Annotated in this window: 54 protein-coding genes, 1 tRNA gene and 1 pseudogene (2 of these 56 only partly in view); 36 read left to right on the top strand and 20 right to left on the bottom strand. The window is 68.3% G+C overall.

Annotation, left to right across the window (positions count from 1 at the left end; translation table 11 throughout):
• The 4 genes from H074_RS33110 to H074_RS33100 form a co-directional block, all read left to right on the top strand.
• Positions 1 to 1,534: the 3' portion of an FAD-binding and (Fe-S)-binding domain-containing protein gene (locus H074_RS33110; RefSeq protein ID WP_051072056.1), read on the top strand. 1,511 nt of this gene lie to the left of the window's left edge; only the last 1,534 of its 3,045 coding nucleotides appear in the window; its start codon lies off the left edge, out of view; the stop codon is at positions 1,532 to 1,534.
• A gap of 418 nt (positions 1,535 to 1,952) precedes the next feature.
• Positions 1,953 to 2,174, top strand: coding sequence for a hypothetical protein (locus H074_RS40445; protein ID WP_152521533.1), 222 nt, complete (start codon positions 1,953 to 1,955; stop codon positions 2,172 to 2,174).
• A 47-nt stretch (positions 2,175 to 2,221) separates the two neighbouring features.
• The gene (locus H074_RS33105) at positions 2,222 to 2,953 is read left to right on the top strand and encodes a GAF and ANTAR domain-containing protein (RefSeq protein ID WP_007034453.1); all 732 of its coding nucleotides are present in this window, start codon (positions 2,222 to 2,224) and stop codon (positions 2,951 to 2,953) included.
• Between the two features lie 365 nt (positions 2,954 to 3,318).
• On the top strand, positions 3,319 to 4,308 hold the full coding sequence (locus H074_RS33100; RefSeq protein ID WP_007034452.1) for a YihY/virulence factor BrkB family protein: 990 nt from the start codon (positions 3,319 to 3,321) through the stop codon (positions 4,306 to 4,308).
• 198 nt (positions 4,309 to 4,506) lie between these two features.
• On the opposite strand, the gene H074_RS33095 is transcribed toward H074_RS33100, so the two are convergent.
• A complete protein-coding gene (locus H074_RS33095) occupies positions 4,507 to 4,959 on the bottom strand; it encodes a DUF2243 domain-containing protein (protein ID WP_039923920.1) in 453 nt (150 codons plus the stop codon).
• A 498-nt stretch (positions 4,960 to 5,457) separates the two neighbouring features.
• Here H074_RS33095 and H074_RS33090 point away from each other — a divergent pair, with 498 nt between their 5' ends.
• The 11 genes from H074_RS33090 to H074_RS33040 all read left to right on the top strand — a co-directional run bounded on the left by H074_RS33090 (position 5,458) and on the right by H074_RS33040 (position 22,601).
• A complete protein-coding gene (locus H074_RS33090) occupies positions 5,458 to 7,980 on the top strand; it encodes a Pls/PosA family non-ribosomal peptide synthetase (protein WP_083920534.1) in 2,523 nt (840 codons plus the stop codon).
• Positions 7,981 to 8,015: 35 nt separating this feature from the next.
• Complete coding sequence (locus H074_RS33085) at positions 8,016 to 10,550, top strand: non-ribosomal peptide synthetase (protein WP_051072055.1); 2,535 nt, start codon at positions 8,016 to 8,018, stop codon at positions 10,548 to 10,550.
• Positions 10,551 to 10,562: 12 nt separating this feature from the next.
• On the top strand, positions 10,563 to 11,570 hold the full coding sequence (locus H074_RS33080; protein ID WP_007034448.1) for a TauD/TfdA family dioxygenase: 1,008 nt from the start codon (positions 10,563 to 10,565) through the stop codon (positions 11,568 to 11,570).
• Between the two features lie 32 nt (positions 11,571 to 11,602).
• Complete coding sequence (sbnB, locus tag H074_RS33075) at positions 11,603 to 12,652, top strand: 2,3-diaminopropionate biosynthesis protein SbnB (protein WP_235096938.1); 1,050 nt, start codon at positions 11,603 to 11,605, stop codon at positions 12,650 to 12,652.
• A gap of 39 nt (positions 12,653 to 12,691) precedes the next feature.
• Positions 12,692 to 13,678 carry a 2,3-diaminopropionate biosynthesis protein SbnA gene (gene sbnA, locus H074_RS33070; protein ID WP_007034446.1) on the top strand — a complete coding sequence of 329 codons (987 nt, stop codon included), beginning with the start codon at positions 12,692 to 12,694 and terminating at the stop codon, positions 13,676 to 13,678.
• 22 nt (positions 13,679 to 13,700) lie between these two features.
• Positions 13,701 to 14,873 carry a threonine synthase gene (locus H074_RS33065; protein ID WP_152521532.1) on the top strand — a complete coding sequence of 391 codons (1,173 nt, stop codon included), beginning with the start codon at positions 13,701 to 13,703 and terminating at the stop codon, positions 14,871 to 14,873.
• 310 nt (positions 14,874 to 15,183) lie between these two features.
• Positions 15,184 to 18,093 carry an AfsR/SARP family transcriptional regulator gene (locus H074_RS33060; protein WP_235096936.1) on the top strand — a complete coding sequence of 970 codons (2,910 nt, stop codon included), beginning with the start codon at positions 15,184 to 15,186 and terminating at the stop codon, positions 18,091 to 18,093.
• Positions 18,094 to 18,250: 157 nt separating this feature from the next.
• Entirely contained in the window at positions 18,251 to 19,075 is an 825-nt protein-coding gene (locus H074_RS33055; protein WP_007034443.1) for an SAM-dependent methyltransferase, read from the top strand.
• Positions 19,076 to 19,418: 343 nt separating this feature from the next.
• Entirely contained in the window at positions 19,419 to 20,897 is a 1,479-nt protein-coding gene (locus tag H074_RS33050) for an FAD-dependent oxidoreductase (RefSeq protein WP_007034442.1), read from the top strand.
• Positions 20,894 to 21,967, top strand: a complete 1,074-nt coding sequence (locus tag H074_RS33045; protein ID WP_007034441.1) for a hypothetical protein — start codon at positions 20,894 to 20,896, stop codon at positions 21,965 to 21,967. The genes H074_RS33050 and H074_RS33045 overlap by 4 nt, the downstream gene beginning before the upstream one ends.
• 28 nt (positions 21,968 to 21,995) lie before the next feature.
• Entirely contained in the window at positions 21,996 to 22,601 is a 606-nt protein-coding gene (locus H074_RS33040; RefSeq protein WP_007034440.1) for a TetR/AcrR family transcriptional regulator, read from the top strand.
• 209 nt (positions 22,602 to 22,810) lie between these two features.
• Here the strand turns inward: H074_RS33040 and H074_RS33035 are convergent, their stop codons facing one another.
• A complete protein-coding gene (locus H074_RS33035) occupies positions 22,811 to 23,278 on the bottom strand; it encodes a hypothetical protein (RefSeq protein ID WP_007034439.1) in 468 nt (155 codons plus the stop codon).
• Positions 23,279 to 23,381: 103 nt separating this feature from the next.
• Here H074_RS33035 and H074_RS33030 point away from each other — a divergent pair, with 103 nt between their 5' ends.
• Entirely contained in the window at positions 23,382 to 24,107 is a 726-nt protein-coding gene (locus H074_RS33030; RefSeq protein ID WP_007034438.1) for a TetR family transcriptional regulator, read from the top strand.
• Between the two features lie 89 nt (positions 24,108 to 24,196).
• On the opposite strand, the gene H074_RS33025 is transcribed toward H074_RS33030, so the two are convergent.
• Positions 24,197 to 25,285 carry an epoxide hydrolase family protein gene (locus H074_RS33025; protein WP_007034437.1) on the bottom strand — a complete coding sequence of 363 codons (1,089 nt, stop codon included), beginning with the start codon at positions 25,283 to 25,285 and terminating at the stop codon, positions 24,197 to 24,199.
• A gap of 96 nt (positions 25,286 to 25,381) precedes the next feature.
• On the opposite strand from H074_RS33025, the gene H074_RS33020 reads away from it, so the two are divergent.
• Positions 25,382 to 25,855: a MarR family winged helix-turn-helix transcriptional regulator gene (locus H074_RS33020; protein ID WP_007034436.1), complete on the top strand. Its 474-nt coding sequence runs from the start codon at positions 25,382 to 25,384 to the stop codon at positions 25,853 to 25,855.
• Here H074_RS33020 and H074_RS33015 read toward each other — a convergent pair.
• Entirely contained in the window at positions 25,852 to 26,727 is an 876-nt protein-coding gene (locus tag H074_RS33015) for a LysR family transcriptional regulator (protein ID WP_007034435.1), read from the bottom strand. The genes H074_RS33020 and H074_RS33015 overlap by 4 nt on opposite strands.
• Before the next feature lie 51 nt (positions 26,728 to 26,778).
• Positions 26,779 to 27,534 carry an SDR family oxidoreductase gene (locus H074_RS33010; RefSeq protein WP_007034434.1) on the bottom strand — a complete coding sequence of 252 codons (756 nt, stop codon included), beginning with the start codon at positions 27,532 to 27,534 and terminating at the stop codon, positions 26,779 to 26,781.
• Between the two features lie 151 nt (positions 27,535 to 27,685).
• Between H074_RS33010 and H074_RS33005 the strand changes: the two genes are divergently transcribed.
• Positions 27,686 to 28,906: a hypothetical protein gene (locus tag H074_RS33005; RefSeq protein WP_235096935.1), complete on the top strand. Its 1,221-nt coding sequence runs from the start codon at positions 27,686 to 27,688 to the stop codon at positions 28,904 to 28,906.
• On the opposite strand, the gene H074_RS33000 is transcribed toward H074_RS33005, so the two are convergent.
• Positions 28,903 to 29,415 carry a CGNR zinc finger domain-containing protein gene (locus H074_RS33000; protein ID WP_007034432.1) on the bottom strand — a complete coding sequence of 171 codons (513 nt, stop codon included), beginning with the start codon at positions 29,413 to 29,415 and terminating at the stop codon, positions 28,903 to 28,905. The two genes, H074_RS33005 and H074_RS33000, sit on opposite strands and share 4 nt — an antisense overlap.
• Positions 29,416 to 29,440: 25 nt before the next feature.
• Here H074_RS33000 and H074_RS32995 point away from each other — a divergent pair, with 25 nt between their 5' ends.
• Positions 29,441 to 29,629 carry a hypothetical protein gene (locus H074_RS32995; protein ID WP_039923916.1) on the top strand — a complete coding sequence of 63 codons (189 nt, stop codon included), beginning with the start codon at positions 29,441 to 29,443 and terminating at the stop codon, positions 29,627 to 29,629.
• Here H074_RS32995 and H074_RS32990 read toward each other — a convergent pair.
• The 3 genes from H074_RS32990 to H074_RS32980 form a co-directional block, all read right to left on the bottom strand.
• Positions 29,620 to 30,747, bottom strand: a complete 1,128-nt coding sequence (locus H074_RS32990; RefSeq protein ID WP_161630714.1) for a tyrosine-type recombinase/integrase — start codon at positions 30,745 to 30,747, stop codon at positions 29,620 to 29,622. The genes H074_RS32995 and H074_RS32990 overlap by 10 nt on opposite strands.
• Before the next feature lie 69 nt (positions 30,748 to 30,816).
• Positions 30,817 to 31,245, bottom strand: coding sequence for a nucleoside deaminase (locus H074_RS32985; RefSeq protein ID WP_007034429.1), 429 nt, complete (start codon positions 31,243 to 31,245; stop codon positions 30,817 to 30,819).
• Positions 31,242 to 32,111, bottom strand: a complete 870-nt coding sequence (locus tag H074_RS32980) for an LLM class flavin-dependent oxidoreductase (RefSeq protein ID WP_007034428.1) — start codon at positions 32,109 to 32,111, stop codon at positions 31,242 to 31,244. The genes H074_RS32985 and H074_RS32980 overlap by 4 nt, the downstream gene beginning before the upstream one ends.
• 92 nt (positions 32,112 to 32,203) lie before the next feature.
• On the opposite strand from H074_RS32980, the gene H074_RS32975 reads away from it, so the two are divergent.
• Positions 32,204 to 32,650: an Lrp/AsnC family transcriptional regulator gene (locus H074_RS32975; RefSeq protein WP_007034427.1), complete on the top strand. Its 447-nt coding sequence runs from the start codon at positions 32,204 to 32,206 to the stop codon at positions 32,648 to 32,650.
• Between the two features lie 26 nt (positions 32,651 to 32,676).
• Here H074_RS32975 and H074_RS42135 read toward each other — a convergent pair whose 3' ends face one another.
• Entirely contained in the window at positions 32,677 to 32,811 is a 135-nt protein-coding gene (locus tag H074_RS42135) for a VOC family protein (RefSeq protein WP_007034426.1), read from the bottom strand.
• Between the two features lie 98 nt (positions 32,812 to 32,909).
• Positions 32,910 to 34,337 carry a rifampin monooxygenase gene (gene rox / locus H074_RS32965; RefSeq protein ID WP_007034425.1) on the bottom strand — a complete coding sequence of 476 codons (1,428 nt, stop codon included), beginning with the start codon at positions 34,335 to 34,337 and terminating at the stop codon, positions 32,910 to 32,912.
• Positions 34,338 to 34,588: 251 nt separating this feature from the next.
• Here rox and H074_RS32960 point away from each other — a divergent pair, with 251 nt between their 5' ends.
• Complete coding sequence (locus tag H074_RS32960; RefSeq protein ID WP_007034424.1) at positions 34,589 to 35,263, top strand: TetR/AcrR family transcriptional regulator; 675 nt, start codon at positions 34,589 to 34,591, stop codon at positions 35,261 to 35,263.
• A complete protein-coding gene (locus tag H074_RS32955) occupies positions 35,260 to 36,393 on the top strand; it encodes an FAD-dependent oxidoreductase (RefSeq protein ID WP_007034423.1) in 1,134 nt (377 codons plus the stop codon). The genes H074_RS32960 and H074_RS32955 overlap by 4 nt, the downstream gene beginning before the upstream one ends.
• Here H074_RS32955 and H074_RS32950 read toward each other — a convergent pair.
• Positions 36,384 to 37,010, bottom strand: coding sequence for a CGNR zinc finger domain-containing protein (locus H074_RS32950; protein ID WP_007034422.1), 627 nt, complete (start codon positions 37,008 to 37,010; stop codon positions 36,384 to 36,386). The genes H074_RS32955 and H074_RS32950 overlap by 10 nt on opposite strands.
• Before the next feature lie 90 nt (positions 37,011 to 37,100).
• Between H074_RS32950 and H074_RS32945 the strand changes: the two genes are divergently transcribed.
• The 5 genes from H074_RS32945 to H074_RS40815 all read left to right on the top strand — a co-directional run bounded on the left by H074_RS32945 (position 37,101) and on the right by H074_RS40815 (position 40,537).
• Positions 37,101 to 37,868 (top strand): MBL fold metallo-hydrolase, encoded by a 768-nt coding sequence (locus tag H074_RS32945; protein ID WP_007034421.1) that lies wholly within the window; start codon positions 37,101 to 37,103, stop codon positions 37,866 to 37,868.
• 415 nt (positions 37,869 to 38,283) lie between these two features.
• Positions 38,284 to 38,358 (top strand) — tRNA-Leu (locus H074_RS32940).
• A 25-nt stretch (positions 38,359 to 38,383) separates the two neighbouring features.
• Positions 38,384 to 39,109: a class I SAM-dependent methyltransferase gene (locus H074_RS32935; RefSeq protein WP_007034420.1), complete on the top strand. Its 726-nt coding sequence runs from the start codon at positions 38,384 to 38,386 to the stop codon at positions 39,107 to 39,109.
• 664 nt (positions 39,110 to 39,773) lie between these two features.
• Entirely contained in the window at positions 39,774 to 40,151 is a 378-nt protein-coding gene (locus H074_RS40820) for a hypothetical protein (protein WP_161630713.1), read from the top strand.
• Positions 40,130 to 40,537, top strand: a complete 408-nt coding sequence (locus tag H074_RS40815; protein WP_161630712.1) for a glycoside hydrolase family 6 protein — start codon at positions 40,130 to 40,132, stop codon at positions 40,535 to 40,537. Before H074_RS40820 ends, H074_RS40815 begins: the two co-directional genes overlap by 22 nt.
• Positions 40,538 to 40,548: 11 nt before the next feature.
• On the opposite strand, the gene H074_RS32915 is transcribed toward H074_RS40815, so the two are convergent.
• Positions 40,549 to 42,192 (bottom strand): WXG100 family type VII secretion target, encoded by a 1,644-nt coding sequence (locus H074_RS32915; RefSeq protein ID WP_007034416.1) that lies wholly within the window; start codon positions 42,190 to 42,192, stop codon positions 40,549 to 40,551.
• 225 nt (positions 42,193 to 42,417) lie between these two features.
• Between H074_RS32915 and H074_RS40030 the strand changes: the two genes are divergently transcribed.
• A complete protein-coding gene (locus H074_RS40030) occupies positions 42,418 to 42,888 on the top strand; it encodes a hypothetical protein (RefSeq protein ID WP_235096934.1) in 471 nt (156 codons plus the stop codon).
• On the opposite strand, the gene H074_RS41775 is transcribed toward H074_RS40030, so the two are convergent.
• Positions 42,801 to 43,046, bottom strand: a complete 246-nt coding sequence (locus tag H074_RS41775) for a helix-turn-helix domain-containing protein (protein WP_235096941.1) — start codon at positions 43,044 to 43,046, stop codon at positions 42,801 to 42,803. The genes H074_RS40030 and H074_RS41775 overlap by 88 nt on opposite strands.
• 484 nt (positions 43,047 to 43,530) lie before the next feature.
• Positions 43,531 to 44,025 (bottom strand): annotated as a pseudogene (locus H074_RS42495) (PucR-like N-terminal domain-containing protein); the annotation flags it as partial.
• Positions 44,026 to 44,177: 152 nt separating this feature from the next.
• Between H074_RS42495 and H074_RS32895 the strand changes: the two are divergent.
• Positions 44,178 to 45,008: an SGNH/GDSL hydrolase family protein gene (locus H074_RS32895; protein ID WP_039923912.1), complete on the top strand. Its 831-nt coding sequence runs from the start codon at positions 44,178 to 44,180 to the stop codon at positions 45,006 to 45,008.
• Between the two features lie 58 nt (positions 45,009 to 45,066).
• Here the strand turns inward: H074_RS32895 and H074_RS32890 are convergent, their stop codons facing one another.
• A complete protein-coding gene (locus H074_RS32890; RefSeq protein WP_338022566.1) occupies positions 45,067 to 46,248 on the bottom strand; it encodes a S8 family peptidase in 1,182 nt (393 codons plus the stop codon).
• Between the two features lie 268 nt (positions 46,249 to 46,516).
• Here H074_RS32890 and H074_RS32885 point away from each other — a divergent pair, with 268 nt between their 5' ends.
• Together H074_RS32885 and H074_RS32880 are read left to right on the top strand one after the other, a co-directional pair.
• Entirely contained in the window at positions 46,517 to 47,320 is an 804-nt protein-coding gene (locus H074_RS32885) for a pentapeptide repeat-containing protein (protein WP_007034410.1), read from the top strand.
• An 80-nt stretch (positions 47,321 to 47,400) separates the two neighbouring features.
• Positions 47,401 to 48,354, top strand: a complete 954-nt coding sequence (locus H074_RS32880; protein ID WP_007034409.1) for a helix-turn-helix transcriptional regulator — start codon at positions 47,401 to 47,403, stop codon at positions 48,352 to 48,354.
• On the opposite strand, the gene H074_RS32875 is transcribed toward H074_RS32880, so the two are convergent.
• Positions 48,333 to 49,271, bottom strand: a complete 939-nt coding sequence (locus H074_RS32875; RefSeq protein ID WP_007034408.1) for an AraC family transcriptional regulator — start codon at positions 49,269 to 49,271, stop codon at positions 48,333 to 48,335. The genes H074_RS32880 and H074_RS32875 overlap by 22 nt on opposite strands.
• Before the next feature lie 81 nt (positions 49,272 to 49,352).
• Here H074_RS32875 and H074_RS32870 point away from each other — a divergent pair, with 81 nt between their 5' ends.
• Positions 49,353 to 50,180 carry a Rossmann-fold NAD(P)-binding domain-containing protein gene (locus tag H074_RS32870; RefSeq protein WP_007034407.1) on the top strand — a complete coding sequence of 276 codons (828 nt, stop codon included), beginning with the start codon at positions 49,353 to 49,355 and terminating at the stop codon, positions 50,178 to 50,180.
• 32 nt (positions 50,181 to 50,212) lie between these two features.
• The gene (locus H074_RS32865; RefSeq protein WP_007034406.1) at positions 50,213 to 50,704 is read left to right on the top strand and encodes an anthrone oxygenase family protein; all 492 of its coding nucleotides are present in this window, start codon (positions 50,213 to 50,215) and stop codon (positions 50,702 to 50,704) included.
• 80 nt (positions 50,705 to 50,784) lie between these two features.
• Here the strand turns inward: H074_RS32865 and H074_RS32860 are convergent, their stop codons facing one another.
• The 3 genes from H074_RS32860 to H074_RS32850 form a co-directional block, all read right to left on the bottom strand.
• Positions 50,785 to 51,333 carry a C40 family peptidase gene (locus H074_RS32860; protein ID WP_007034405.1) on the bottom strand — a complete coding sequence of 183 codons (549 nt, stop codon included), beginning with the start codon at positions 51,331 to 51,333 and terminating at the stop codon, positions 50,785 to 50,787.
• Between the two features lie 355 nt (positions 51,334 to 51,688).
• Positions 51,689 to 52,921: an RNA polymerase sigma factor gene (locus H074_RS32855; RefSeq protein ID WP_007034404.1), complete on the bottom strand. Its 1,233-nt coding sequence runs from the start codon at positions 52,919 to 52,921 to the stop codon at positions 51,689 to 51,691.
• A complete protein-coding gene (locus H074_RS32850; RefSeq protein WP_007034403.1) occupies positions 52,918 to 54,051 on the bottom strand; it encodes a glycosyltransferase in 1,134 nt (377 codons plus the stop codon). Before H074_RS32850 ends, H074_RS32855 begins: the two co-directional genes overlap by 4 nt.
• An 83-nt stretch (positions 54,052 to 54,134) precedes the next feature.
• On the opposite strand from H074_RS32850, the gene H074_RS32845 reads away from it, so the two are divergent.
• The 3 genes in view from H074_RS32845 to H074_RS32835 are tightly spaced (at most 36 nt apart) and all read left to right on the top strand, a layout consistent with a single transcriptional unit that may run on beyond the window.
• The gene (locus H074_RS32845) at positions 54,135 to 55,172 is read left to right on the top strand and encodes a hypothetical protein (protein ID WP_007034402.1); all 1,038 of its coding nucleotides are present in this window, start codon (positions 54,135 to 54,137) and stop codon (positions 55,170 to 55,172) included.
• A gap of 36 nt (positions 55,173 to 55,208) precedes the next feature.
• Entirely contained in the window at positions 55,209 to 55,496 is a 288-nt protein-coding gene (locus H074_RS32840; protein ID WP_007034401.1) for a hypothetical protein, read from the top strand.
• Positions 55,493 to 56,001 carry the 5' end (the start) of a WXG100 family type VII secretion target gene (locus H074_RS32835; protein ID WP_007034400.1) on the top strand. It continues 892 nt past the right edge of the window, so only the first 509 of its 1,401 coding nucleotides appear in the window; its start codon is at positions 55,493 to 55,495; the stop codon falls past the right edge of the window. The genes H074_RS32840 and H074_RS32835 overlap by 4 nt, the downstream gene beginning before the upstream one ends.

Below are 56,001 nucleotides of genomic sequence, written 5' to 3'. Positions count from 1 at the left end.
GATCGTGCAGGCGTTCGGTGAGGTGAAGGCCGCCTTCGACCCGGACAACCGGATGAACCCGGGGAAGGTGGTCGCCCCCTTCGCGCTGGACGGCGATCTGCGGCTCGGCGCGGACTGGCGGCCGGGGAGCCACCGGACCCAGTTCGGCTTCCCGGAGGACGACCACAGCTTCTCCCGGGCCGCTTTGCGCTGTGTCGGGGTCGGCCAATGTCGCCGTCCCGATCCGCGGGGAGGCGTGATGTGCCCGTCCTACCAGGTCACTCGCGAGGAAGAACACTCCACGCGGGGCCGGGCCAGGCTGCTGTTCGAGATGTTGGAGGGACACGAGGACTCCCCGGTGCGAGACGGCTGGCGCTCCACGGAGGTGCGCGACGCGCTGGATCTCTGTCTGGCGTGCAAAGGGTGCAAGAGCGATTGTCCCGTCGGGGTGGACATGGCCACTTACAAGGCCGAGTTCCTCTATCAGCACTATCGGGGCCGGGTACGGCCGATGGCGCACTACGCGCTCGGGTGGCTGCCCGCGCTGGCCAAGGCCGCGAAAGTGGCTCCTGGCATGGTGAACGCCCTCCTGAACGCTCCCGGCATCGCCGCACTGGGCAAGCGGCTGGCCGGGGTGGCCCCGCAACGGGACGCTCCCGCCTTCGCCGGCGAAACGTTCCAGCAATGGTGGACCCGGGAACGCGCGCACCGGCAACCGGGACCGGGCGAGGCGAACGCCGCCGTCCTCTGGCCGGACACGTTCGTCAACCATTTCGCCCCGCACATCGGCAAGGCGGCGGTCCGGGTACTCGAGTCCGCCGGATTCCGGGTCGCGGTGCCCGCCGGGCCGGTCTGCTGCGGGCTCACCTGGATCTCGACCGGCCAGCTCCCGGTCGCGAAGAAGGTGTTGCGGCATACGCTGGACGTGCTGCGGCCCTGGATCGAGGCGGGAACGCTGGTCGTCGGCCTCGAACCGTCGTGCACCGCGGTGTTCCGCTCGGACGCCGCCGAACTTCTTCCGCAGAACCAAGACGTGCACCGGCTGTCGAAACGCTTCGTGACACTGGCCGAAGCCCTGCTCCATCACGCCCCTGAGGAATGGCACCCGTCTCCGCTAAGGCGTGACGCCATCGCCCAGAAACACTGTCATCATCACGCCATCATGGGATTCAGTACCGACACGACCGTGTTGCACCGCGCCGGCGTGGACGTCGAGGTGCTGGATTCCGGGTGTTGCGGGCTGGCGGGCAACTTCGGGTTCGAACGCGGCCACTACGACGTCTCGATGGCGTGCGCCGAGCGCACCCTGCTGCCCGCGGTGCGCGAGGCGGCACCGGAAACGCTGATCCTGGCCGACGGCTTCAGTTGCCGAACCCAGATCGAGCAAGGGAATACCGGTCGCGTGCCGCTGCACTTGGCCGAGGTGCTTCAGGACGCCGTACCAGGGGAACGACCGGAGCCCACGCGATTCCCGGGTGAACGGGCGGGAAGAACAGTCACGGCGGCAGCCGGATTGGTGGCCGCGTCACTGCTTTGGCGGCGTCTGCGCCCATGAAGGCGAGGGCCTTCAGAGGTGTCGCATCATCACACCGGCGACGAGGGCGACGTCGTGGAGCTTCAGGTCTTCCTGTGCAGTCGTGGTTCAAATTCCACCGCACCCGTCAGTGACTCGCCATAGAACCGGGCACCGGGACGTCCGAATGGGGGAACGGCGGAAGAGCTCGTCGTGGGTCTTGTATTCATCTTCTCGTACTTTCTAAAATCTTGTGGTCCTGTGGCGCGGTTCAGACGGTAGCCGTTGTCATTTCCAGTCGGGCTTTGTTTGCCGGCTCGTGGGTCGACGGTGACGTCCGTTCGGGAGGATGAGCCGGTGCCGTGCCGGATCTGGACCGGACGGACCGGGTTCGGGCGATCTTCGCGTTTCCGATCCTGGTGGTCGGTGCGTTGACCTGTTACCGAGGTCGGCAGGCTCGATGACCATTCGCGGCCAGGGTACGGGCGCGCGCGTTGCTCCGTCGTTGCTCATCGGACCCGGCGAGGAGGCAGGACCGCCGTGGTCGCAGCAGTTGCACCGCGCGGAACTGCACCAGGCCACCGGGATTCCGTCGGTGTCACTGGACGTTCCGCTCAAAGACGCTCTGCTGCGGTTACGCGACTACTCCTTCGGCGTGGCGACTCACGATGACACGCACTGACGGCTGGCTGGACTCATTGCGATCGCGTTGTGCTGAAAGGAGAAGAGATGGACCATGAACTGCGTCTCGCCGAGACCTTCATCGAACTCGCCGACACGGTGAAATGCGACTTCGACGTGGTGAAGCTGCTCGGTGTCCTAGCCGCCAGGTGTACCGAACTGCTGGACATCACCTCGGCAGGTCTGTTCCTCGCCCCGGCGGAGGGCATGCTCCGCCCGGTGGCCGCGTCCCATGGGGACCGGCGTCTGGCCGATCTGCTCGACGCGGCGTCGGACGAGGGGCCGGTGGCGCAGTGTTACCGGACCGCCGAACAGGTCGGCCCCATCGAGGTGGGGGATCGCCGACCCGAACTCTGGCCGGCATTCACCTCCGCGGCCACCCGTGCGGGCTATCGCCATGCCCATGCCCTTCCGTTGCGGTTGCGCGAAGAGACGCTGGGCGTCCTGCTTCTCCTGCGCCGCGAACCCGCCCCGTGTACCTGGCCGGACATCCACCTCGCGCAGTCCCTGGCCGATGTGGCGGCGATCGGCATCCTGCACGAACGGGCCGTGCGTGAGCAGACCGACATGGTCACCCAGCTGAACAACGCGCTTCAGAGCCGGGTCCTCATCGAACAGGCGAAGGGAGCCCTCTCGGCACGCCGGAACACCACAGTGGACAAGGCTTTCGAGGACATGCGTGCGCACGCGCGGCGAAACCAGCGCAAGCTCAGCGAAGTCGCCCGCCACGTCATCGAAGCCGGAACCCTGCCAGTACCCCGACGAGCCCTGCGCCACTGAGTGAGGGGGCACGCCGGGTAGAGGCGGATGGTCCTGGGGTCGAGTCGTCGGTCCCCGATGTGGGGTTACTGAGCCGAAAGTCAACGGTGTCATGTCAGAGTGACAAGCCCTTCACACCCTTGCCAGTACATCCTTCACACGGCACCGCTGTGACTACTGGTGCGCCTGGGGCCACAGATGCCGTTCGGGTGTCCGTGAAGGCCTCCTTGCCTACCTTGAGGGTAGGCAAGGAGGCCTTCACGGACACGCCACTCGACACGACACCGTTGCCTTACCCCTCAATAGCCCCAGGTGCTGGAGCCGCGTCCGAGTGTTTCGCCTGGGCGCTCCGGGGTACGCCAGAGGATCCCCGCCAGGAGGTCACCTTGTCCGCGTCGAAGCATTCCAACGAGCCCGACAGTCCGACCGACTTGCCGCAGCGATCGTGGTGGGCGGTCCTCAAACGGACGGTCGTCCAGTTCAATCGCGACAGCCTGTTCGACTGGGCGGCCGCGCTCACCTACTACGGCGTGCTCTCGCTGTTTCCCGGTCTGCTGGTGCTGACCGGGATCCTCGGCTTGCTCGGACCGTCGGCCACCCAGACCCTGATCGACAACGCCGGGCGGATCGTTCCCGGCCAGGGTCGCGAGATCCTGACCGGCGCGATCGAGGAACTGTCCCGGTCCAGCGGGCTGGCCGGTGTCGCCGCGATCTTCGGTGTCCTGGCCGCTCTCTGGTCGTCTTCGGGCTACATCGGCGCGTTCATGCGTGCTTCCAATGTCATCTACTCGATGCCCGAAGGCCGTCCGGTCTGGAAGACCTGGCCACTGAGGCTCGGTCTCACCCTCGCTCTCCTCGTCCTTCTCGCACTCTGCGCGATCGGCATCGTCGCGACGGGCGACGTCGCCCGGTCACTGGGTGATCTCGTGGGACTGGGTTCGACCGGTGTCCTGATCTGGGACATCGCGAAATGGCCCGTGATCGCGCTCTTGGCGGGTTTGGCGTTCGCGGTGCTCTACTGGGCGAGTCCCAATGTGCGGCAACCCGGGTTCCGCTGGATGACCCCAGGCGGGCTGGTCGCCGTGCTGCTGTGGGCCGCCGCGACGACGGGATTCGCGATCTACGTGAGCAACTTCGCCTCGTACAACAAGATTTACGGATCACTGGCCGGGGTGATCGTGTTCCTGGTCTGGTTGTGGATCTCGAACATCGCCGTCCTGCTCGGTGCCGAACTCGACGCGGAACTCGCGCGAGGCAAAGAACAAGCAGCCGGACGCCCGGCACGGGACGAGCCCTTCCTTCCGCCGCGCGACACCAGCGCCATGGACGATGAGCAGGCCGCCGACGTCGAGACGCACCGTCGGTCTGATCCCTGAGGTTCGCCGCGTCCCAAGCCGAGGCGGAAGAGGCACTGCGGAGCGGTTGAAGAGCATCCGCGCCTACGGCACTCGTTCGAGAATCTGCGAAGGCTGCCCGACCTTCCCGAAGTGGTGCAAGGGGAGAGTCGGAGGAACCGGTTCTGACGGCGGGCGAGTCGGCGACGGAAAGCGTGAAACGCGGAGACCGGCCAAACCTCATGGACGATCGACGAGGCTGTGTCCCTTCGCGTATCGGCGCGTCATCAGGAGACCGATCACGATCAGGACGGCTCCGAGTGCCAAGAAGCCCAGGTCATAGGTGAGCTGGTGGCCACCGGGGCGGACGTGGTGCACACCGAGGATCAGATGGTCGATGGTTCCTTCGACGAGGTTGAAGATGCCCCAGCCCATGAATGCCCCGCCCCAGAGCACCGGCCAGGGCAGGCGAGTTCCGCGGTTGAGCAGGACGACACCGACGAGCACGAAGATCAAGCACAGTAGGTGGAACAGGCCGTCGCCGACCATGTTGAGGTGCAGGTCCGCCGGGTTGTCCGGGGGATACCAGCTCGAGAGCATGTGATGCCAGCCGAGGATCTGATGGGCGACGATGCCGTCGAGGAAACCACCGAAGCCGAGGCCGAGCATGAGCGAGGACGCGGGAATTCTCATGGAGCCGGGTTAGCCGGACTGCCTCGGGTCAAACGCCGGAGCGTGCGCCACCCCGGCGGCCCCGGACGGTGGCACGGGCGAAGGCGGGCAGATCAGTTCCAGGGGCGGACGGTAGGGGGCCTATGCCAGCGGAGCGACGGGACGTCGAGCTTGAGGAGATCGGGTCGATGCGGCGTCAGGGATGGCCTGCAGTGCCTTCGGGCCGATCGCCCAAGATCCGTAGGGCCTTTTCCCGAGTGCGGAGTTGAGGCCGGGTTGCGCCAAGGCTGCGGCCGTCGCAAGCGCGCCGCAATCGTCAGGCGCTCTAGTGGTCGCCAGAACAGAACGAACAGTCCTGTATGACGACGAGGCCTTCCAGCAGGCTCCTCCCTGGACGCACTACCGCTGGCTAATGTGGGGCGAGCCCGCCCGCGGAAGCCGCCCGCGCGGGATCCCGGCGTGTCCGTCATAGCCCCCGCACGGGTCATTTCTCGAAGTACTGCTCAAAGGAGACGCGACATGCCAGTGGATCACCGAGCCGTCGACCGCGCCGGCGCGACGACCGGCACCGAGGGGATTCTCGCCGAGGTGCTGGCCGGTGTCGTGCGCGTCGAGCGGGTGTCGGTCGACAGCCACTTCTTCGACGACCTCGGCGCCGACTCGATGGTGATGGCCCAGTTCTGTGCCCGGGTCAGGAAACACGCGGACCTGCCATCAGTGTCCATAAAGGACATCTACCAGCACCCGACGATCAGAAGCCTGGCGGCGGCGCTCGCGCCATCGAGCGATACCCCGGTCGAGCCGGCCCAGGCGGCCATCGAGGTGGCGCCCCCGGCCGGCACACGGCAGTACGTCCTCTGCGGAACGCTGCAGGTTCTGATCCTGCTCGGGTACGCCTACCTTGCCGCGCTCGCCGTCGAGCTAGGCGTCGACTGGATTTCCGCTGGGGAGAAGAGCCTGCTCGACGACTACCTGCGGATGGCGCTGGTCGGCGGCGCGGGCTTCGTCGGCGTGTGCGCTCTCCCGATCTTGGCGAAATGGGTGCTCATCGGCCGGTGGCGGCCCCGGCGGATCCGCATCTGGAGCCTGACCTACGTCCGCTTCTGGGTGGTCAAGACGTTGGTCACGCTGAACCCGCTGGTCCTGTTCGCCGGTTCGCCGCTCTACGTGCTCTATCTGAGAGCGCTGGGTGCGAGAATCGGGCGCGGTGTCGTGATCTTCTCCCGGCATGCGCCGGTGTGCACCGACCTGCTCACCATCGGCGACGGCACGGTCATCCGCAAGGACACGTACCTCACCTGCTACCGGGCCCGCGCCGGCGAGATCCAGACGGGCGCGGTCACCCTCGGGAAGGACGTTTTCGTCGGTGAGAAGGCGGTGCTCGACATCGAGACCTCGCTCGGCGATGGGGCCCAGCTCGGCCATACCTCCTCGCTGCACGCCGGGCAGGCCGTGCCCGACGGCGAGCGCTGGCACGGGTCCCCGGCGCAGCCGACCGGAGCGTATTACCTGGGGGTCGAACCGGCCGGCTGCGGCGCCGGGAGAAGGGCCGCCTACACCGTCCTGCAAGTGGTGAGCGTGTTGTTCTTCTACGCTCCGCTGGCGTTCGGCGGCGTGGATCTCCTGCTCGCCGAGGTCCCGGTGCTCGTCACACTGCTCGAGCCAGGGCCGTCGGCCTTCACGAGCTGGACGTTCTACGGCGCAGCGCTGGTGACCTCCTTCGTGCTGTTTTTCGGCGCCGCGCTCGTCGGCCTCCTCGTCGTCGTGACCGTCCCGCGCATGCTCAACCTCGCCATCAAACCGGACAAGGTCTACCGCCTGTACGGGTTCCACTACGGCGTCCATCGGGCGATCGCGCGCCTGACCAACTGGAAGTTCTTCATCAAGTTGCTCGGTGACAGTTCCTACATCGTCGGCTATCTGCACCGGCTCGGGTATCGCCTCACACCGGTCGTGCAGACCGGGGCGAACTTCGGCAAGCAGGTGAAGCACGAGACCCCCTATCTGGTCTCCGTCGGCAGCGGAACGGTGATCGCCGACGGACTGTCGATCGTCAATGCCGACTTCTCCAGCTCGTCCTTCCGGGTGTCGCGAACCTCGATCGGGTCACGCAACTTCCTCGGCAACGAAATCGTCTATCCCTCGCAGGGCAGGACCGGTGACAACTGCCTGCTCGCGACGAAGGTCATGGTCCCGATCGACGGCGAGGTCCGGGAGGGTGTCGGTCTGCTGGGCTCACCCAGCTTCGAGATCCCGCGCACGGTCGAGCGGGACAGCAGGTTCCACCATCTGGCCACCGGACCCGAGCTGCCAGGCCGTCTCGCGGCCAAGAACAAGCACAACGCGCGCACCATCGGCTGGCACCTGCTGTCGCGGTGGTTCTACGTCTTCGTGCTCACCCTGATCGGTTTCGGGGCCACAGACCTCTACGGCTCGTGGGGGGTGCCGGTGATCGCGTTGTCCCTCGTCCTTTCCGTGCTGTTCGGCGTGCTCTACTTCACGCTGGTCGAACGTGCCGCTACCGGATTCCGGGGCACGCGGCCGACATCCTGCTCGATTTACCAGATCGATTGCTGGCGGCGGGAACGTTTTCTGAAGATGACCGGGCACATGCACATGGCGCTCAACGGCACCCCGCTCAAGAACGTGGCCTGGCGGCTGCTGGGTGTCCGGCTCGGCAAGAGGCTCTTCGACGACGGCTGCACCATGGCGGAAAAGGACATGGTGACGATCGGCGACGACTGCACGCTCAACGTGGGAAGTTCGATCCAGTGCCACTCACTGGAGGATTTCGCCCTCAAGTCCGACCGCACCACGATCGGTTCCGGCTGCACCATCGGGACCGGCGCCCTCGTCCACTATGGCGTGACGATGGGCGACGGCGCGGTGCTGGCCCCCGACTCCTTCCTCATGAAGGGCGAAGAAATGCCACAGCGCGCACGGTGGGGCGGAAACCCGGCCCGGGAGATGCCGGACAACTCGGCCGATCCGCTGGTTCCCCGGAACGTCGACGTCGGCACCGTTCTGGTTGACGAGAAATAGCACCGCGCAAAGCGGGAGCGGAGGTGAAAGGTCTGATGGAAACGCCAGCGGAAGCAGGCCGAGAATTCTGGCGGAGTGTGCTCGTCACGGGCGGGTTCACCACGATCCCACGGTGGACCACCGATCCGGTGCCGGGCGTCGCCGAGCGCGAGGTGCCGATCCCCGCCGAGGAGATGGCGACGTTGTGGCGGCTCGCGGACGAGCTGACGGTGCCGCTCAGCTCGGTGCTGCTGGCCGCACACGCCAAGGTGCTCGCCGCGCTGTCCGGCGAGCGAGAGGTCACGACCGGCTACGTCGCCGTGGCGGGCGGCCGGCCGTTGCCCTGCCGGCTGACGACCGAACCGAGCTCGTGGCGGGCGTTGCTCCTGGGCACTCATCGAGCCGAGTCGGAACTGCTGTCGCACAAGGACTTCCCGGTCGATGATCTCAGGCGCGAGCTGGGCCTGATCGAGCCGTCGTTCTCGACCGTCTTCGATCCGACCGGCGCCGTGGTCCCCGGCGACGATCAAGCCCTCGCCGAGAACACCGTGCTGTGGCTGGGAATCTCGCGGCACAGCGGCCAGCTCGTGTTGCGGTACCGGACCGACGTCATCGACGCCGGCTGCGCCGCCAGGATCGCCGGCTATCACCGCACCGCGCTCGCGCTGATCGCCGCCGATCCGGATGCCGAGCACGGGCGGCAGAGCCTGCTGTCCGCCGAGGAACTCCACTTCCAGCTCAACGGACTCGCCGGACCTCATCGGGAGCTGCCGGACCGCCGGGTACACGAGCTGTTCGAGCAGCGAGTGGAGGCACACCCGGATGCCGTCGCTGCCGTGCACGGCGGCCGGCAGTGGACCTACCGGGAACTCAACGCCCGCGCCAACCGGCTGGGACGAACCCTGGTGGCGCGGGGGCTGCGCCGCGAGGGCGTCGTCGCGGTGGTGATGGAACGCAACCTGGACTGGATGGCCGCCGTCCTCGCGATTTTCAAGGCCGGTGGCGTGTACCTGCCCCTGGAGCCGCATTTCCCGGCCGAGCGCATCGCGACCGCGCTCTCCCGCGCCGAGTGCGGGCTCGTGCTGACCGAACGCGGCAGCACAACCACGCTCGACGCGGCCCTCGACACCCTGCCCGGAATCCAGCCCCTCAGCGTCGACGCGGCTTACCAGGAGAACCAATCCGACGGGAATCTCGGCATCGAAGTCGCGCCGGACCAGCTCGCCTACATCCTGTTCACCTCGGGCTCCACCGGAGAACCCAAGGGCGCGATGTGCGAGCACGCGGGCATGCTCAACCACATCTACGCCAAGCTCGCCGACCTGGAGGTCCGCGAGGGCGAGGTGATCCCCCAGACCGGACCGCAGTGCTTCGACATCTCGGTGTGGCAGCTGGTTGCCGCACTGCTGGTCGGTGGACGGACCCTGCTGGTCGAGCAGGAGGTGATCCTGGACATCGAGCGGTTCGTCGACACGATCGCCGACGGCCGTGCCGCCGTGCTCCAGGTCGTGCCGTCATACCTCGAAGTCGTCCTGTCCTACCTGGAGCAGCACCCCCGCGAGCTGCCGGACCTGCACACGGTTTCGCCCACCGGCGACTTCGTGAAGAAGGAGCTCGTAGAGCGCTGGTTCGCGGCCCAGCCCAAGATCAAGCTGGTCAACACGTACGGGCTGACCGAGACCTCGGACGACGCCGTCCACGAGGTCATGGACCGGGTACCGGACACCGAACGGGTCCCACTCGGCCGCCCCATCGAGAACGTGCACGTCTACGTCGTCGACGAGAACCTGTCACCGGTGCCGCTGGGCGCCCCCGGCGTGATCGTCTTCTCCGGGGTCTGCGTCGGCCGCGGGTACATCAACGACCCCGAGCGCACCCGCCTGGTCTTCACGGTCGATCCCCACCGCGAGGGTCAGCGGCTCTGCCTGAGCGGCGACTACGGCCGCTGGCAGCCGGAGGGCAAGCTCGAGTTCCTCGGCCGCCGGGACAACCAGGTCAAGATCCGTGGCTTCCGGATCGAGATCGGCGAGATCGAGAACGCCTTGTCACGGGTGACCGAAGTCCGTGACAGTGCCGTAGTGGTCGCCGAGGGGCCCGACCGGAACAAGCGTCTGGTGGCCTTCTACTCCGGTCGGCGGCCGCTCGAGGCCGGCGTCATACGGGACCGGCTGGGGGAGTCGTTGCCCGAGTACATGGTCCCGTCGGCCTTCCACTGGAGGGAAGGTCTGCCGCTGACCGCCAACGGCAAGATCGACAGGACGACGCTGACGGCGCTCGCCGGCGAACTCGACGGCGGTGATGTCGCGGAGAACGACTTCCAGACGCCGAGTACACCGGCCGAGCGGCGGCTGGCGGCCGCATGGGCGACGGTGCTCGGAATCCCGGCCGACCAGATCGGCCTGCGGGACCACTTCTTCGACCGGGGCGGCACGTCGCTGTCGGCGGTGCGGCTGGTGATCGCCCTGGACCGCGCGGTGTCCCTCACGGACGTCACCCGGTGTCCGGTCCTCGCCGATATGGCCAGGCTGCTCGACAGCAGCTCCGAGTGGCGCGCCGCCGAATTGCTGACTTCTTCCCCGAGTGGAAACTGAAAGGAAACCGAGATGTCGTCCTCATTCCGGGCGCCACAGCTCGACATCGACCTGCGACCCGGCAAACCTCCGATACTGCGGACCGATGCCAACGGCGACGCACTGAGCTGGGTGGCCGAGCACCGGGACGCGCTACGCGCCGTCGTCGCCGAGCACGGTTCGGTCCTCCTCCGCGGTCTCGGGCCGCGCGACGCGGCCGAGACCGGTGCCGTCTTTCGAGTCATGGGGCCCACCGGTTTGATGACCGAGAAGGAGGCTTTCGCGCCCCGGCAGACTTACCCCGGCGGCGTGTACTCCTCGTCGAAGTGGCCCGCGAACCAGCCGATGTGCATGCACCACGAACTGAGCTACACGCTCGAGTTCCCCGGCCTGATGCTGTTCGCGTGCCTGAGCGCTCCCACCGACGGCGGAGCCACCGGGGTGGCCGACTCGCCGAGTGTGCTCGACGCGCTGCCCGGCGAGTTGATCGAGCGGTTCGAGCGGGAGGGCTGGCTGCTCATCCGCGTCTACAACGACGACATCGGGGCGTCCTGGGCCGAGGCGTTCGGCACCGAGGACCGTGGCGCCGTCGAGAGCTACTGCCGTGCCAACGCGATCGACTTCGAGTGGCAACCCGGTGGTGGGCTGCGCACCAGGCAGCGCCGCAGCGCCGTGGTGCGTCATCCGGTCACCGGCCGACGCTGCTGGTTCAACCAGATCGCGTTCCTGAGCGAGTGGACGATAGACCCCGAGGTGCGCGAGTACCTGGTGGACGTTTACGGCGCCGACGCCCTGCCGTTCAACACCCGCTTCGGCAATGGTGACCCGATCGGCGAGGACGTCATCCAACTGATCAACAAGGTCTACGAGGCCAACACCGCACGCGAGCCGTGGCAGGCCGGCGACCTGATGCTCGTCGACAACATCCGCACCGCGCACAGCAGGGACCCCTACGAGGGACCGCGCGAAGTGCTCGTCGCGATGGCCGCCCCGGTGCGCCTGGCCGACTGCTCGCCGACCGTGGAGGTGACCACAAGATGAGCACGATCCGTTCCACCGCAACGGAGCCCGCGATGTCCGAACCGATCGCCACCGAACCGATCACCGTGCCACCGTTCGCGGTGATCTCCGGCGCCCAGGTCCAGCGTGCGCTGGAGGGGCGTGAGAACCTGATCGTGGAGTTGATCGAGGCCGCCTATCGGCTGCACTGTGCCGGTGATTCGGTGAACCCGCCGTCCTACTTCCTGCGTTTCCCCGACCGTCCGTCCGCCAGGATCATCGCGCTGCCCGCCGCGATCGGCGGGCAGGTGCGGGTGGCCGGCCTGAAGTGGATCTCCAGCTTCCCGGAGAACGTGGCGGCCGGCATCCCGAGAGCCTCGGCCGTGCTGATCCTCAACGACCACGAGACCGGCTACCCGTTCGCCTGCCTGGAAAGCTCGATCATCAGCGCCACCAGGACGGCCGCGCTGGCGGCGTCGGCGGCTGAGTGGTTGTCCCGCGGCCGGCCACGTCCGATGCGCGTCGGGTTCTTCGGCGTGGGCCTGATCGCCCGTTACATCCACACCTTCCTGGCCGGCACCGGCTGGTCCTTCGCCGAGATCGGCGTGCATGACCTGTCCGCCGACAGCGCGGCGGGCTTCCGTGGTTACCTGGAGCGGTCGGGCACCGGCGGCCGGATCACCGTGCACGAGGACGCCGAGCAGTTGATCCGGTCGGCCGACCTGGTGGTCTTCGCCACCGTCGCCGGTCAGCCGCATGTCGGCGACCTGTCGTGGTTCGAGCACAATCCGTTGGTGCTGCACGTGTCGCTACGCGACCTCGCGCCGGAGATCGTGCTCGCCTCGACCAACATCGTCGACGACGTCGAGCACTGCCTGAAAGCCGACACCTCGCCACATCTGGCCGAACAGCTCACGGGCGACCGGGACTTCCTGCACGGCACGTTGGACGACGTGATCTCCGGGCGGGTGACGGTGCCGGCCGACCGACCGGTGGTGTTCTCGCCGTTCGGTCTCGGCGTGCTCGACCTCGCGGTGGGCAAATACGTCTACGAGGAAGTGGTCCGCTCCCGCGAGTTGCACGTCGTCGACGACTTCTTCCACGAGCTGCGCCGGTACGGATGAGCGGCCGAGTAGCTGCCACACAAATGAAGGGGGCAAAAGGTGCCAGTCATATCCGTTCCACAGGATTTCAACGAAGACGAGCTCTACGTCGAACTTCGGTCGATCTTCGGCCGCTCGCTTTTCCTGAAGTGTGAAGGGTTCAACTTCGCCGGCTCGATCAAGCTGAAGGCCGCGACCGAGATGGTGGCGGCAGCCGAGCGGCACGGAGCCTTGATGCCTGGGTCGATCCTGGTCGAGTCCTCCTCCGGGAACCTGGGCGTGGCGCTGAGCGTGATCGCGGCGAGCAAGGGCTACCGGTTCCTGTGCGTGACCGATTCCCGCTGCAACCTGTCGACCAGGCGGCTGATGGAGGCGTTGGGCAGCCAGGTGCACGTCATCACCGAACCGGACGCCAACGGCGGCTTCCTCGGCGCACGGATCGACCACGTCCGTGCGCTGTGCGCCTCCGACGACCGGTACCTATGGCTCAACCAGTACGCCAATCCGGGCAACTGGAAGGCGCACTACCGCAGGACGGCCCCGGCGATCGCGGCAGCGTTCCCGCAGCTGGACGTGCTGTTCGTCGGGGCCGGCACCACTGGGACCCTGATGGGCTGCGCACGCTACTTCCGCGAGTGGCACCGGCCGGTGCGGGTCGTCGCGGTGGACAGCACCGGCTCGGTGACCTTCGGTGGTCCGCCTGGCCGCCGGATGATTCCCGGCCTGGGCACAAGCGTCCGTCCACCACTGCTCGACGAGTCCTATGTGGACGATGTGGTATGCGTGGAGGAGGCGGACACCGTCCGTGCCTGCCATCGGCTGGCCAGAAGCGGATTCCTGTTCGGCGGGTCCACCGGCACAGTGGTCAGCGGCGCGATGGGCTGGCTGGCTCAGCACGACTCGCGTGAACTCACCGCGGTGGCCATCGCCCCGGACCTCGGCGAGCGCTACCTCGACACCGTCTACCAGAGCAACTGGCTGCAGGATCTCTACGGCGAGGACGTGATCGGCGCCGACGAGATCACCGCCGGTTCCCGTGCGGTCTGACATACAGAGGGGTGGCCACGACGTGGGCAGAGTGACCGGGTCGGCCGATCTTGCGGGATGCGAATGGCTGCAATACGACTACAGTCCCGCGCTGATGTCGCGGGGTCAGCCGGGTTCGTTCACCATGTGGCGATATCGAAAGCTCCTGCCGATTCCCGATGATCCGGTGCGATACCCGGTGCCGGTCGGTGGCACGCCGCTCTTGCCCGCACCGGCTCTGAGACAGGAGCTGGGCGCGCCGCAGCTGTGGATCAAGGACGAGACGCGTAATCCGAGCGCGTCCAACAAGGACCGTGCCACCGCACTCGTGATCGAAGACGGGCTGCGGCGCGGGGTGGATACGATCACGACCGCGTCCACCGGCAACGCGGCTGTCGCCACCGCCTACGGTGCCGCCGCGGCCGGGATACGGGCCGTGCTCTTCGTGTCCACCGACTGCCGGCCGGACAAGCTCGCGCTCATGACGCAGGCCGGTGCACAGGTCTTCCAAGTGCGCGATGGCTACGCGGCCGCTGTCGAGCTCTCCCGGGCCGCCGCCCGCACGTTCGGCTGGCTCGACCGCAACACCGGCGCCAACCCGTTCACCATCGAGGCGAAGAAGACGGTGGCGTTCGAGGTGTGGGAACAGCTCGAACGCCGGGTGCCGGACGTGATGATCGTCCCGGTCGGCGACGGCCCCACCTTGGTGGCGCTCGACAAGGGCTTCGCCGAACTCGTCGGCTGCGGCCTTGCCACGCACCAACCACGTCTGATCGGGGTACAGGCCGAGCGTTGCCAGCCGCTGGTGCGAGCCTGGCTCGGCACGCCCGCCGGGCCGGCGGAGCTCAATCCCGCCGCCACGATCGCCGACGGCATCGCGGTGGTACGCCCGGCCATCGGCGATGCCGTGCTGGACGTGGTCAGCCGAGGCGGCGGAGAAATGGTGGCGGTCACCGAAGACGCACTGCTGAACGCGGTCGCGACCTTGGCCTGCCGGGCAGGCGTGGGTGCCGAACCCGCCGGGGCGGCGGCCCTGGCCGGGCTGAAAACAGCCTTCGAACGCGGCCTGGCGGACCCGCTGGAAACCGTGGTTCTGCTGGTCACCGGCCGGGAGGTGAAAGCGGGAGGGGCGACGGACCGCCTGGGCCGGGTGGCGGTCGTCGAAGGACTCGACGAGGTCGAGCGGGCTCTGGCGGACCCGATCCCTTCCTCATGAAGGTGTGCCACCGTCAAGGGCCAGGTCAAGATGCCGACCCGCGGCTCCAGCGAGCGGCGAAACATCGTCTTGCCTGAGCGTCCAGCTCGCACGCATGGAGCTGGACGCTCAGCTCCGCATTGCCACGTAGCCGTCGCGCGGCTCGACGCGGCCGAGCGGGCACTGGGCGACGACAGTCGATTGTCCGAATTGCGAAAATGACGCTTTCGGTCTCGTTCAAACCCTTGCTTTCCCGGCGGAGCGGATAGAGCATCGATGATTCTCGGATCCGTGTCTGACCTGCGGATGGGGGATGCAGGTGGGGGTGGGAATGCCGGAAAATGTGAAGATCCATCTGCTGGGGCCGGTGGAGGTGCTCGGGCCCGGCGGCGTGGTGGAGTTGCACGGTGGAGGACAACGCACGCTGATCGCCCGCCTGGCATCGCCGCCGGACAAGACGGTCACCCGCGGGGCGCTCATCGACGCGTTGTGGGCTGACGCGGGACCACCAGCCGCGCCGAAGACCCTGCACAGCCACCTGGCTCACCTGCGCCGCCGGCTTCGTGAGGCCGGTCTCCCGGATCTGATCGCCACCCGGGATTCCGGCTACGTACTGCGCGCACCCGCGGACGTGGTGGACGCCATCCGCTTCGAAACCTTCTCCGCGCAAGGGCGGAACGCGTTGGCCGCGGGAGACCTCAAAGCGGCGACCGAGTCGCTGCAGGCCGCGTTGAAGATGTGGCGAGGCGAGGCGTTGACCGACTGCCGTTCCGGCGAATGGCGGCGTGCCGAGACAACCCGGCTCAATGAGGCCAGACTTGCCGCCACCGAGGACCTGATCACCGCCCGCCTCGCCCTCGGCGAACACATCACCGCGGTCGGCGAACTGGAATTCCTCGTCATCCAGCACCCGTTCCGGGAACAGCTGTGGGAACAGCTGATCCTTGCCCTGTATCGCTCGGGTCGTCAAGCCGATGCGTTGTCCGCCTTCCAACGCGCCCGCGCCACATTGATCGACGAACTGGGAATCGAACCAGGCCCAAAGCTGCGCCGGCTCGAAACAGCCATCCTCACCGCCGACCCCTCGCTCGATCAGCCGGTTGCTCCGGAGGCGACCGTGACCGGCCACCGCTTCAGAGGGCGCTTGCCAGTGCCGCTCACTCGTCTCGTCGGCCGGGAGGCGGATATGTCGACGCTGGGGCGGTCTCTTGTCCAGCGGCGTCTGGTCACCGTCACCGGCCCCGGAGGCTGTGGCAAGACGCGGCTGGCCGTGGCCATGGCGGCGCAGCACACCAAGCCGGTCTGTTTCGTGGATCTTGCCCCACTGGCCGAATCCGACCTCGTACCGCAGGCGGTCGCCGACGCTCTCAGCCTGAGTGGGCAGAGCGGTCGCAGTATCATCGACAGCCTGGTCGACCACCTGGCAGATCAAGTGCTGCTTCTGGTGCTCGACAACTGCGAGCATCTCATCGACGCCTGCGCGCGGCTGGCCTGCGCGGTGCTCCCCAGTTGTCCTGAGTTACGGATCTTGGCAACGAGCCGAGAGCCGCTGCATGTGCCGGGTGAAACGATCCACGCTCTGCGGCCCCTGGCGACCCCGGACCCCGGCGCCCCGCATTCCCACCGAGATCTTCTCCACTACGACGCGGTCCGGCTGTTCCTCGACCGGGCACAGGACGCCGGAGCCCAGATCGGCACGGACGGGGCTACCGCACACGAGATGGCCCTGATCTGTGCACGCTTGGACGGGCTGCCACTCGCTCTCGAGCTGGCGGCGGCCCGTGCGGCGGCGCTGCCGATCCGCCAGATCGCCGAACACCTGGACGACCGCTTTCACACGCTCTTGTCCGGCAGCCAGGTCGCACGTCCCCAGCATCGGGCACTGCACACGGCCATCAAGTGGAGCTACGACCTGCTCAACCCCGACGAACGCGCACTGTTCCGGCGGCTTGCCGTGTTCGCCGGGAGTTTCGGGCTGTCCGCCGTCACGGCATTATGGCCGCACGGCGACGATGCGGCCGACCTGCTTGGCCGATTGGTAGAGAAGTCCTTGGTGGCCAAGGAAGCCGGCGCGGCGCGTTACCGCCTGCTGGACACCATCCACCAGTTCGCCGCCGCCCAGCTGGTGGGGAACGAACTGGCCGGCACGCGGCGACGACACGCCGAATTCCAACTGGCGCTGGCCGAACGGGCGGAAGAACACCTCGACGGTGTGAGTGCCGTGGAGTGGCTGGACCTGCTGACCGCCGAGCACGAGAACTTTCGAGCTGCCATCACTTGGACAATGGCGCATCCCGATCCCGCACTGGCCTTGCGACTGGCCGGCTCACTGTCGCGGTACTGCCGGCTGCGCGGACACTACGGGGACGGCCGGAAGTGGCTGGCGGGCGCTTTGGATCATGGTGGGCAGGCGCCCGACGCGCTGCGGGCGAAGGCAATCGCCGGAGCGGTCACCCTCACCTTCCTTCAGTGCGACTACGACATCGCCACACAGCTGGCCGAGCAGAGCCTGGACTTGTACCAGTCACTGGGTGACGTGCACGGCGTTGCCAGCACTCACCTGCTACTCGGCTCGATCTCCCGGGAACATGCCAGCTACCAGCAGGCCCTGGAGTACCACCGGTCCGCTCTGGAGACCTTCCAAGCCATCGACGACGCTCCAGGCATCGCGCGAGCCCTGCAGCTGTGCGCCTTCACCGCATGGCTGCGCGGCGACTTCGACTCAGCCGTCGAGTGGGCGCAGGAAAGTCTGCGCCGTTCCGAGGAACTGGGCGACGCGGAGTCGACCGCCGGCGCGGTCATCCATCTCGGCGCGGTAGCGCATTACCGAGGCGACAACACGCAGGCGCTCCAGCTGCTCGCCAAGGCACTAACGGTTTCCGAGCACAACGGATTCCTGGAAGGAATCGCCTGGACGCTGAACCTGCTCGGCCTGGTACACCACGCGACCGGCTCTGCGGAGGCCCGCACGTTCCTTGAACGAAGCCTTACCCTGCACCGCAAATTAGGCGACCGGTGGCGGATGGCCAGCGTGCTCGAGGCGATGGCCGTGATCGCTTGTGAACAGCACCGCTGGGAAGAGACGGCCTGCCTGCTGGACGAGGCCGGGGCCTTGCGCAGGGAGATCAACAGCCCCATCCCCACCTGCGAACTTCCCCTCTACCAACGCACACAGGCCGCGCTCAAAGCCGCCGACAAACGCCCGATCGCCACCCTGCAGACGACCCGCCGAGCGAAGTAGTCCGTCGGATTCTCGCGGACTCATCCCCGTTCGCCACTCACGAGCCGCCCGCGCGCGGCGCCGACCGTTTCAGAACATCTTGTCGAGGACGTCGTCTCCGGTACTGTGCGGGTACTTACGCGCCGCCTGCGACGAGTTCTTGGGGATCGGGATGAGCATGGATGAGGTCGCACGGTTGAGTGCGGCGGTGGACAAGGTCTCGGTGGGGCGGGTGTACGACTACTTGCTCGGCGGGACGCACAACTATGCCGTCGATCAGGCTTTCGCCGAGAAACAGCTCGCGGTGTTGCCGGAGATCCGTGACTTCGCCCGCGCGAACCGGGCGTTTCTCGGGCGTGCCGTCCGTTACATGGTCGGGCAGGGGATCCGGCAGTTCGTGGACATCGGCTCCGGTTTGCCGACGCAGGGCAACGTGCACGAGGTCGCCGACGAGGTGGCGCCGGGTGAATGCCGGGTGGTCTACATCGACAACGAGCCGATCGCCCGCGCGCACGCGCAGGTCTTGCTGGAGCAGACCGCGGATCCGAACAGGCACGCCGCCCTGGATGCCGACTTCTTCGACCGGGGCCCGCTGTGGGAACGCGTGCTGGATACCGGTCTGATCGACCGCACCCAGCCCATCGGGCTGCTGCTGGTCGCGCTGTTGCATTTCATGCCCGACGAGCAGAACCCGCACGCCGTGCTCGGTTTCCACCGTGCGATGCTGCCGCCGGGCAGCTTTCTGGCGGTGTCGCACATCCACGTCGCACCCGAGGACGTCGAGACGCAGAACGCGGGCAAGCGGGTGGCGGAGGAATACGGGCGACGGACCAACCACGCCGCGATCATGCGCTCACGTGAGCAGGTGGCCGAGTTCTTCGGGGATTCGGAGCTGGTCGAACCGGGTCTGGTGTGGCTGCCCCAATGGCGGCCCGATACCGCGGGCGCCGACGATGATGCCGCTCGTTCGCGTGGCTTGGCCGGGGTGGCACGCACTCGCTGAACACCTTCGGACGCGCCCGTCTCCTTGCAACGACTGATGACGGTGCAAGGAGACGGGCGGCGAAGGTCAGCCAGCCTTGTACGCCCACGGTCAGGCGTGCCCGGTCGATGTCACCGGCACCGCGAACTTCTGCGTGTCGACCAGGGGGTATCTCAACTGGGGCGCCAAGTGCCACGCGGTGGAAGCGGCCGTCAAGGTTGCTGAACCCGTCCTGAGGGCCACCCGGCATCCGGGTGGCCCTCAGTGCTGTCCGGGGTCGTTTCCTTGACAGCCTCCCACGTCGTTCATACATTCATACGAATAGTGTCAACCTGTATGAATGACATCCCGGGAGTTGGTCCGTATGCGACTCGGCAAGACCGCCGTCGTCCTCGGCGGCAGCGTCGCCGGCCTGTGCACCGCGGGCGCGCTCGCCCCGTACTTCGACCGGGTACTGGTGCTCGAACGCGACGAGCTTCCGGCCGAGGCCGAACACCGGCGCGGGGTACCGCAGAGCAAGCATCCGCACTTCCTCCTGAATTCGGGCCGCCGCGCGATCGGCACGCTGTTCCCCGGATTCGAGGACGACCTCATCGCCGCCGGGGGACTGCATCTGATGCCCTCCATGGATGCCGCCTATCTCGACGGAAAGGGCTGGTCGGCACGGAAACGCAGTGCGATGACGATGATCTACGGTTCACGGATCCTCATCGAACGCGTGCTGCGCGACAAGGTCCGCGGTCTGCCCGGCGTCGTGATCCGTGAGGGCGTCTCGGTCAGCGGCCTGACAACACGGGCCGGCGTCGCCACGGGCGTCGGCTTCTCCGCTCGCGATGGCGAGGAGCACGTCGACGCCGACTTCGTGGTGGACGCGATGGGCCGCGGTTCCTCCGTCGGCGCTTGGCTGGTGGCGGCGGGCTGGCCCGAACCCGAAGTCCGGACCCTCGACGCCAAAGTCACCTACACCTCGCGCTGGTACGACCTGCCGTCACCCGAGGAACGGCCCCCTTCCTGGTGGTGGCGGCATCTGGTGATCATGCCGACCCCCGACAAGGGCGCGCATCCGGACGAGCACGAGTTCCTGGTGAACTTCTTCCCGATCGAGGGCAACCGGGTCATCGCGTGCATGGGTTCGTGGGGCATCGAGATGCCGCGCACCACCGAGGCGTTCGTGGAGTCGGCGCGCCGGGTGAGGGCGCCGTTGTTCGCGGCCGCGATGGACCGGTCCACCCCGGCCTCCGAGGTGCATCTCACCCGCTCGACCGGCAACAAGTGGCGGCGCTACGACCGTCTCCGTACCCCGCCGGAACGCCTGGCGTTCGTGGGCGACTCGATCTGCGCGTTCAACCCGTTCTACGCGCAGGGCATCAGTTCCGCCGCGGGTTCGGCGTTGCTGTTGCGTAAGCACCTCGCCCGCGCCGGGCGTCTCGATACGGAGTTCTCCGCACGATTCCTCGCGGCACAACGAAAGCTGCTCAACGTGCCGTGGAGCCTGGCGATGGCGAGGGACCAGGGTTACGCCTGCGCGGTGGGCACCGAGAAGGCGGGGGAGTGGAAGCGTCGCCTGCTCTCGGCGGTGTCCGGCCCGGCGTTCAGGCTCATCGTCGGCGCCGCCCGTGAGGACGACGTGGTCGACGAGCACTTCGCGAAGGTGTTCAACCTCGACGAATCGCTGGGCGACATGATGACGAACCCGCGGGTGATCGCGGGGCTCCTGCGCTACCGGATCCGGGCGGCGCTGGGGCGGCACCGGGTTCCGTTCGACTTCGACGCCCGCGCCGAGCCGCCGGTCACGGACTACTCACCGGAAGGCGGCGCCGCGAAACCGGCGGTCTCCCGATGAACGCCGTGTGCGGGGCGGACGCGGAAGCCATCACCCGCGGACTCGGCTTCGACTGCCACGATGTTTCCCCGTGGCTCTCGATCCGCCCACCGTGGGCGGCGGCTCACTGGACGATGCCGCTGCTGGAACTGCTCGTCCTCGGTGGGGCCGTGTTCGCGCTGGTGCACGCGGTCCGCCGTCACCGCCAAGGCGACTCGACGAATCTGGCGCTGTGGTGCGCTTCGCTGGTCTACCTCTTCGTCATCGAACCGCCCCTGTACTTCCCGGAGTGGTTCGGCCTCGAGCGGCAGTACGGTTTCATCTTCGCCCACAACCGGTTCACCGTGCAGTTCATGTGGGACCGGCTGCCGCTCTACATCGTGGCGTTCTACCCGATGATCAGCCAGCTCGCCTACGAGCTCGTCCGGTCGCTGGGGATCTTCCGCGCCCGGGGCGCGCTGATCGGGTCGGTGGCGGTCGCCTTCGCCTGTCAGGTGTTCTATGAGATCTTCGACCATCTTGGCCCGCAGTTGAAGTGGTGGGCCTGGAACGGGAACAACCGGATCGTCAATCATCCGGCGCTGGATTCGGTGCCCATGAACAGCATGCTGCTCTTCGCCTCGGTTTCGATGGGCGCCATGACCTATCTGGTGGTGCGGTTGACAGGCGGATCGCGGCGCGGGTGGTCACTGGTGGCGCGCATCGTGGTGGCCGGTGTCCTCACGCCGCCGAGCATGGCGATCGCCGGGCTCCCGTCGAGCGTCTTCGGCGGGAATGTGACCGCGCAAGCTTGGGTTCTCGGCGCCGAACTGGTCCTGCTGTGGCTGGCGGGAATCTGGATTCTCGTCCGGCACCGAGGTCCCGGAGAGCCTTTGACGGCCTTCGCCCGGTTCTATCCCGGTGTCTACCTGGGCGCGATGGCCGTGTTCTGGCTGGGCGCCTTGCCGGGCCACCTCTCCGCCGTGGACGGTGTCACCGGAGACGGCACCCCGATCGGGAACGGGCCCTACGCACTGGCCTGTTTCGTGGCCGCCGGCCTGATACCGGCCGCGCTGTACCGCGTGCGCCGTTCGGCACCTGCCACCGTCTGAGATTCTCCGTTCGGGGAAGATGAGGCGCATGGGGCATCACGGATGGCGGGGGAACCCGCCCGGAACCGAGCGCGAGGCGCGCCGCCGGATCGTCGAGGCGGCGACGGCCTGCATCGACCGGGTCGGTCTCGCCAAGACCAGCCTCTCCGACGTCGCCACGGAAGCGGGCGTGACCCGGCAGACCGTCTATCGCTACTTCCCGAGCCTCGCCGACATCCTCAGCGCGGTCGCGCTGGACCGGGTCGAGGAGTTCGCCGGGCGGATGGAACGGCATCTGGCCACGTTCGGCGACGCCGCCGAGGTCGCGGTGGAATCCGTGGTGTTCGGCGTGCGGGTGGTCCCCGACGAGCCGTACTTGGGACTGCTTCTGAAAGCGGGCGAGGCCGACGTCTTCACCGTCGCGGTCACTTCTTCGCGGTCGTTCGCCCTCGGCGCGCGGATCCTCCGGAACGTGCCGGTCGACTGGGCCGCGGTGGGCGTCACGACCGACGAGGACTTCGAGGGCCTCGCCGAAATGCTGATGCGGCTGTTCCTGTCGTTCCTGCAGTACCCCTCGACGCCGGCCCACACCGACGAGCAGCTGCGCGCCCTGGTCCGCCGCTGGATCGGCCCCGCACTGACCGCACGGCCGTGACAATCGAACCCCGTGAAGTATCAACGCGGCTGGTAGTTATGCGCCGACAATAGCCGGAGTTCTTGTCCGCCCTTCACGGTGCTGCCACTCTCGCCGAAGACGGCGTCGTTCGTTCGCGATCGCGCTGGACTTCGCTTTGCCGGCGTCGCTTTTCGCGGTACTTCTGCTCGTTTCCGAACAGGCCTCGGTGGCGGCATGAACCGTGAGCGCTACCTCGGCCGGACGCCCGCTAGGACGGCGTCCAGGCTGGGAAGCCACCGCTGCCGGGTATCCGGTGCCGAGAGCCATTCCGCGTCGGCCTCGGCGCGTCCGGAGTCGGCGGGCAAGGGAAGCAGCGCTCCCCAGGCGAGTACTTCGACGTGCTGCGGGAGGGATATCCGAGGAGGAATCAGCCCGTCGGTCTCCGCGAGGATGGCCACGCGCGGGCCCTGCTGGGTCAACATCGCCATGGCGGGACCTTCGCATCCGGTCTCGGCGAGCCGGGTGAGGACCTGCGCCCCGTTGATCTTCGGCAGGGTCACCGCGCAGATCCCGCCCTCCAGCACCAGGAACGGTTGCGAGCCCCGCCATTTCAGCGACCAGCCGAAGAGACGGCCGTAGAAGGCTTCGCCGCGGGGGCGGATCGAATCCCGTGACGAGCGTGACTCGATCGGAAGCACTTGGTGGTCCAGCGACATCGTCGGCGCCTTCCGAGCGGTGGAGGGGGACACGATTCCCCGAGGACTCCGCCCAGCCTAACGGCACTCAGTGCCACTAGCAAGTGACTGCTACCTTCCCGCTATGACCGATTCGTCGCGCCGAGCGCCGGTGACCAGAGCCGGTGCGACCCCCGCGGGCAGGCGCCGTCTGCGCCGCGCGCTCGCCGCGGCGGCCGTCGACCTGTTTGTGGCCAAGGGTTATGAGGCCACCACGGTGGACGAGATCGCGGCCGCCGCGGGCGTGGGCCGCCGGACGTTCTTCCGGTACTTCGACGCCAAGGACGACGTGCTCTTCGCCAACCACGACGAGATCGTGGCCGAGATGGAGGAGACGTTCGCCGCCGCGGACCCGGATCGTGATCCGGTGGAGGTGGCTTGCGCCGCCGTCGGCCTGGTCCTCGACTCCTACGCCGCGGAACTCGACGTGTCGCTCAAGCGGTTCACGCTGACGCGGACGGTGCCTTCGTTGCGGGACAAGGAAGTCGCGACCGTCGACCGCTATCAGCGCGTACTCGCCCGCTACCTGCGGGCGCGGTTCACCGAGCAGGGCGACGAGACGGCGAGTCTGCGGGCGGCCGTGGCCGCCGCGGCGATCGCGGCCGCCAACAATCACGTGCTCCGGCGCTGGCTGCGCAGTGGTGGGCAGGACGACATCGCCGCCAGCGCGGCGGAGGCCTTCGCGCTGGTGATCGACGCGTTCAGGGCCGAAGACGCCGCGGCCGAAACGACGGTGGTGGCGGTGATGACCACGGCGACGCCTCTGCACGCCGTCATCGCCAAGGTCAACGCCGCCTTGAACGAGACGTGACCCAGTTTGGCACTGAGTGCCATGAGGGGTTCTGCAAAGGCAACCTGAGCGGCGGAAGGATCGGGGCCTCGTGAGTGGTGAGGACGGTTCTAACCGTCCTCACCACTCACGAGGCCGAGGAAGAAGTCCCGGATGTCCGCGGCGAGCAGGTCCGGAACCTCCATCGCGGCGAAGTGGCCGCCACGTGTGAACTCCGACCAGTGCCTGATGTCGTACAACCGCTCGGCCAGCGGTCGCACCGACTGCGTGATGTCGTGCGGGAGCACCGCCACGCCGAGCGGGACGCGGCATCGCGCGTTTCCTCTGGTGGTGTCGTGGTGCAGTCGTGCGGACGAGGCCGCGGTGGCGGTCAGCCAGTACAGCGAGACGTCGGTGAGCATCCGATCGTCGCCGACCGGGGAGCGCGGGTCCGTCCATTGCGCGAAGCGCTCGGCGATCCAAGCCAGCTGGCCGACCGGCGAGTCGGTCAACGCGTAGCCGATGGTCTGCGGGGTGGCGGCCTGCAAGGCCTGATACGGCGGACGATTCGCCATCAGCTTCTTGGCCTTCTCCAGGCGAGCTTCGTCCTCTTCGGACAGCTCGACGGCGGGATCCGGCCGGGTCGGCAGGTAGTTCACGTGGACTCCGACGACGTGCTCGGGTGCGACCGCACCGAGCGCCGTCGAGATACCCGAGCCGAAGTCGCCGCCTTGTGCCCCATAGTGCTCGTAGCCGAGGCGGCGCATCAGTTCGGCCCAGGCCCGGGCGATCCGGTCGACGCTCCAACCGCGCTCATGAGTCGGGCCGGAGAAGCCGTAGCCCGGGATGGACGGGATCACCAGGTGGAAATCGTGCGACAGCGGCTCGATCACGTCGAGGAACTCCAGGAACGAGCCGGGCCAGCCGTGGGTGAGGACCAGCGCGAGCGCGTCCGGGTTCGCGGACCGGACGTGCACGAAGTGGATGTTCTGACCTTCGATCTCGGTGGTGAAGTGCGGAAGCTCGTTGAGTTCGGCTTCGTGGGCTCGCCAGTCGTAGCCGGTTCGCCAGTATTCGGCGAGTTCTCTGAGTCGTGCGAGCGGGAATCCGTAGTCCCAGCCCGCGTCGGCGACCTCGTTGGGCCAGCGGGTACGCGCCAGCCGGTCGGCGAGGTCGTCGAGGTCGGCCTGGGGGATGTCGATGTGAAAGGGCTTGATCACGGCGCCGGACTCCCAAAATCGTTGGGCTCATAAACGTTTGCGCACCCAACGATATCTCATTCGTTCGGTCGCCCAACGATTCGTTAGACTCGTCACATGGAGAACCCCTCGGAGGAGCCGCGTGGCGGCTGGCGAAAGTTGCCCAGCTGGCTGCTCACACAGGCCGCGAACCACGCACATCGCCTGGTGACCGATGGGTTCTCCGCTGTCGACGCCCGCGGCTACCACTACCGGGTGCTGGCGACGTTGGACGAGTTCGGGCCCGCCAGTCAGGCGACGCTGGGCCGTCGGAGCGGCATCCACGTCAGCGAGATGGTCGCGGCGATCAACGAGCTCGCCGAGCGCGAACTGGTCGAGCGCGCCCCCGATCCGGACGATCGGCGACGTAACGTCATCTCGCTGACCGCCGCGGGCAAGCGGCAGCTGCGGCGGCTGGAAAAGCAGCTGGCCGAACGCCAGGACGAACTGCTGGCACCGCTTTCACCCGACGAGCGAGAGCGGTTCACCGAGCTGCTGTCGAAGCTGCTGGACCACCACGATCGGCGAAGCGGCGACGCCTTGCCCGGCTAGAAGCCTTGCGCGGACGAGAGAAAGGCTTGGCGAGCGTCGGAAGTGCTGTGCTGCGGCCAAAGCGCTTGCAAGGGTACGTGCACGGCAGGCCGCAGTTCGATGACACGGACGGCACCGCCTGCCGCCGGTCCGGGTGGCGCGGTCACGAAGGCGACACCCTCGGTGTCGAGGACCGCGGTGACCGGTGGCGTTCCCTGGATGGGATTGCGCCGGACGCGTGGCTCGAATCCCGCGTCGCGGCAGAGGTTGACGAGCAGATCGGTGTATCCGGACCGGCCGGGGTGTCCCCAGACGGTGATCTCTTCGCCGTCGAGGTCGCTCAACCGGAGGTCTTCGCGTCCGGCGAGCCGGTGGCCCTCGGCGACCGCGACGTTCAGCCGCTGGCGGATCAACGTGGTGCCGACCAGGCCGTGCGCGAGGGTCAGCGCGCGGCCGAGGCCGAGGTCCAGTCGCCCGCCGAGCAGTTGCGTGACGAGTTCGTCGGGGTAGCGCTGGTTGACGTCGATGATCAGCTCGGGGTCCGTCTGGTGTTTGCGCAGCAGGGCGGTGACCTCGTCGCCAGTGACGGCGGGGGTGTGGCCGACGCGGAGCCGTTCCGGTTCGCTCCGGCCGATACGCCGGGCGCGCTGGACGGCGGAGTCGGCGAGGCCGTGCAGGAGGCGGGCGTCGGCGATCAGCGCCCGCCCGGCGGGGAGCACGGTGACCCCGGTGGCGCTCCGCTCGAACAGGGCGACGCCGACTTCCCGCTCGAGCGTGCGCACCGAGGTCGACAGCGCCTGCTGACTCAGGTGGAGCCGGGCCGCCGCGCGGGTGAAACTGCCTTCTTCGGCGACGGCGATGAGGTGGTTCAGCTTGTACAGGTCCAGGCCCACCCCGGGGTGCCCTTTCGTGTTCGGTCTACGGCGTCTTGGCCAGCGTAGGGGTCAGCGTGTGGTGTAGCCGCCGTTCGGGAACAGCGTCTGTCCGGTGAACCAGCCGCCTTCGGTGGCCAGAAACCGGATGATCGGCACGATGTCTTCGATCTTCGTCAGCCGTCCGCCCATCGCCTGCGACTTGTGGAATTCGACCCGTTCGGGGGTTTCCTGCGGGTAGAAGAACGGGGTGTCCATCGGGCCGGGTGCGACGACGTTGACCGAGATGCCGCGGTCGGCGAACTCCTTGGCGGCGGCCCTGGTGAAGTGCTCCAGCGGGGCTTTTCCGCCGGCGTAGGTGGCGTAGCCGTCGGTGAAGGCCGCCAGCAGTGAGGTGCCCAGGCTGATGATCTTGCCGTTGTCGGAGAGGCGTCGTCCGGCTTCCTGGATGAAGAAGTAGGCGGCTTTCGCGTTGACCGCGAACATGCGGTCGTAGTCCTCTTCAGTGGTTTCGAGGATCGGTTTGCGCAGGACCATGCCGGTGGTGTTGACCGCGATGTCGGCGCCGCCGAAGGTGTCGACGGCGATGTCGAAGAGGCGGCGGACGTCGGTGAGGCGGGTCAGGTCGCCTTGGACGGCGACGGCTTCGGAGCCGATGCCGCGGATGGCTTCGACGGTCTTCTCGGCGTCGGCCGCGGAGGCGTCGCCGTGGTAGTGGACGACGACCTTGGCGCCGGCCTCGCCGAGTGTGGCGGACAGGAGTCCGCCGAGGTTCTTCGCGCCGCCGGCGATGATCGCCACTGTTCCCTTCAGGTTCTGTTCGCTCATGACTTCGAACGTAGGAGGCGGTGCCCCGCACTGGGAAACACAAGATCGAGGTGGGATCACAAGCCTGGTTTGTGGCCTTTCCCACCTGCGCCGAGCTGGGAATCTTCGAGAACGAACGGCGAGATGACTTCACATTGTGGACACTCTGAGCGTGCTCCGAGAAGTCGACGACCTTGATCAGCCCGCCGCTCCCGATAAGGCGCCCCGGCAGGGGCGTCCGGCGTGGGTGTTCGAGAGAGTTCTCGACAGACTGGCCCGGTCGCCTTATCCGAGGGCGATCCTGCTGTATCTCGTGATCCGCACGGCGAGTGTCCAGTTGCTCGACCTGCTGGCCGCCCGCCGTGGTGCCACGCTGACCGATCGGCTGACCGCGTGGGACGGACAGTGGTATCTGCGGCTGGCGGTGCATGGGTATGCGGATCTGCCGGGGACTCTGGACGCGGCGAGGCAGCCGTATCCGGACGCGCCGATGGCGTTCTTCCCGCTGTATCCGAAGCTCGTCGGTGCGGTGATGTGGCTGGGGACCGATGTCGTGACGGCGGCGCTGACGGTGTCGGTGCTGGCCGGTCTGGTGCTCGCGTGCGGGCTGGTCCGGATCGGGCGGGCGGTGTCACCGGATCGGGGTGACCGGACAGGGTTGTTGCTGGTGGCGTTGTGGGCCGGGGCGCCGATGGCGATCGTGTTCTCGATGGCTTACACGGAAGCGGTGTTCTGCGCGTTCGCGGTGTGGGCGCTGGTGGGTGCGCTGGAGCGGCGCTGGTTGCTGGCCGGTCTGTGTGCTTTCGCGGCCGGGTTGTCGAGGTCGACGGCGGTGGTGCTGGTCGCGGTGGTCTTCGTGGCGGCGTTGATCGCGTTCTTCCGGCGTACCGAGAAGCGCTGGTGGGCGCTGGCGGGGGCGGCGGTCGCGCCGTTGGGGGTGGCTGGGTATCTGGGGTTCGTCGCGTACCGGACGGGTAGTTGGACCGGCTGGCAGGACATCGAGTTGCGGGGCTGGAACACCGAGTTCGACTTCGGTGCGGAGACCGTGGATTCGGTGCTGACGCGGTTGACCGGGGACGAGTCGGTGTTCAGCACGCTGACGGTGCTGTTGCTGCTGGGCGCGGTGGCGCTGGTGCTGGTGGCGGCGTTCATCCGGGTGCCGTGGCCGCTGACGTTCTACGGGACCGGGGTGCTGTTGCTGGCGATCGGCACGCGGGGGCTGCCGGATGCGAAGATCCGGTTCATCCTGCCCGCTTTCCCGGTGCTGATCCCGATCGCGATCGGGTTGTCGAAGCGGCGGACGGTCACGGCGGTGGTGGCCGCGGTGGCGTGGGTGGTGCTGGGTGCGTGGTTCTCGGCGCATGCCCTGACGGCGTGGCGGTACGCGATCTAGCTCGCCTGCCGGTTCCGGTGGTCGGCGACGTGGACCCTGGTCGCGCACCGGGTCGAGCAGAATCGGCGGCGGCCATTGCGGGAGACGTCGACGTAGACGGTTTCGCAGCCCTCGCGTGAGCAGACGCCGAAGCGGTCCGGGGCGTCGCAGACGAGATGTGCGAGTCCGCCGGCGGTGTAGGCCCGGACCCGGGGCGTGGTGCCGGCCTGTGCGTCGACGTAGTGCAGGTGGGGCGCTTTGCCGTCGTGGGTGGAGATGTACGGCTTGGACGCGGAGTCGTGGAGCAGTGCGTTGACCAGGTCGACGCGTGTGGCCGGGTCCGCTTCGAAGACGCGCCGGAGCCTCCTGGTCCAGGCGATGATTTCGGCCGATTCGTGGTCCTGTACGGCGGCGACGGTCATGCGGTCCCGGAAGATCGCGGTCAGGGTGGCCGGGTCGGCGGCGTCGCCCAGGTTGACCAGCTCGGCGGCGATCTGCGCCGCCGCTCCGCCGTAAGGGTTGAAGTGCATTGACTCATTACAGCACGATCGGGGCATGGAAGCGAACAAGTGCCCGCGGTGTGGGTGGCCGCTGGCCGAACTGCCTGGAAGCGTGACAACGGCCCAGCGGGTCTCCCAAGGGAGGCTGGAGTACGTCCGATGTCTGTGCGGGAGCTGGCTCGCGCGGGTCGACGGTGTCGTGATCGGGGCGACGAAGTCCCAGCTGGGACAGGCTCAGCTCTGACGGTGCCGCGCGTCGGCGAGCAGTTGCGCGAGCGCGTGCACGGGCGAGGTCTCCAGCTTGTGGCGATGCGCGTCGTAGCGGTCGCGGGTGGTGCGGATGTCGGCGTGGCCCAGGAGGTCCTGGACCTTCTGCACCGGGACGTCGTTGGCCAGCAACAGGGTTCCGGTGGTGCGCCGCGCGGTGTGCGGGGAGATGGTGTTCGCTTCGGCGAGCCCGGCGGCGCGGGCCTGTGTCCGCAGGAGGAACCAGACATCCCGTTGCGCCAACGGTTTTCCGCCGGATTTGGTGCCGTCGTAGCGGTGGGGCATGGTCGCGAGCAGTGGGCCGGTCAGTTCGTCGGGGCGGACGCCGGTGCGGGCGGCGCGCAGCTCGAGGTAGCGGCGCAGCGGGTGCTGGGCGGCGGGGACGAGCGGGACGAAGTCGCGGTGGCCGCCTTTGGCGGTGTAGCGCAGGATCGTGTGTCCGGAGTCAGTGTCGAGGTCCTGCACGGTGGCGGTGGTCAGGCCGGAGACCCGCAGGCCGGTGTAGAACAGGATCGCGACGACGGCGGCGTCGCGCCAGGACGGTTCGGTGTCGTTGGCGCGGGCCCGGTTCTCCATGTGGTTCAGCAGTTTCGCCGTCGACTCGCCGCCGAGCGCGGGCAGCGGCGGGGTCTTGCCGGTCTTGGGCCGGTTGACCGCGGAGACCGGGTTGCGGTCGGCGATGTCGTTGGACTGCAGGTACCGGTACCAGCTGGAGATGCCGGCGAGGGTGCGCGCGACGGTGGAGTCGGCGGCGGGCCGGGGCAGGCCGTCCTTCCCCGTGACGGTGAGGGTGTTCTTCCAGGCGTCGACGTCGGCGCGGCGGGCCATGAGCGGGTCGAGTCCGGTTCGGGCACACCAGCCGAGCCAGGCCGACAGGTCGGCGTAGTAGGCGCGGCGGGTGTGGTCGGTCTTGTCGGTCTCGAGCCAGAGCGTGGTGATGTGCCGGATCGCGTACCGGTCGAGCGGGTCGGCGGGAGGTAGCGCGGGCAGCAGCGCGACGGCTTCGGCGAGGATCTGGCGCCGGTTCTCGGGCCTGGTCTCCGGCAGCCTGGTAGTCGGCGGTTCCGGGGAGGCGGGCACGAGTTCGGCGGACATCGTGATCATCCTAGCGACGGCAGCGCGCCCCTCGTGAGTGGTAAGGACGGTTCTAACCGTCCTTACCACTCACGAGGTGTAGTAGCCCTCCACCGGGACGCGGGCCTCGTCGTACAACGCGGGGCCTTCCAGGCGCACGCCCGGTCCGGTGGCCGACGGTTTGAGCGCGTTGACCTGTTCGCCGGAGAGGGCGAACACGACCCGTCCCAGACCGGAGCGTTCGATGGCGCCCTGGCACATCCCGCACGGCTGGCAGCTGGTGTACATCGTGGTCGCCGCGGCGACGGCGGGTTCGAGTTCGCGCGCGGCCCACACGGCGAGTTTCAGTTCCGGGTGCAGGCTGATGTCCGATTGCGACACCGTGGTGTTGTGGTCCTCGGCCAGCACCGTGCCGTCGGCGCCGACGAGCAGCGAGCCGAAGGGCGGATCGCCGTCCTTACGGGATTTCGCGGCCAGTTCGATGGCGCGGCGGAGGAACTTCTCGTCTTCTTCGGTCATGGTCGGTCCTGTTCGGTTCGGTAGCGGCCCAGTTCCCAGTGTGCGGCCACGGTCGCCAGTGCTTGCCAAGCGGCTTCCGGGCGGAGAGTCTCTTCGGGGTCGCCGGAGAACGGGTCGAGCACGACCGTCTCGGCGCCGAGGTGGCGAAGCCGGTCGAGGTCGTCGACGATCTGCTCGATCGTGCCTTCCCCGGCGGGGCGATCGGGTCCGGTGACCGGGCGATCGGTGAGGTTCAGCAGGATCCGCGGGGCGAACGCGGGGACCGGCCGGTCGTGCGCGTCGGCGATCGTCTTGACCCTGGTGAGTGCTTCGGTGAGCCAGGGAAGCGTGGCGCGCAGCGGGTGCCAGGCGTCCCCGACCCGGACGGCTCGGCGGATCCCGGCGTCGCTGTTGCCGCCGACCCAGATCGGGATGTCACCGGCGCGGTAGTCGGCGTCGTCGGCCCAAGCCTTCCGGACGGCGTCGAGGTGGCTGTCGGTCAACCGTCCCCGCTTCTCGAACGGGACGTCGAGCGCTTCGAATTCCTGGCGGGCCCAGCCGGACGCGACGCCGAGCACGAGCCGTCCGCCGCTGAGCTGGTTCAGGTTCGCGGCCATGCGGGCGATCAGCAGTGGATGCCGGTACGGGACGATGAGCACGGTGGTGCCCAGCCGGATCCGGCTCGTCACGCCGGCGAGCCACGACAGCGTCGTGAACGGTTCGTAGAACGGCGCCGGGTACTGCTCGGCGACGTCGGGGGTGATGGCCACGTGGTCGGACACCATGAGCAGGTCGTAGCCGAGGCCTTCGACCGTGGTGGCCCAGCCGCGGAGGACTCCGGGGTCGGTCCCCGGTCCGAAGTTCGGGACGTTGACACCTATTCGCACAGGTCAAGGCTATCGGCGGGGCAGAAATCCGGGAAGGGATCTTTCCCGGCGTATCACCGATTCCGCCGTGGATCTGCCGGTATTCTGGCCGCATGGCCGAGACTCTCGACGCGACGGACTGGGCGATCCTGGTCGAGCTCCAGAAGGACGGGCGGCTTCCGCTCACCGAGCTGGGGAAGCGGGTCAGCCTGAGCGCGTCGGCGACGACGGAGCGGGTCAAGCGGCTGGAGTCGGCCGGGGTGATCACCGGCTATCGCGCCGAGGTCGATCTGGAGAAGGCCGGGTACGTGGTGCTCGCGGTGGTGCGGTTGAAGTACCCGGGCAGCAAACACGCGCCGTTGCACAAGCTCCTGGCGGAGCGGACGGAGATCCTCGAATGCCTCCGGACCACCGGTGACGACTGCTATTCGCTGAAGATCGCGGCCCCGTCGATGGGACGGCTGGAAGAGATCGTCAACGAGCTCGCGCTGTTCGGGAGCACGAACACCAACATCGTCTACAACCAGACGTTGCCCTACCGGGGGCCGCAGGGCCCGTGACCACGCCGGCCACGGGCCCTCAGGGATCAGCTCCGGCCGGCGGTATCGCAGAGACCGATGACGTTGTCACCGACCGCGGTCCGTCCGACGAGGGTCGAACCGCCCTGCTTCTCGATGATCGCGAGCGTGTCGTCGACGCTGTCGACGTCGAGCACGATCACCGGGCCGGACGCGGGGCTGGATTCCTTGTGTCGGCTTTCCGGCCGAAGACCTCCAGGTATCGGAACGCCACCAGCCAATAACCGCCGATCCCGGCGCGCTAGAGGACTTCACCCTCTCCGAACCACCGGCGCAAAGCCCCGAGCAGCTCTTCCTGGTCTTCGCCCGCCCACGCCACGTGACCATCCGGCCGCAGCAGCACCGCCGGTACTTCCAGTTCCTCGCTGACGTCGACGACATGGTCCACCCGGTCCGACCAATCCCGTACCGAGAGCGCGCCGGTCTGGTCGAGCAGCAGGCCACGGCCGCCGCGGGTCAGCCCGTAGAGGTGTCCCTGCTCGAGTTCGACATCCCGCATCCGGCGGCCGAGCAGTTCGTGCCCCTCGCCGAAGTCGTAGCGGATCGCGGTCGCGGTGATCTTCTCGGTCAGGAACCGGCTCACGTCCTCGAACTCCATCAGTTCCGCCAGCAGCCGCCGGACCGCCTGCGAGCCCGGATCGAGTGACATCAGCTGCATCTGCGCGCGGGTGTTGTCCAAGACCGCGGCGGCCACCGGATGCCGTTCGATGTGGTAAGTGTCCAGCAGGTCCTTCGGTGCCCAGCCGTTGACCGCGGCGGCCAGTTTCCAGCCGAGGTTGAAGGCGTCCTGGACACCGAGATTGAGCCCTTGCCCGCCGACCGGTGGGTGGATGTGCGCCGCGTCGCCCGCCAGGAACGCGCGTCCGGCCCGGTAGCGCTCGGCCAGCCGGGTGGCGTCACCGAAGCGGGAGAGCCAGCGTGGCGAGTGCACGCCGAAGTCGCTGCCGGCGACGGCCTTGAGCTGTCGTTTGACCTCCTCGAAGGTCGGCGGGATCCGCGGGTCCTCGGCCAGACCCTCGGCCGGCACGCCGACCCGGTACACGCCGTCGCCGATCGGGGAGAGACCGAACCGCAGCTGGGTCTTGCGGACCTCGGTCATCACGGCGAGCACCGTTTCCCAGTCCTCGGTCAGTTCCATCTCGCCCAGCAGTGTCTCGGCGGTGGCGGGCTCACCGGGGAAGTCGATCCCGAGGAGCTTGCGCACAGTGCTGCGGCCGCCATCGCAGCCGACGAGGTAGCGCGAGCGCAACCTCGTGCCGTCGGCCAGTTCGACGTCGACCCCGTCCTCGTCCTGGCTCAGGCCCACCAGTTCGCAGCCGCGCCGGATCTCGACGCCCGCCTCGGCGGCGTGGTCGATCAGGAGGCGGTCGGTGACGGTTTGCGGGATGCCGAGGATGTAGGCGTGGGCGCTGTCCAGCGGCGGCGCCGATTTCGGGATGCCCGCGAAGGAGCCGCCGACCGGGTACTTCGTTCCGTGTTCGAGGAATCGCTCGAGGAGACCTCGCTGGTCCATCACCTCGATACTGCGCGCGTGCAGGCCCATGGAGCGGACGACCTTGGTCTGTTCCAGATCCTTCTCCAGGACGACCACGTGGACGCCGTGCAGTCGCAGTTCGGCGCCCAGCATCATGCCGGTCGGTCCGCCGCCGGCGATGATCACGTCGATCAAGAGTTCCCCCGTATGTCGAGCTCATGCTGGTACGGCGGGGGATTCTGCGACATGACCGGGGTCTTGCCGCAAGCCCCCAGGTGCGTTATACGTTAGAAGTGGCAGGGAGAGTCGATCTCTCTGCCGTTGTCATTTCAGTCCGCAGTGGACGGACAAACCCCCGTTGGAAGCAAGCATGACGCATTGTGACCTGCGTCGAACATGTTCGCTACGAACTTGTTCGTCACGAACATGTTCGTTATGGTGGATGTATGGCACCTGAGAAGAGCCGCCGGGAGCGACCGGCCAAACCCGCGTTGACCCGCGAAGGCATCGTCGCCGCCGCGGTCGCGATCCTGCGCGAGGAAGGTCTGCGGAAGGTCACGATGCGCCGCCTGGCGCAGGAACTCGACACCGGTGCCGCCTCGCTCTACGTCTACGTCCGCAACACCGCGGAGCTGCATGCGGCGATCTTGGACGAACTCCTCGGCACGATCGCCCCGCCGTCATCCGAGGGCGGTTGGCGTGACCGGCTCGAAAAGCTGCTCACGGCCTACACCGCGACGCTGCTCGAATATCCCGGTCTCGCCCTGTCCGCGCTGGTGGCCCGCCCGAGTGGCGAGAACTACCTCGGCCTGGTCGAGAACCTGCTCGCCCTGCTCGCCGACGGTGACGTACCGCTCGAGCGGCGCGCGTGGGGGATCGACATCCTCCTGCAGTACGCGACGGCGACCGCGGCCGAGCACGCCGACGGGGAATCGCCGGATGACTGGGATGCCCTGGCCCGTGCCGTGCGGGATGCCGACGAGACGACCCATCCCCAGATCGCCGCACACGCGGCAGACCTGCTCACCGGAGCGCCCGCGCAGCGGATGTCGTGGGGATTGCAGGTGCTGATCACCGGAATCACACACACCGGCCTGCCGCCCGAAAGGAACCCCACATGACCACACATCACCGCATCGCGATCATCGGCGCCGGCCTCGGTGGGCTCACCCTGGCCCGCGTCCTGCACGTCAACGGCATCGAGGCCGCGGTCTTCGATCTGGACGCGTCGCCGTCCGCGCGGACACAGGGCGGGATGCTCGACATCCACGAGGAATCCGGCCAGGCGGCACTGCGGGCCGCCGGTCTCCACGACGAATTCCGCAAGCTCGTGCACCCAGGTGGCGAGGCCCTGCGCATCCTCGACCAGCACGCGGTCGTGCATCTCGAGGAGACAGACGACGGTGACGGCGGCCGTCCCGAAGTCGCCCGCGGCGACCTGCGCGACCTGTTGCTCGGTTCCCTGCCTGAGAGCACCGTGCGCTGGGGTGCCAAGGTCACCGGCGCGCACCCGCTCGGAGACGGCGGCCACGAGGTCACCCTGGCGGACGGCACGGCGTTCACCACGGACCTGCTGATCGGCGCCGACGGCGCGTGGTCCAGAGTCCGGCCTCTGGTCTCCGACGCCGAACCGGCCTACGAGGGCGTCTCTTTCGTCGAGTTGCACCTGAACGACGCCGAGAATCGCCACCCCGCGAGCGCGGCACTCGTCGGAAGCGGCATGTTCTTCGCGCTCGGTACCGGCAAAGGATTTCTGGCGCACCACGACGCCACCGGCAGCCTCCACGTCTACATCGCGCTGAAGACCGCCGAAGATTGGATCTCCACCATCGACTTCAGTGACACCGCCGCCGCGAAGGCCGCGGTGCTCGACCACTTCGAGGGCTGGGGCGCGGGACTGCGAGCGCTGATCACCGACGCCGACGGCGCACTGACCCCACGGCCGATCCACGCCCTGCCGATCGGCCACCGCTGGGAACGCGTCCCCGGTGTCACCCTCCTCGGGGACGCCGCCCACCTGATGTCGCCGTTCGCCGGCGAGGGCGCCAATCTCGCGATGCTCGACGGCGCCGAACTCGGCCTCGCCCTCGTCACGAATCCCGGCGACGTCGAAGCCGCCCTCGGCGCGTACGAGGCGGCGCTGTTCCCGCGCAGTGAGGCCTCGGCAGCCGAATCCGCCGAAAGCCTCGTGCTCTGCTTCGCTGAAGACTCCCCGAAGCCTTTGCTGGAACGGTTCGCGTCCTACCGCTGAGCCGACGCCACCGGCTGGGAGCGCTTGGCGTAGGCGCGGGCGGCGCGGGCCCGGTCGCCGCAGCGCACGGAACACCACTGGCGCCGCCCGTTGCGCAGGAAGAACCGAGTGCACGGCGGCGACCCACAGGCGGCGATCCGCTCGGCGTCGGGCCCGGTCAGCAGGTCGGCGGCGTTGGCGGCGAGCGTCGCCAACGCGTGCTCGACGATCTGGGTGATCGGATGCGACGCGGTGCGGTACAGCCCCCGGATCGGGTCCCAGCGCAGGAGTTCGGCGGTGGGCGCCTTGCTCAGCGCGTCGTTGATGGCGTTGAGGGCGCTCTGCGGAGCCGGACCCGAGCAGGACCTCGACGCGAGCAGCACCCGCACCTGTTCACGCAACGAACGGACCAGACCGGCGCACATCTCCTGCAGACCGGCGTCGATCGGGGCGAGCCCCTGTTCGGCGAGCCAGTCCGTCGCGGCGGCCGGGGTGCCGAGCAAATCGGTGAACTGGCCGCCGGGCAGCGCGATCGTGGTGTTGGCGAGCGCCAGCGCGACGTACTGCTCGGCGCCCGGGGCCGGGGGGAGCACAGCGGTGTCGTCCACGTTCTCATGGTAGGCGCTGGGATCAACCATGAGAAAGCCTCACGGAAGTCGTTGCACTCTTCCGTGAGAGCTGACTAATGTTACTCACGGAAAGAACAATACTCATCCGTGAGGTGCAAGATGAACCAGCTCGGCGACCAGCTCTCCGTCCAGGTCTTCGGCGGGCCGACCGCCCTGATCGAATACGGTGGCCTGCGCTTCCTGACCGACCCGACCTTCGACGAACCCGGCCACTACGCGAGGCCCAACGGGAGACCCGGCCTCACCAAGACGGCGCCGTCCTCGGTGAACCCCGCGGACCTCGGCCGCGTCGACGCCGTCCTGCTCTCTCATGACGAGCACCCCGACAACCTCGATCACTCCGGCCGGAAACTGCTGGCGGACGTGCCTTTGACCCTCACCACGTCCAGCGGCGCGGGCCGTCTCGGCGGCACCGCGAAAGGGCTGGAGACCTGGGAGACGATCGAGCTGGCCCGGCCGGGCGGGGGAGTCGTGACTGTGACCGCCGCGCCCGCGCTTCACGGACCGGAAGGTGCGGAGAAGGTCACCGGCGACGTCACCGGCTTCGTGCTCACCGGCCAGGGCCTGCCGACTGTCTATGTCAGCGGTGACAACGCCTCGCTCGACGTCGTCCGGCAGGTCGCCGACCGGTTCGGCCCGGTCGACACCGCCGTGCTCTTCGCCGGGGCCCCGCGCCTGAAGCCGGTCTTCGACGGCGCACTGCTCGTCCTCGACAGCGCATTGGCCGCGGAAGCGACGCGGATCCTCGACGCTCGCACGGTCGTCCCCGTGCACATCGACAGCTGGGACCACTTCACCGAAGGCCGTGACGACCTGGTGGCCGCTTTCACCGCTGCCGGTCTGGCCGATCGGCTCCAACTGGGCTGAGTCGCTCGCCCTGCTCGGAATCACCCTGGGGTCGTGAGTGGTAAGGACGGCTAGAACCGTCCTTACCACTCACGACTAGAGCCGTTCGATCCACGCGTCGGGGAACCTCAGGTTCGTTAATCGGCAAGGCCTCGGGGCCCGCGGCCGCGCGTTCAGCGGGCCACGAAATCCTTCTGGGCAGATTAGGCTCCTCGTCATGACGTAGAACGTCACGTCAGGGGGCCGCCGATCGAGCATTCGATCAGGCGGCTTTCTTTATTGCGCGGATAATTCGCGGTCGGCGAATTCCGGTGACTTTAGGATATGCGCGCGACACCTGGTGGAGACGGGGCTGCGGAGCCCCAGCCGGCTGTAAACCGGACGTCCACGCGACACAGGGGGTTCGACTCCCTGGAACCGCACCCACGGCACCGACGCCCCTGTAGCCCAACGGAAGAGGCAACGCGCTCAGAACGCGTCCAGTCCAGGTTCGAATCCTGGACCGGGAGCAGGCCTGCTGTGCCATATTGGGCCATATGCCCGTCAGTCCTGACAACCTCACCGAGACCAACGAAAACGACTACGACACCTTCGCCGAGGCGTACGCGGCCGAGAACGAAACCAGCCTCAACAACGCGTACTACACCCAGCCCGCCATCCTGGACCTGGCCGGGGACGTGACCGGCAGGCGGATCCTCGACGCCGGCTGCGGCGCGGGTCCTCTGTTCGAGGCACTGCGCGACCGGGGCGCCATCGTGACCGGCTTCGATTCCAGCGCCAAGATGCTGGAGCTGGCGCGGAAACGGCTCGGTGACGACGCGGCCCTGCAGGTCGCCGACATCGGCGCCCCGCTGCCCTTTTCCGACGGCGAGTTCGACGACGTCATCGCCGCTCTCGTCCTGCACTACCTCGAAGACTGGACCGGGCCGCTGGCCGAGATCCGCCGCGTGCTGAAACCCGGCGGCAGGCTGATCATGGCCGTCAACCACCCGATCATCTACAAGCTGATCCACCCCGAAGCCGACTACTTCAAGACCGTCAAGTGGTCCGACGAGTACACCTTCAGCGGCGAGAAAGCCGTGCTGACGTACTGGCATCGGCCACTGCACGCGATGACCGACGCCTTCACCGCGGCGGGTTTCCGGACGGCCGTCGTCAGCGAGCCTCCTCCGGCACCGGGCGCGCACGAGCGCTTCCCCGAGGAACTCGCGGGTAAGACCGCCTTCTTGAGTTTCTTGTTCTTCGTCCTCGAGGCCGTTTAGGAGACCGTGGCCCCGTTCGGTTCGCCGGACGGGGCCACGTCGTTCTCAGATCAGCACTGTTTCGTGGCGCCACCGCCGCTGAGATACGCGTCGGCGAACCAGCCCGCGGTCTATGTGCCCGCGATGCGTCCCAGGTCCAGGGGCGCTTGCCGCCGACCATGTCATCGACGGTCCAGCAGTGGCAGTAGTTCAACGTGCCCTTGCCGACTGGCCCGGTGCGGCACAGCGCCCTGCCCTCACCGCTGTCCTTGTTCGAGTGCGAGTGGCTGCAGCTCATCGTCTGGACCAGCTCGGTCTGCGCGCCCGCGGGCGTGGCCCCCGCCGCGTCGCCGAAGCCGAGCATGGCTTGCCGGAGCGAGTTCCTCATGATTTCCCTTTGTTCGCTCCGGCGAAAAGGGTGGGCCTGACCAGGCAAAACGCTCTCAGATGGCCGCTGAGCGCCGATACCGCCCCTCCTGGTGTCTTCACTCCGGCTTCTGCCGCCTCCAGCGAGCGCGTTTCGCGCCCCGATCTGATCCCCTCTTTCCGGGGCACTCAGTCATAAGAGGCATTATCACGGTGCATATCTCTGCTTAGGGTTTCGCGTGCAAGATGCGCGAAACTAGATACGCGTATCGCGTAAACGGACAAAACGACCTGATCTTCATAGGGGTACAAGTGAAAGATGAGGAGGTACGACGTGGGGTGGTGCTGCGGCCGGCAGTCGGCTCTCGTCGTCCTGCTCGCCCTCGCCTCGGCGTGCGGGCCGGCAGGACACGCGATCGATCCGTCCGCCGTCGCGGCGCCGTTCCCGTTGCTCGGCTCCGCGAGCGACTTCTATGTAGACGAGTACAACCCGGCCGCGGCCTGGGTGCGCTCGCCGCCGGCCGGCCCCGAAACCGACGTCATTCGCGACCAGATCGCCTCACGTCCAGCAGCCCAGGTCATTCGCGCGGCAGAACAGGTGAAACAGACCGTCCGCCAGGCCGGCGGCACCAACACGATGCCGATCTTCATGGTCGACCCGGAGCAGGCGGAAGCGTGCGAGACGGGCCGTACGTGACCTCACCGGCCGCGGCCGCTGAGACGGTAGCTTCGGCGGGGCGAGACGTCGACGGATTCGCGGTCAACGTCCGCGGCTACGCCGACGAGCCCACCGCGACCGCGAAGGCGAGCGCCATCCGAGACCACCTACTGGCGGCCACCGGTCGGAACGACTACCTCATGGTGGCCGACAGCAGCCGCAGCGGAGCACCGACCTCCGGGGACTGCAATCCGGCAGGCGCCCGCGTAGGACAGGATCAGATACTGAGGCCCGAGCGCGACAAGCTGCAACTGCTCTGGCTCACCACTCCAGGCATCTCCGACGGGCCGTGCGGAGAGGCTCCCGCCAGTCGTGCCGGCGAGTTCGTCCCGGCACTCGCTTACGCGCACGCGAAGCGTCCCTGATCTCGCTTGGCTCAGGGGAGGACTTCGCCGAGCTTGTCCAAACCCTCGCGGATCCCATCTTCGTTACGCCGGTACGTGTCCGCGCCGGTGACCAGGCTGTCGGCGATGCCGCCGACCGCGTCCACACCCGCCGTCAGCCGGTCGCCTGCCGCGGCGATGCGCTTGGTCAACGTGTCGCTGAAGGTCGCGGCTGCAGGGACATCACCGAGCAGATGCGACACCAGTTGCAACCGTGACATCGCGCCGGCCGCGGCGCTCAACGTCGACGTCGCCCCGTCCAGGACTCCCGCGGCACCGACCAGCGAATCGGGATCGGTCTCGTATCCGGCGTCGCCGGGGGAGAGCGCGCCGTCCGGGTCGAGACCGAGCTCTTCCAGGGAAATCCTGGTCAGCTCCGGCTCGTCCCACTTCGATCCCGGATTCTTCTGGTAGCCGTAGGCACCCGATTCGTGCGCCAGCACGATCTCCCCGTCGATCTCGACCGCTTCTTCGACGCCGTGCGAGTCGTAGCCGTCTTCGTTGCCCGGCTCGCCGCCCTTCAGCTCGATCTCCTCGCGATCGTTGAAGTCGTACCACTCCGGCGTGCGGTCCTGCCGGTAGAACTTGCCGCTGTGCCCGTCGGAGGAGGAGAAGATGAACTCGTCGTCGCGCACCACGACACCCTGGACGTTGTTCGGCGTCTCGATCGGGTCTCCGGCCTTGTCCGGCTCTGGTGAACCGTTCGTGCCGACGGGGATTTCGTAGAGCCGGTTGTTGGTGTAGTCGCCCACGAAGAGTCTGCCTTGGGCGTAAGTGACGTAGCTGTGGGCGGGCGTGGCGACCACGTCCACGGCGTCGACGGGCTTGCCGCTGTTCTGCGCGGCGTCGAGTTCGGCCTTGTCGTAGACGTATACGTATCCGTTGGACGACACCCAGACGTGCTCGCCGTCCGTCGCGACGCCACCGGTGTGTGTGGGCGCACCGACCTCGCCGTTGCCGTTGAGATAGACGTTTCCCGCTTCCACGCCGGTCTCGTAGTCGACGTAGGTCAGCCTGCTCGGGGTCAGCCCGGGGCCGATCGGACTGTCGCCTTTCCCGTCCCCGTCGCCGTCGTGGTACGAGCCCACGAGGAGGTTCTTGCCGTCGTAGGCCAGACCCTGCGACGTCCACGGCTGTCCTGGATCGACACCGCTGATGTCGGCGTTGCCCTCACTGTCCCAGCCGCCGCCGTCGTCGGTCGTGGCGGCGAGCGCGTTCAGTTTGCTTTCGTAGGTCTGCTGGGCGACGGTCAGCGCCCGGACGGTCTTCATCGCGATTTCCGGCGCTTCGAGGAGATCGCTCAGGCCGAGCTTGCGCCACGGCGCGATGGCGGTGTCGGCCGACGTCCGCAGCGCGGAGTACGCGTTCGCGGCACCCTTGACGGCTGACTCCGCGGCGTGGAGCTGGTCGTAGACCTCGGCGACGGCCCGTGAAGAGGCTTTCGCCTTGCCGACGAACTCCGCCGCAGCCGTGCCGCGCCATGACCGGGCCGCTCGCAGCGCCCCGGCGGAGATCCCGTCCGCGACGGCCTGCAACGACGCCTTGGCGTCCGCGATGGTGGCGCCGACCTCGGCGATACCTGCCGCGTCTCCCGAGGTGAGCTTGGCGTAGAACGGCTCCGGATCAAGGAATGACATCGGCTCTCCTTGGGCGACCCCTGGTCAGGGTGTGGGTCGTGCGCGTTCAGACGCCTGCGGGTGAACACCGGTTCCCCCGCATCACCCACCCCTGCCCCGGGTCAGGACAGCATGTCGCCGTCCACCCGGACGACCGTCCGACGGCGTTGGTGCGGATCCCTTCCGGGCCGTAGGTGACGGCGGCCGAGGCGGTGAGGCTGTTGACGCCTGAGGTTCACCGCGTAGATGTGGTCGAAATCGGCTTCGGTCACCTGGTCCATCGGGCCGGGCGGCACGTTCGTCGCGCCGTTGTTGAACGCGACGCCACCCTCCGCGCGGATCTCCTCGGCCACGGCCTTCAGCTGGGACTCGGTGTGGGCGGCGAGCACGACACGGGTGGAGGACTTCGCGGCCCTGCTGCGGCGTGGCGTCACCTCGTGCGCCGCGCGTTCCTCGGGCCACAGCCGGAGAGTAGACGGCTGTACGGGGTGTCCGACGTCGACGGAGTTCTCCGCGAGCGCGGTCCGGAATCTCCGCGCCACCGCCGGCCGTTATCCCGACGATCCCGAGGTCACCGGGCTGATCCGTGAACTCCTCGACGGCAGCGACCGCGACCAGCAGGTCGTGATCTACATCGCCGAACCCGGCACCCCGTCGGAGAACGCGTTGCGGTTGCTATCGGTCGTCGGGACGCAGCGGATGGACGCCCCGCTTTGAGCGTTTGTAGGTTCCCTCGATACCAGCGGATCGATCCTCAGGGCGATCGCCAGTGCGAAGCGGCCCGCCGGATCGTCGATCGTGCCGCCGAAGAGCGTTCGCAACTGCCGGATCCGGTACCGGACGGTCTGGACATGGACGTGCAGTTCGACGCCGATCGCCTGTGGCTGGTCGGGCCGCGCGAGCCAGGCCGCGAGGGTTGCGGTGAGCCGCTGCCTCGCCGGTTCCGGCAGACCCGCCAGGGGCGCGAGGACGTCCTTCGAGAACTCGGCGGCGAGTTCGGCATCGGCGGTCAGCAGCAGATCGATGCGGTGATCGGTGGTGTGGACGAGGGCGTTTCCGCCGAGCGCTGAGCGCGGCCGAACGCAGCGGCACCACCGGGCCCACTCCCGCCTGCTCTCCGCCGAGCAGGTCCCGCAACCGGCTGAGGTACCACTCGAGCCGGTCGGCGGGCATGACCACGGCGGTCAAGTCGTGGTGACGGCCGATCAGCACCCGTCCCGGCATCCTGTCCAGCAACCGCGGTGCGACATCGGCGCTGGTGACGGCGATGACGAGACGACCGGGCAGTATCCACGCGGCTTGGTTCGCGGCGTCGTCGAGCACGTCCCGCGCGGCGGCCGGTTCGGCGAGCAGCAGACCGAGGAGCCGGTCCCGCCGCGCTTGCCCGGCCCGCGCCGCCTGTGACCGCGCTTCGGCATATCCGTCGGCGGCCGCGGCCGAGAGTTCGGCGATGAAGGCGAAGAGCGCCTCGCCGAGTTCGACGATCGCCTGGGTCGGCAGGTCCACCGCCGGTGCCGCCGAGGTGAGCTGCCGCCAGACCCCCAGTGCCGCCGACTGGTAGAAGCCGAGCATCTCTTCGAGACTTCGGCCGGCGGTGTGCTGGGCCCGGCCCTGCGCCCGGTAGACCTCCCGGTCGGTGGTGCTGTCGGGATGACCGATCTCGGTGAAGAAAGCGTCCAGTGCGACGTCGAGAGTGACTTGGAGGTTGGCGGCCGTCCGGTCGTCCAGCGGGATCCGGAGTCCGGCGCGGACCTGGTCCATCGCGGCGGACGCGATCGCGGCGGTGTCCGGCTCCAGCCGGGTCAATACCGAGGCGTCCAGCCTGCGCCAGGGTTGAGCCGACGCCTTCGTCATAGAGGCAACCTACAAAACTCCGATCAAGAACGCGCGCCTCCGTTCTAGTGGTTCGCCGCTGTCCGGCGGACGCTGACCGCAGCATTCGACGACGCATGCAGGAGGCGGCAGTGACACGTACTCGCTGGGGAAGACTCGCCCGGATCGCCGCGGTGGCGGGCACCGCATTGACCCTCGTCGGAATCGGGACACCGGCTCTCGCCGCGGCGGAGCGTCAGGTGTACGTCGCGATGGGTGACTCGTTCTCGGCGGGCTCGGTGGTCCTGCCACAGTCCGATCTGTTCACCTGCGCCCGGTCGGCGATCAACTACGCCGGCCTGCTGGCGAAGGAGACCGACGTCGACGAACTGCGCGACGTCACCTGCGGCGGCGCGACCACGTCCCATTTCACCAACCCGCAGAAGGGCATCATCTCCGGCACCAACCCGCCGCAGTACGACGCGCTCTCGGCCGACACGACGCTGGTGACCGTCGGCATCGGCGGCAACGACATCGGACTGGTCGGACTCGCGACGTCGTGCGTGAACCTGCTCCCGGTGGGCGCGTCGTGCAAGGCGGCCAACACCGCGGGCGGAGTGGACAAGTACGCCACCAAGATCGACGCCTTCGCCGCGACCTACGGCACGGTCATCGAGCAGATCCGCCAGCGCGCCCCGCGGGCCGAGATCGTCATGGTGGGCTACCCGACCGGGATCAAATCCGGCGGCTGCTGGCCGCTCGTCCCGGTCCTGCCGCAGGACGCCGACTACATCCAGGCCAACATCGACCGGCTGAACGCGCGGATGGCCGAGCAGTCCGCCGCGCACGGTGCGAAGTACGTCGACATCCGGACGCCGAGCATCGGTCACGACGCCTGTCAGCCGATCGGCGTCAAGTGGATCGAAGGACTCATCCCGTCGGTGGTGAACAACAGCTTCGCCCCGCTGCACCCGAACGCCGCCGGACTCGCGGCCGTGGTGCCGAGCATCCGCAAGGTGCTGTAGCGAAACACCTCGTGAGTGGTAAGGACGGTTAGAACCGTCCTTACCACTCACGAGCTTTTTAGGCGGTCGGCGCCCAGTACAGGAGCCGGTTCGGGGAACCGGAGCCCGGGTTGGTCACCTTGCCGGGGGTGGCCGCGTTGATCAGCGCGGTGGCCACCTGCGCGGGCGTGGCGGTCTTGTTGTTCTGCAGGTAACGAGCTGCGACGCCGACCACGTGCGGGGTCGCCATCGAGGTGCCGCTGATGGTGTTCGTCGCGGTGTCGCTGGTGTTCCACGACGACGTGATGCTCGTACCCGGCGCGAAGATGTCGACCAGGTCCCCGTAGTTGGAGAAGCTGGACCGCGCGTCGGTGTTGGTGGTCGAGCCGACGGTGATCGCCTGGGTCACGCGGGCGGGGGAGAAGCCGGAGGCGTTCGCGTTGGAATTACCGGCGGCCACGCCGTAGGTGACGCCCGCGGCGATCGAGCGGCGGACGGCGTCGTCCAGCGTGGTGGAGGCCCCGCCGCCGAGGCTCATGTTCGCCGCGGCCGGCTTGACGTGGTTCTTGGTGACCCAGTCGATGCCCGCGATGACACCGGCGGTGGTGCCACTGCCGGAGTTGTTGAGCACGCGGACGCCGTAGATCGTGGCGCCCTTGGCGATGCCGTACTGCGAACCGGCGATGGTGCCGGCGACGTGGGTGCCGTGGCCGTTGCCGTCCTGGGCGACGGCGTCGTTGTCGACGAAGTCGTAGCCGTTGCGGGCCCGGCCGCCGAAGGTCTGGTGGCTGATCCGCACGCCGGTGTCGATGACGTAGACGTTCACGCCCGCGCCGGTGCTGGTGTAGCTGTAGCTCTTGTCGAGCGGGAGGTTGCGCTGGTCGACGCGGTCGAGACCCCAGGACGGCGGGTTGGTCTGGGTCGCGTCCGCGTGGACGGCCTGGTTCTGCTCGACCGACGCCACCGAGGGGTCGGCGGCGAGCCGCTTGGCCTGCCTCTCCGACAACGTCGCGGAGAAGCCCTTGAGCGAACTGCTGTAGACCTGCTCCACCTTCGCGCCGAAGCGGCTCGCCAGCGTGCTCACGACGCCGGTGTCCTTCAGCGTGACGATGTAGCTGTTCGGGATCGCCTGGGCGGATCCCGCGGCGAGGATCTGTCCTTCGGCGGCTTGCGCGGGAGTGGCGGTCACGCTGATCGCCACTGCGACCGCGCTCGCCATTCCGGCACGGGACAGCCAACGCGCTTGTCTCGTCTCTCGCATGTGTTCGTCCTGTCGTTCGCAGGGGACCGGCCGGTCAAGACCACAGCGGCGGAAGCGGTCCAGCTCGACCGCATGGGACGGCACCTGCCGAATCCCACGAAGATCGAGGTTATTGAGCGTTTGACATGTCCGATATCGACTGAACGGGGCAGGACCCGACCTTCGTCTGGCGGCCATTGGCGGCGGGTGCCCTGCACGGAAAGTGCACCTCGGCTCCTCCGTACCCTGTGGCTGGAACACCTGTCGAGCATCGGGAGTCCGAACCACCGTGCCAGCCCTTTCCAGCCTGCGAGCCGACTGTGAGAACTGCTTCGGCCTGTGCTGTGTCGTCCCGGCCTTCGCTGCGTCGGCCGATTTCGCGATCACCAAACCGGCGGGCCAGGCGTGCCCGAACCTGCGCGAGGATTCCCGGTGCGGCATCCACGACAAGCTCCGCAAGAAGGGCTTCACCGGCTGCACTGTCTACGACTGCTTCGGCGCGGGTCAGAAGGTCTCCCAGATCACCTTTAACGGCGAGGACTGGCGGAAGGCACCGAAGACGGCGAAGTCGATGTTCGCGGTCTTCCCGGTCATGCGGGACCTGCAGGAGCTGCTCTACTACCTCACCGAGGCTGCTTCGCTGCCGACGTCCGCGACGATCCGCGACGACCTGGCGGAGATGATCGACCGGACCGAGCGGATGACGCTGGACACGCCCGGCGTGCTGAGGAAGTCGGACGTCCACACGCATCGGGCCGCGGTGAACGGACTGCTGCTGCGGGCGAGCGAACTCGCCCGCGCCGCCGTGCCGGGCAAGAAGAAGGACCGGCGCGGCGCCGACCTCATCGGCGCGAAACTCAAGGGGGCGAACCTGCGCGGCGCGCTTCTGCGCGGGGCCTACCTGATCGGCGCGGACCTGCGGGGAGCCGATCTGCGGCAGGCCGACGTCACCGGGGCGGACCTGCGCGACGCCGACATCCGCGGCGCGGATTTCCGTGACGTGCTCTTCCTTGTCCAGTCGCAACTGGACGCGGCGAAGGGCGACGCGACGACGAAGCTGCCCGATTCGCTTTCCCCTCCCTCCCACTGGTAGCCGCAATTCGGCACCTGGTTGCGGGTACGAAGGAGTCAAAGTGCGCATCGGGTGAGCGGTTTGCCTGCGAGACTGGGCGCATGCGTGCCGATCGCCTGGTGGCCACCCTCCTGCTGATGCAGGCTCGGGGCCGCGTCACGGCCGCCGAACTGGCGGACGAACTCGAGATCTCGGTCGCCACCGCTCGGCGTGATCTCGAGGCGTTGTCCGCCGCGGGCGTGCCGGTGTACCCGCAGCCCGGCCGGGGTGGCGGATGGTCGCTGGTCGGTGGCGCGCGGACCGACCTCAGTGGACTGTCGGCGTCGGAGGCTCAGGCGCTGTTCCTGCTCGCGGGTCCGGCCGCGTCCATCTCGTCCGAGGTCAAATCCGCGCTGCGGAAGCTGGTCCGGGCTCTGCCGGACACTTTCCGCGCGGACGCCCAGGCCGCCGCGGACGCGGTCGTCATCGACCCGTCGAGCTGGGGTGAGCGCGAGAAGGAACGGCCCGAACTGCTCACCGTGCTGCAGGCTGGGATCGTCCGCCGTCGCAAAGTCCGCCTCGGCTACGCGAAGAAGGGCGCGGAACCGGTCGAGCGGGTCGTGGATCCGTGGGGGCTCGTGGACAAGGACGACATCTGGTACCTCATCGCGGGTACCGAGAAGGGCCAGCGCACCTTCCGTGTCGACCGCATGTCCGACGCCGAGGTCACCGACCTGCTCGCGGGGCGGCCGGGCGACTTCGAGTTGTCGCGGGCGTGGGAGCAGGTGGTCGACCGGGTCGAGCAACGGCGTTCGGGGCTGGACGCGACCGTGCTCATCGCCGAGCGGCATCTGCCGATCCTCCAGGACCACTTCGGACGGCAGGCGAGCGTCGAGGAGACGCTCGACGACGGGCGTGTGCGGGTGACGGTGTCGGCGCCGGTGGCGTGGATGATCGCCCAGCAGCTCGCGGGCTGGGGCTCGATGATCGAGGTGCTGGGTCCGCCGTCGGTCCAGGAGGAACTCGCGCGGATCGGCGCCGAACTGGTCGAGCGTTACGCGACGCCGGCGCGGTAACCCTGTGGGCTGACGCCGTGTTCGCGTTTGAACGCGGTGCTGAGCGCGAACGAACTGCCGTAACCGACCTGTCGCGCGACCGCGCCGATCGTGACATCGGGATGCTGGCGCAGGAGATCCGCGGCCAGCGCGATACGCCAGCTCGCGAGGTAGGCCATCGGCGGTTCGCCCACCGCGGCGGTGAACCGCCGGGCGAACGCGGCCCGGGACACTCCGGTGCCGGCCGCGAGGCTCGCCACGGTCCACGCCTCGGATGGCTTGTGCTGCAACAGTTTCAACGCGCGCCCGACGACCGGGTCGCTGTGCGCGCGGTACCAGGCGGGTGCCGCGGCGCCGGGCCTGTCGAACCAGGTGCGCAGGGCGGTGACCAGGAGCAGATCGAGCACCCGGTCCAGGACGGCTTCCTGCCCTGGCGTGTCTTTGACGATCTCCCCGGCGAGCAACGGCACGAGCGGGTTCTCCCACTCCTCGTCCCGTACGACCAGCAGAGACGGCAGCGCGTTGAGGAGCCGTTTGCTGATCTCGCCCTCCAGCGGATACGTGCCGGTGAGCAGGACGACAGGGCCGTCCGGGTCGCTGCCCCAGGTGCGGACGCCGAGATCGGACAACTCGGTGAGGTGCTGCCCGTCCGGGGTCAGGCATTCCTGTCCGGGCAGGATCACCGCCTGCGGTGGCGTGGCCGGGTCGTCCGCGACGAGATACGGGTCAGGACCGCGCGCGATGGCGATGTCGCCGGTGCCGAGATGGACCGCTTCCCCGTGGTCGGGCACGACCCAGGACTCGCCGCGAACCTGCGCCATCACCGTCAGTGGCGCCTCGTCCTCGATCCGCAGCGACCACGGCGGGGTCATGACCGACTTCAGCAGGAACGCGCCGCGGGCACGGGGTCCGTCGAGCAGACCGGCGAGGGGATCCATGCCGAGAAGTGTAGACGATGAAACATGGAAATGAGCTTTTGAACTATGTTCCGTCTCATTTGGAGACGCTTGACTAGGGGTATGACAGAGACGAAGAACAACGAGACGGTCCTGGTCCTCGGCGCTACCGGCAAGACGGGGAGCCGGGTGGCGCGGCGCCTGACCGAGCGGGGTGTCGAGGTCCGTACGGCGTCGCGTCCCGGGTTCGACTGGAACGACCGGTCGACCTGGACGGCGGCGGTCACCGGGGTCGGCGCGGCCTACGTGACTTATTATCCCGACCTCGCCTTCCCCGGTGCCGCCGAAGCGATCCGGGACTTCTCGAAGCTGGCCGTGGAGCACGGCGTCCGGCGGCTGGTCCTGCTGTCCGGGCGCGGCGAGGAGGAGGCCGTGGTGAGTGAACAGGGTGTGCGGGACTCCGGTGCCGAGTGGACGGTCGTGCGGGCCAGCTGGTTCGCGCAGAACTTCAGCGAGCACTTCCTGCTGGAACCGGTGCTCACCGGCGAGATCGTGCTGCCCGCGGGCCAGGTGACCGAGCCGTTCATCGACGTCGAGGACATCGTCGACGTCGTGGTGACGGCGCTGACCACCGACGGGCACAACGGCGAGGTGTACGAGCTGACCGGTCCCCGCTTGTTGAGTTTCGCGGACGCGGCGGCGGAAATCGGCAAGGCTTCGGGGCGAGAGGTCCAGTATGTTCCGGTTTCCGCCGCGGAGTTCGCCGCGGGAGCGGCCGAACAGGGCGTGCCGGAAGAAGAGATCGCGGGCCTGACCGACCTGTTCGCCCGAGTCCTCGACGGCCGGAACGAGTTCCTCACCGGTGACGTCGAGAAGGTGCTGGGCAGGCCCGCGAGGGACTTCTCCGACTATGCCGCGAAGGCCGCGGCCTCTGGGGTCTGGAATCGATGAGACGAGCGGGAATCGGAAGGGAGGCGACAGGAATGGCGACGCTGAGCGAGATCGTCCTGATCGCGGCCGTCATCGCGGCGGGATTGATCGCGGGCTTGTTCTACGCCTACACGTGCTCGGTCATGCCGGGGCTGGGGCGGGCCGACGCCCGGACGTACGTGACGGGGATGCGGGAGATCAACATCGCGATTCTCAACGGCTGGTTCGCGCTCGGCTTCGGCGGCGCGCCGTTGCTGGCCGCGGTGGCGGCGGCGCTGCACTTCCGGTCGGAACCGCGGTCCGCGCTGCCGTGGATCGTCGCGGGGTTCGTCCTGCTGCTGGTGATGCTGATCGTGACGATGGCGATCAACGTGCCGCTGAACAACGCCCTCGAAGCGGGTTTCGACGGCGACAACACCGACTTCGAGGCGCTGCGGGCGAAGTTCGAGGGTGCTTGGGAACGGTGGAATCTCGTCCGGACCTTGGCCGCGATCGGCGGCTTCGGCGCTCTGGTGGGCGGGCTGATCGCACACGTCCGAGCCTGAAGCACCTCGGCGCGCGCCCGGTTCTTCACTCCAGGCGGGCCGCCCTGACGAAACCGGGTGAGTATGGCGATTCGTGCGCCTTATCCCACAGCAAGGCCGGTTCGCGCTTGTGGGCGCGCCGGCCGGTCCTCGCCGAGGAGCCTCCACAGCGCCATCGGGGTCGCGTGTCCGAACCACCGCCCGTCGGCGAACAGTTGCACACCCGCGTCCAGATAGATCCGGTCCACCAATTGTGAGCAGACCATTCGCCCGGCCGGTGTCTCAGGGCGCCGTGAACCCGGAAAAATCAAGTGAAGACGTCGCGCCGCGAGCCCGGCGTAGTATCGGAAGGAATAAGGCGTCCCGACATAACGTGTTGCGACGTCGCAAATAGCGGCTCTTTGCTCGTCGCTCAGTCCGGCGGGCGAGACGTACACGCCCGGGAAAGGTTCGTACTTTGCCAAGGGCTGAATTCGGGCCCCTTTCAGGCACTGCTCGAGTATCAATCCGTCGCGCAAGACGCAGAAGGCGTGCCCGAAGTCGCCGAAGCCGTCGCCGATCAACCAGTGCCCGACCCGGATCAGCCAGCCGATCGCACCGGGTACCGGCCGGAGGCCTATGTCACCAGGTCGCGGAATATCACAAATCATCCCAACTCCCGATTCTGGATCCGGACGAAACCGAGTTCGACTCCCCGCATGGCCGGAACGACTCCCATCACGGACGCGGAGCGGCATCGAAAAAATTATGACGCGCACCACAGCCCTTCTGAGTTCGCGGCGGCATGATTGCCCGTATGACGCGGCTTTGTGCACTTAAGTAACCGGAGGTCACCGGCGTGTTCGCTGACTCCGGTGAGCGGGTTCGTGAGGGAAAGTCCGGCGGAATCGGCCCGGGGCAGCCCGCGTGACCGAGATGAGATGTGCGTGGCCCCGTCCGGGCCGGGTGGTGGCACGGTGAACCGGGCCCTTTCGGGACATGGACGCCCGACAGGCACCCCGGACGTCAGGAGATTTCGGCGAGTTTTCCCGACAGGTAGGCGCGCTCGGCGTCGGTGCCGGCGAGCGCGAGCGCCTCGCCGTAGGCGTCGGCGGCCTTCTCGAACCGGTCGAGACGCCGGAGCAGATCCGCGCGGGTCGCGGGAAGCAGGTGGTAGCCGGAAAGCCGGCCGCCCGTGGTGAGCGAGTCGACCAGTGCGAGCCCGGCCTCGGGGCCGTCGGCCATGGCGACGGCGACCGCGCGGTTCAACTCGACGACCGGCGAGGGCACGAAACGCAACAGTTCCCCATAGAGGGCGGCGATCTGCGCCCAGTCTGTGTCGGACGCGTGGACGGCCGTCGCGTGACAGGCGGCGATGGCGGCCTGGATCTGGTACGGGCCAGGGACAGCGCGGCGGAGCGCGGTCTCCAGCACTTCGGTGCCCTCGGCGATTTCGGCGGTGTTCCAGCTTCCGCGGTCCTGATCCTCGAGTGAGACGAGCGTGCCGTCGCCGTCGACCCGCGTGGCCCGGCGGGCGTCGTGCAGAAGCAACAAGGCCAGCAACCCGAGGACTTCCGGCTCGCCGGGCATCAGGCTCGCGAGGATCCGGGCGAGCCGGATGGCTTCCGCGGACAGATCGGGCCGGAGCAGATCGGTGCCCGCGCTCGCCGAATAACCTTCGTTGAACAGCAGGTACAGCATCCCCAGCACCGCGGCCGTGCGTTCGGGAAGCAGATCCGCGGGCGGCACCTGGTACGGGATGCCCGCGGTGCGGATCTTCCGTTTCACTCGGACCAGGCGCTGCGACATCGTCGCCTCGGAGACCAGGAAGGCACGGGCGATCTCGGCCGTGGTCAGCCCGGCCAAGGTCCGCAGCGCGAGCGCGACCTGGCCTTCGAGCGGCAGCGCTGGGTGACAGCAGGTGAAGATCAGCCTGAGCCTGTCGTCGTGGACACCGCTTTCGTCCCAGTCCGGCTCGGTGGGCACGTTCAGCTCGGCGGCCTCGCGGAGTTTCTCCGCGCCGACGGTCTCTCGCCGGATCCGGTCGGTGGCGCGGTTGCGTGCCGTCGTGGTCAGCCAGGCGCCGGGTTTCGCCGGGACACCGTCGCGGGGCCAGGTGCGCAACGCGAGCGCGAACGCCTCCTGGACGCAGTCCTCGGCCAGGTCCCAGTCACCGGTGACCCGGATCAGGGTGGCGATCACCTGCCCCGACTCCTCGCGGAACGCCTGGGTGATCGCGGCGTCGAGTTCAGTGGTCACCGGAGCAGCCCTTCCAGGAGCGGGACGATTTTCTCCGGCGGCGGGTACGCGATGACCTCGTCCCGCAACCGCCCTGCGGCCTCCCGGTAGGACGTTTCCCGCAGCACCGCGGACACGGCGTCACGGATGTCCTGCGGTGTCGCGTCGGCGACGTCGAGGACCGTGCCGAGTCCGAGTTCGGTGACACGGTCGCCGTTGTGGGGCTGGTCGGCGCCCATCGGGAGCAGCACCATCGGCAGTCCGTGCGCGATCGCGCCGAGCAGGCTGCCCGAACCGCCGTGCGTGAGGACGGCGTCGCAATACGGGAGGACGTCGTCCTGCGGCAGGTATCTCGTGAGGTGGATGTGCCCGGGTTGCGGGCCGAACTCGGCGGGGTCGATGAGGTTCCCGACGGTCACCACACAGGCCGCGTCCACGTCTCGCAGGCCGGCCAGCGCCCGGGCGAACAGGTCGCCGGATTCGGTGTTGAAGATCGTGCCGAGGGTGAAGTAGACGGTGGGGCGTCCTTCCGCATGCCAGTCCGGTGCCGGACCGCGCCCGGGAAGGGGACTGTGGAAGGGCCGTGCGGTCGGCGGCAGCGGGAAACGGGGATCGCGCAAGCTCGACGGGAACGGGGAGAGCACGAGGTGGCGGTACGCCATCTCCAGGTTCCGTTGCGGCGGAAGACCGTGGTCGGCGCGGACCTCGTTGAGCGCGTCGTCGACCAGTTCGGGGCGGATGAGGACGCCCGCCGCGATCACCAGGACGGTGGCGTGGGGGAGACCGAGCCGTTCGGCGGCGATCATCGCGCCGTGATCGGCTTCGTCGCACACGAGCAGATCCGGTTCCCAGTCCTCGCACAGCGCTATGACGTCCTTGGCGCGCCGGGGCGCGGTACGGCGGACGAAACCGTCACGGAGGTCGGCGTCCTCGCGGTCCCTGTCGACGGGGAGCAACGGGCGGCGAGCGCCGTCACCGCCGAGATTCGGGCCGGACGGGAACGCGGCGAACCCAGCCGCCTCGACGATCGGGACCATCAGCGGCTCGCCGGTGAACGCGATCGTGTGCCCCGCGTCGGCGAGCGCGCGGGCGATCGGGAGCAGTGGCCGGAAGTGGCCGTTGCCGCCGGCGAAGGTGAACAGGACACGCACGTGAGCGACCCTATCGGCGGGACCGACAGTTTTCCCGGCGTTGCCTCGCATCCTGCCCCGCGGGGCAGCGCTACCCTGCTGCGGTGATCGATACGGACGCCGACGAGGTCCGGCTGTGCGCGCTGGAAGGCTGCGAGAATCCCTTGCCCCCGCCCGCGGTGGACGCCGAGGGGAAACGCAAGGGCGGTCGGCCTTCGGCCTACTGCAGCAAAACCCACGCCGACGCCGCGTCGCGTGCCCGGCGGGCGGCCGCGGTGGCGAGCGTGGCCGATCCGCTGCTGGAGGTCCGCCGGATCGCGGACGAGTTCACCCCGACCGCCGCGTCGCTGGTGGAACTGCTGGACGCGATGCGCTCGCGGTTCGACGACGCCGCCGAGGCGGCGCTGGGCCGGGTCACCGAGGCCGAAACAGACGCGGCCGCGGCCCGGCGTGAGGCCGAGGACGCGCAGCAGGCGGCGGCGAAGGCCGACACCGCGCGCGCGACCGCGCTGGCCGCGTCCCGCGACGACAAGATGGCCAAGGCCAAGGCGGAACGCGCGGCCGAACAGGCTTTGAAGGACGCGGAAGAGACCCGCCAGCGTTCGTGGACCGAGGTCGCGGCCCACGAACGTGCCCGCGGCGCCGCCGAAGCCGCGACCGTGGCGGCCGAACGCGCCCGCGACGCGCTGGTCTCCGACCTGCGGACGCTACGTGAGGATTTCGCGGCCGTCCGGGAGGAGAAGACCCGGCTGACAGCGGAGCTGGGCGAGCGGGACACGGCGCTCGCGCGGGCGGTGGCCGAACTCGAAGCCCTGCTCGACCGGCTCGACGAAGCGAAGGCCCGCACGACGGTGTCCGAAAAGGACTGCGCGGCCGCGCGGGAGGAATCCGCCATCCTGCGTGGGGATCTGGACCGCGTCCGGGCCGAATTGGCGCAAGAGCACACGGCCCGCAGCCTCGCCGAGGCCCGGGTGACGGCGCTGAGTGAGGAACTGGAGCGCGCACAGGCCCGTGCCGCCGCCGATCAGGCGCGGTACGACGACGTGGTCCGGCAGCTGGCCGAACTCGCCCGCCCCCCGGTCGCCGAAGAAGCGCCCACCTCCTCGCGCGAATCGGCTGTGGAGGCTTCCGAGCTGACGTAGAGTGCCGCTGACCTATCCAGGTTGGGGGCACAGGCTGTGAGCGGATACGAGGTCGAGATCGGTCAGCTGCGGAACGCGGCCAAGGCGGCGGGCTCCGCCGCGGACCAGGCCAGAGGCGTGGAACCGGGCACCGGCTTGGGCGCGATAGCGGCGGCGTTGCCAGGTGGAGAGGCCGCGAAGAGCGCGCCCACGCTGGCGTCGACGTTCACCGAGCGGGCGAAAGGGTGGGCCGACGAGATCGACCGCTGGAGCGAATCGATCACGACGGCCGCCAAGACGTACTCCGAAAACGAGAACTCCGCGAAGGAGGCTTTCGGAGGATGACGGTCGGCTACGACGACGTCCGCAAATGGGACGCCGAGGCACTCGACGCGACGGCCACCGACCTGGGTGGCCGTCGGGACAAACTCAGCGGGCTGCAGGACGAACTCGACGACGCCAGGAAACTGCCCGATTGGCACGGCCCCGCCGGCGAACGCGCACGCGGTTCACTGGGCGACACGCGGAACAAGGCCGAGATCCTGATCGCGGAACTGTCCGCCGTCGAACGTGCCCTGCAGAACGCGTCGGACGACGTGTCCGCGCTGAAGACCAGGGTCGCCAACAACGACTCCCTCGCCGACACCTACCAGTTCCGCGTCGCGGCCGACGGCGCGATCGTGGACAACAGGCCCGCCGACCCGCCGCCGAAGTCGCGGTTCGAGGCCGAAGAACGCGCCGAGGCCCGGCGGCACCGCGAGACCATCAGGAAGCAGCTGGAACAGGAAACCAAGGCGATCCTCACCACGGCGAACACCATCGACGCCGCCCTCGCCCGCGTGATGCGGCT

Origin of the sequence: Amycolatopsis decaplanina DSM 44594 (genome assembly GCF_000342005.1) — a bacterium.
Lineage (GTDB): Bacteria > Actinomycetota > Actinomycetes > Mycobacteriales > Pseudonocardiaceae > Amycolatopsis > Amycolatopsis decaplanina.
This window is presented reverse-complemented; position numbering and strand designations above follow the sequence as displayed.

What these genes read in the sequence shown, in the direction of transcription:
- H074_RS32880 (WP_007034409.1), top strand. Translation starts at nt 47,401, where the DNA reads ATGCGTGCCGATCGCCTGGTGGCCACCCTCCTGCTGATGCAGGCTCGG.
- H074_RS32865 (WP_007034406.1), top strand. Translation starts at nt 50,213, where the DNA reads ATGGCGACGCTGAGCGAGATCGTCCTGATCGCGGCCGTCATCGCGGCG.
- H074_RS33035 (WP_007034439.1), bottom strand. Translation starts at nt 23,278, where the DNA reads ATGTCGCTGGACCACCAAGTGCTTCCGATCGAGTCACGCTCGTCACGG.
- H074_RS32955 (WP_007034423.1), top strand. Translation starts at nt 35,260, where the DNA reads ATGACCACACATCACCGCATCGCGATCATCGGCGCCGGCCTCGGTGGG.
- H074_RS32890 (WP_338022566.1), bottom strand. Translation starts at nt 46,248, where the DNA reads ATGCGAGAGACGAGACAAGCGCGTTGGCTGTCCCGTGCCGGAATGGCG.
- H074_RS32995 (WP_039923916.1), top strand. Translation starts at nt 29,441, where the DNA reads ATGGAAGCGAACAAGTGCCCGCGGTGTGGGTGGCCGCTGGCCGAACTG.
- H074_RS33020 (WP_007034436.1), top strand. Translation starts at nt 25,382, where the DNA reads ATGGAGAACCCCTCGGAGGAGCCGCGTGGCGGCTGGCGAAAGTTGCCC.
- H074_RS32975 (WP_007034427.1), top strand. Translation starts at nt 32,204, where the DNA reads ATGGCCGAGACTCTCGACGCGACGGACTGGGCGATCCTGGTCGAGCTC.
- H074_RS33080 (WP_007034448.1), top strand. Translation starts at nt 10,563, where the DNA reads ATGTCGTCCTCATTCCGGGCGCCACAGCTCGACATCGACCTGCGACCC.
- H074_RS33040 (WP_007034440.1), top strand. Translation starts at nt 21,996, where the DNA reads ATGGGGCATCACGGATGGCGGGGGAACCCGCCCGGAACCGAGCGCGAG.
- H074_RS32870 (WP_007034407.1), top strand. Translation starts at nt 49,353, where the DNA reads ATGACAGAGACGAAGAACAACGAGACGGTCCTGGTCCTCGGCGCTACC.
- H074_RS33095 (WP_039923920.1), bottom strand. Translation starts at nt 4,959, where the DNA reads ATGAGAATTCCCGCGTCCTCGCTCATGCTCGGCCTCGGCTTCGGTGGT.
- H074_RS33045 (WP_007034441.1), top strand. Translation starts at nt 20,894, where the DNA reads ATGAACGCCGTGTGCGGGGCGGACGCGGAAGCCATCACCCGCGGACTC.
- H074_RS32960 (WP_007034424.1), top strand. Translation starts at nt 34,589, where the DNA reads ATGGCACCTGAGAAGAGCCGCCGGGAGCGACCGGCCAAACCCGCGTTG.
- H074_RS33010 (WP_007034434.1), bottom strand. Translation starts at nt 27,534, where the DNA reads ATGAGCGAACAGAACCTGAAGGGAACAGTGGCGATCATCGCCGGCGGC.
- H074_RS32935 (WP_007034420.1), top strand. Translation starts at nt 38,384, where the DNA reads ATGCCCGTCAGTCCTGACAACCTCACCGAGACCAACGAAAACGACTAC.
- H074_RS33105 (WP_007034453.1), top strand. Translation starts at nt 2,222, where the DNA reads ATGGACCATGAACTGCGTCTCGCCGAGACCTTCATCGAACTCGCCGAC.
- H074_RS40445 (WP_152521533.1), top strand. Translation starts at nt 1,953, where the DNA reads ATGACCATTCGCGGCCAGGGTACGGGCGCGCGCGTTGCTCCGTCGTTG.
- H074_RS33060 (WP_235096936.1), top strand. Translation starts at nt 15,184, where the DNA reads ATGCCGGAAAATGTGAAGATCCATCTGCTGGGGCCGGTGGAGGTGCTC.
- H074_RS32860 (WP_007034405.1), bottom strand. Translation starts at nt 51,333, where the DNA reads ATGATTTGTGATATTCCGCGACCTGGTGACATAGGCCTCCGGCCGGTA.
- H074_RS40820 (WP_161630713.1), top strand. Translation starts at nt 39,774, where the DNA reads ATGAGGAGGTACGACGTGGGGTGGTGCTGCGGCCGGCAGTCGGCTCTC.
- H074_RS33030 (WP_007034438.1), top strand. Translation starts at nt 23,382, where the DNA reads ATGACCGATTCGTCGCGCCGAGCGCCGGTGACCAGAGCCGGTGCGACC.
- H074_RS33050 (WP_007034442.1), top strand. Translation starts at nt 19,419, where the DNA reads ATGCGACTCGGCAAGACCGCCGTCGTCCTCGGCGGCAGCGTCGCCGGC.
- H074_RS32945 (WP_007034421.1), top strand. Translation starts at nt 37,101, where the DNA reads ATGAACCAGCTCGGCGACCAGCTCTCCGTCCAGGTCTTCGGCGGGCCG.
- sbnB (WP_235096938.1), top strand. Translation starts at nt 11,603, where the DNA reads ATGTCCGAACCGATCGCCACCGAACCGATCACCGTGCCACCGTTCGCG.
- H074_RS33000 (WP_007034432.1), bottom strand. Translation starts at nt 29,415, where the DNA reads ATGCACTTCAACCCTTACGGCGGAGCGGCGGCGCAGATCGCCGCCGAG.
- H074_RS32950 (WP_007034422.1), bottom strand. Translation starts at nt 37,010, where the DNA reads ATGGTTGATCCCAGCGCCTACCATGAGAACGTGGACGACACCGCTGTG.
- H074_RS32875 (WP_007034408.1), bottom strand. Translation starts at nt 49,271, where the DNA reads ATGGATCCCCTCGCCGGTCTGCTCGACGGACCCCGTGCCCGCGGCGCG.
- H074_RS40030 (WP_235096934.1), top strand. Translation starts at nt 42,418, where the DNA reads ATGTGGTCGAAATCGGCTTCGGTCACCTGGTCCATCGGGCCGGGCGGC.
- H074_RS33090 (WP_083920534.1), top strand. Translation starts at nt 5,458, where the DNA reads ATGCCAGTGGATCACCGAGCCGTCGACCGCGCCGGCGCGACGACCGGC.
- H074_RS32985 (WP_007034429.1), bottom strand. Translation starts at nt 31,245, where the DNA reads ATGACCGAAGAAGACGAGAAGTTCCTCCGCCGCGCCATCGAACTGGCC.
- H074_RS33085 (WP_051072055.1), top strand. Translation starts at nt 8,016, where the DNA reads ATGGAAACGCCAGCGGAAGCAGGCCGAGAATTCTGGCGGAGTGTGCTC.
- H074_RS33055 (WP_007034443.1), top strand. Translation starts at nt 18,251, where the DNA reads ATGGATGAGGTCGCACGGTTGAGTGCGGCGGTGGACAAGGTCTCGGTG.
- H074_RS32990 (WP_161630714.1), bottom strand. Translation starts at nt 30,747, where the DNA reads ATGTCCGCCGAACTCGTGCCCGCCTCCCCGGAACCGCCGACTACCAGG.
- H074_RS32915 (WP_007034416.1), bottom strand. Translation starts at nt 42,192, where the DNA reads ATGTCATTCCTTGATCCGGAGCCGTTCTACGCCAAGCTCACCTCGGGA.